The organism is Lancefieldella parvula (assembly GCF_963547875.1).
In the GTDB taxonomy this organism is placed as follows: domain Bacteria; phylum Actinomycetota; class Coriobacteriia; order Coriobacteriales; family Atopobiaceae; genus Lancefieldella; species Lancefieldella parvula_D.
Map to the genome: position 1 here is coordinate 1 of NZ_CAUUSI010000010.1, position 53,748 is coordinate 53,748.

At 48.5% G+C, this 53,748-nt stretch carries 37 protein-coding genes and 2 pseudogenes; 16 read left to right on the forward strand and 23 right to left on the reverse strand.

Annotated features, from left to right (window positions below; translation table 11 throughout):
• Positions 1–50: 50 nt before the first annotated feature.
• On the reverse strand, positions 51–695 hold the full coding sequence (locus RWJ96_RS04810; protein ID WP_314019227.1) for an HD domain-containing protein: 645 nt from the start codon (positions 693–695) through the stop codon (positions 51–53).
• Between the two features lie 535 nt (positions 696–1,230).
• Between RWJ96_RS04810 and RWJ96_RS04815 the strand changes: the two genes are divergently transcribed.
• The 3 genes from RWJ96_RS04815 (at position 1,231) to RWJ96_RS04825 (ending at position 11,847) form a co-directional block, all read left to right on the forward strand.
• Entirely contained in the window at positions 1,231–5,259 is a 4,029-nt protein-coding gene (locus RWJ96_RS04815; RefSeq protein ID WP_314019228.1) for an InlB B-repeat-containing protein, read from the forward strand.
• 44 nt (positions 5,260–5,303) lie between these two features.
• Complete coding sequence (locus tag RWJ96_RS04820; RefSeq protein WP_314019229.1) at positions 5,304–9,755, forward strand: Spy0128 family protein; 4,452 nt, start codon at positions 5,304–5,306, stop codon at positions 9,753–9,755.
• Positions 9,756–10,065: 310 nt separating this feature from the next.
• Positions 10,066–11,847, forward strand: coding sequence for a hypothetical protein (locus tag RWJ96_RS04825; RefSeq protein ID WP_314019231.1), 1,782 nt, complete (start codon positions 10,066–10,068; stop codon positions 11,845–11,847).
• 75 nt (positions 11,848–11,922) lie between these two features.
• Here RWJ96_RS04825 and RWJ96_RS04830 read toward each other — a convergent pair whose 3' ends face one another.
• Both RWJ96_RS04830 and RWJ96_RS04835 read right to left on the reverse strand, forming a co-directional pair.
• On the reverse strand, positions 11,923–12,699 hold the full coding sequence (locus RWJ96_RS04830) for a hypothetical protein (protein ID WP_314019232.1): 777 nt from the start codon (positions 12,697–12,699) through the stop codon (positions 11,923–11,925).
• A 582-nt stretch (positions 12,700–13,281) separates the two neighbouring features.
• A complete protein-coding gene (locus RWJ96_RS04835; protein ID WP_314019233.1) occupies positions 13,282–17,817 on the reverse strand; it encodes a Cna B-type domain-containing protein in 4,536 nt (1,511 codons plus the stop codon).
• Positions 17,818–18,432: 615 nt separating this feature from the next.
• Between RWJ96_RS04835 and RWJ96_RS04840 the strand changes: the two genes are divergently transcribed.
• From RWJ96_RS04840 to RWJ96_RS04850, 3 genes are read left to right on the forward strand one after another with little or no spacing between them, the layout of a single operon-like run.
• Positions 18,433–19,395 (forward strand): FAD:protein FMN transferase, encoded by a 963-nt coding sequence (locus tag RWJ96_RS04840; RefSeq protein ID WP_314019234.1) that lies wholly within the window; start codon positions 18,433–18,435, stop codon positions 19,393–19,395.
• 17 nt (positions 19,396–19,412) lie between these two features.
• Positions 19,413–20,021 (forward strand): NAD(P)H-dependent oxidoreductase, encoded by a 609-nt coding sequence (locus RWJ96_RS04845; RefSeq protein WP_314019235.1) that lies wholly within the window; start codon positions 19,413–19,415, stop codon positions 20,019–20,021.
• 20 nt (positions 20,022–20,041) lie between these two features.
• Positions 20,042–21,259, forward strand: a complete 1,218-nt coding sequence (locus tag RWJ96_RS04850; protein ID WP_314019236.1) for an NAD(P)H-dependent oxidoreductase — start codon at positions 20,042–20,044, stop codon at positions 21,257–21,259.
• A 490-nt stretch (positions 21,260–21,749) separates the two neighbouring features.
• Here RWJ96_RS04850 and RWJ96_RS04855 read toward each other — a convergent pair whose 3' ends face one another.
• The 4 genes from RWJ96_RS04855 to RWJ96_RS04870 all read right to left on the reverse strand — a co-directional run bounded on the left by RWJ96_RS04855 (position 21,750) and on the right by RWJ96_RS04870 (position 25,711).
• Complete coding sequence (locus RWJ96_RS04855) at positions 21,750–23,702, reverse strand: glycoside hydrolase family 2 protein (protein ID WP_396427212.1); 1,953 nt, start codon at positions 23,700–23,702, stop codon at positions 21,750–21,752.
• 256 nt (positions 23,703–23,958) lie between these two features.
• On the reverse strand, positions 23,959–24,459 hold the full coding sequence (locus RWJ96_RS04860; RefSeq protein WP_314019239.1) for an isoprenylcysteine carboxylmethyltransferase family protein: 501 nt from the start codon (positions 24,457–24,459) through the stop codon (positions 23,959–23,961).
• Positions 24,460–24,847: 388 nt separating this feature from the next.
• The gene (locus tag RWJ96_RS04865) at positions 24,848–25,243 is read right to left on the reverse strand and encodes a hypothetical protein (protein ID WP_314019241.1); all 396 of its coding nucleotides are present in this window, start codon (positions 25,241–25,243) and stop codon (positions 24,848–24,850) included.
• A 12-nt stretch (positions 25,244–25,255) separates the two neighbouring features.
• On the reverse strand, positions 25,256–25,711 hold the full coding sequence (locus RWJ96_RS04870; RefSeq protein ID WP_314019243.1) for a transcriptional regulator: 456 nt from the start codon (positions 25,709–25,711) through the stop codon (positions 25,256–25,258).
• A 341-nt stretch (positions 25,712–26,052) separates the two neighbouring features.
• Between RWJ96_RS04870 and RWJ96_RS04875 the strand changes: the two genes are divergently transcribed.
• Positions 26,053–26,742 carry an SIMPL domain-containing protein gene (locus RWJ96_RS04875; RefSeq protein ID WP_314019244.1) on the forward strand — a complete coding sequence of 230 codons (690 nt, stop codon included), beginning with the start codon at positions 26,053–26,055 and terminating at the stop codon, positions 26,740–26,742.
• A gap of 82 nt (positions 26,743–26,824) precedes the next feature.
• Here RWJ96_RS04875 and RWJ96_RS04880 read toward each other — a convergent pair whose 3' ends face one another.
• From RWJ96_RS04880 to RWJ96_RS04915, 9 genes and pseudogenes are all read right to left on the reverse strand, one after another.
• Entirely contained in the window at positions 26,825–28,033 is a 1,209-nt protein-coding gene (locus RWJ96_RS04880) for an ABC transporter permease (protein ID WP_314019245.1), read from the reverse strand.
• A 164-nt stretch (positions 28,034–28,197) separates the two neighbouring features.
• Positions 28,198–28,914 (reverse strand): annotated as a pseudogene (locus tag RWJ96_RS04885) (ABC transporter ATP-binding protein); the annotation flags it as partial.
• A gap of 9 nt (positions 28,915–28,923) precedes the next feature.
• On the reverse strand, positions 28,924–30,510 hold the full coding sequence (locus RWJ96_RS04890; RefSeq protein ID WP_314019247.1) for an efflux RND transporter periplasmic adaptor subunit: 1,587 nt from the start codon (positions 30,508–30,510) through the stop codon (positions 28,924–28,926).
• 201 nt (positions 30,511–30,711) lie between these two features.
• The gene (locus RWJ96_RS04895) at positions 30,712–32,199 is read right to left on the reverse strand and encodes an ATP-binding cassette domain-containing protein (protein ID WP_314019249.1); all 1,488 of its coding nucleotides are present in this window, start codon (positions 32,197–32,199) and stop codon (positions 30,712–30,714) included.
• A gap of 418 nt (positions 32,200–32,617) precedes the next feature.
• Positions 32,618–33,055, reverse strand: coding sequence for a DUF2442 domain-containing protein (locus RWJ96_RS04900; protein WP_314007597.1), 438 nt, complete (start codon positions 33,053–33,055; stop codon positions 32,618–32,620).
• A 12-nt stretch (positions 33,056–33,067) separates the two neighbouring features.
• A pseudogene (locus RWJ96_RS06870) lies at positions 33,068–33,217 on the reverse strand (DUF4160 domain-containing protein); the annotation flags it as partial.
• Between the two features lie 320 nt (positions 33,218–33,537).
• Positions 33,538–34,383, reverse strand: coding sequence for a nucleotidyl transferase AbiEii/AbiGii toxin family protein (locus tag RWJ96_RS04905; RefSeq protein WP_314019250.1), 846 nt, complete (start codon positions 34,381–34,383; stop codon positions 33,538–33,540).
• Positions 34,380–34,718 carry a hypothetical protein gene (locus tag RWJ96_RS04910; RefSeq protein WP_314019252.1) on the reverse strand — a complete coding sequence of 113 codons (339 nt, stop codon included), beginning with the start codon at positions 34,716–34,718 and terminating at the stop codon, positions 34,380–34,382. Before RWJ96_RS04910 ends, RWJ96_RS04905 begins: the two co-directional genes overlap by 4 nt.
• Positions 34,719–35,202: 484 nt before the next feature.
• Positions 35,203–35,382 (reverse strand): hypothetical protein, encoded by a 180-nt coding sequence (locus RWJ96_RS04915; protein ID WP_314019254.1) that lies wholly within the window; start codon positions 35,380–35,382, stop codon positions 35,203–35,205.
• 199 nt (positions 35,383–35,581) lie between these two features.
• On the opposite strand from RWJ96_RS04915, the gene RWJ96_RS04920 reads away from it, so the two are divergent.
• Complete coding sequence (locus RWJ96_RS04920) at positions 35,582–35,755, forward strand: hypothetical protein (RefSeq protein WP_314019256.1); 174 nt, start codon at positions 35,582–35,584, stop codon at positions 35,753–35,755.
• A 407-nt stretch (positions 35,756–36,162) separates the two neighbouring features.
• Here the strand turns inward: RWJ96_RS04920 and RWJ96_RS04925 are convergent, their stop codons facing one another.
• Positions 36,163–36,984 (reverse strand): hypothetical protein, encoded by an 822-nt coding sequence (locus tag RWJ96_RS04925; RefSeq protein WP_314019258.1) that lies wholly within the window; start codon positions 36,982–36,984, stop codon positions 36,163–36,165.
• 402 nt (positions 36,985–37,386) lie between these two features.
• Complete coding sequence (gene glmS, locus RWJ96_RS04930) at positions 37,387–39,216, reverse strand: glutamine--fructose-6-phosphate transaminase (isomerizing) (RefSeq protein WP_035428624.1); 1,830 nt, start codon at positions 39,214–39,216, stop codon at positions 37,387–37,389.
• Between the two features lie 250 nt (positions 39,217–39,466).
• On the opposite strand from glmS, the gene RWJ96_RS04935 reads away from it, so the two are divergent.
• The 6 genes from RWJ96_RS04935 (at position 39,467) to RWJ96_RS04960 (ending at position 46,906) form a co-directional block, all read left to right on the forward strand.
• Entirely contained in the window at positions 39,467–40,069 is a 603-nt protein-coding gene (locus RWJ96_RS04935) for an MptD family putative ECF transporter S component (RefSeq protein ID WP_314019261.1), read from the forward strand.
• The gene (locus RWJ96_RS04940; RefSeq protein ID WP_314019262.1) at positions 40,069–40,803 is read left to right on the forward strand and encodes an energy-coupling factor transporter transmembrane component T; all 735 of its coding nucleotides are present in this window, start codon (positions 40,069–40,071) and stop codon (positions 40,801–40,803) included. Before RWJ96_RS04935 ends, RWJ96_RS04940 begins: the two co-directional genes overlap by 1 nt.
• Before the next feature lie 7 nt (positions 40,804–40,810).
• A complete protein-coding gene (locus tag RWJ96_RS04945) occupies positions 40,811–42,316 on the forward strand; it encodes an ABC transporter ATP-binding protein (RefSeq protein ID WP_314019263.1) in 1,506 nt (501 codons plus the stop codon).
• Positions 42,303–43,277 carry an AraC family transcriptional regulator gene (locus RWJ96_RS04950; RefSeq protein ID WP_314019264.1) on the forward strand — a complete coding sequence of 325 codons (975 nt, stop codon included), beginning with the start codon at positions 42,303–42,305 and terminating at the stop codon, positions 43,275–43,277. The genes RWJ96_RS04945 and RWJ96_RS04950 overlap by 14 nt, the downstream gene beginning before the upstream one ends.
• A 103-nt stretch (positions 43,278–43,380) precedes the next feature.
• Positions 43,381–45,141 (forward strand): ABC transporter ATP-binding protein, encoded by a 1,761-nt coding sequence (locus tag RWJ96_RS04955; protein WP_314019266.1) that lies wholly within the window; start codon positions 43,381–43,383, stop codon positions 45,139–45,141.
• Positions 45,142–45,145: 4 nt separating this feature from the next.
• On the forward strand, positions 45,146–46,906 hold the full coding sequence (locus RWJ96_RS04960; protein WP_314019268.1) for an ABC transporter ATP-binding protein: 1,761 nt from the start codon (positions 45,146–45,148) through the stop codon (positions 46,904–46,906).
• A gap of 2 nt (positions 46,907–46,908) precedes the next feature.
• Here RWJ96_RS04960 and RWJ96_RS04965 read toward each other — a convergent pair whose 3' ends face one another.
• From RWJ96_RS04965 to RWJ96_RS04980, 5 genes are all read right to left on the reverse strand, one after another.
• The gene (locus RWJ96_RS04965) at positions 46,909–47,808 is read right to left on the reverse strand and encodes a Fic family protein (protein WP_314019270.1); all 900 of its coding nucleotides are present in this window, start codon (positions 47,806–47,808) and stop codon (positions 46,909–46,911) included.
• 93 nt (positions 47,809–47,901) lie between these two features.
• A complete protein-coding gene (locus tag RWJ96_RS04970) occupies positions 47,902–48,102 on the reverse strand; it encodes a hypothetical protein (protein WP_314019272.1) in 201 nt (66 codons plus the stop codon).
• A gap of 125 nt (positions 48,103–48,227) precedes the next feature.
• A complete protein-coding gene (locus tag RWJ96_RS04975; RefSeq protein WP_314019273.1) occupies positions 48,228–48,665 on the reverse strand; it encodes a DUF2442 domain-containing protein in 438 nt (145 codons plus the stop codon).
• Positions 48,666–48,677: 12 nt separating this feature from the next.
• Positions 48,678–48,800 (reverse strand): DUF4160 domain-containing protein, encoded by a 123-nt coding sequence (locus RWJ96_RS06875; protein ID WP_396427213.1) that lies wholly within the window; start codon positions 48,798–48,800, stop codon positions 48,678–48,680.
• Between the two features lie 789 nt (positions 48,801–49,589).
• A complete protein-coding gene (locus RWJ96_RS04980; protein ID WP_157966984.1) occupies positions 49,590–49,757 on the reverse strand; it encodes a hypothetical protein in 168 nt (55 codons plus the stop codon).
• A gap of 837 nt (positions 49,758–50,594) precedes the next feature.
• Here RWJ96_RS04980 and RWJ96_RS04985 point away from each other — a divergent pair.
• Both RWJ96_RS04985 and abc-f read left to right on the forward strand, forming a co-directional pair.
• Positions 50,595–51,881 (forward strand): MFS transporter, encoded by a 1,287-nt coding sequence (locus RWJ96_RS04985; protein WP_314019274.1) that lies wholly within the window; start codon positions 50,595–50,597, stop codon positions 51,879–51,881.
• 261 nt (positions 51,882–52,142) lie between these two features.
• Positions 52,143–53,612 carry a ribosomal protection-like ABC-F family protein gene (gene abc-f / locus RWJ96_RS04990; protein WP_005987409.1) on the forward strand — a complete coding sequence of 490 codons (1,470 nt, stop codon included), beginning with the start codon at positions 52,143–52,145 and terminating at the stop codon, positions 53,610–53,612.
• Positions 53,613–53,748: the final 136 nt, after the last annotated feature.

Sequence of the window (53,748 nt, forward strand, 5' to 3'; positions counted from 1 at the left end):
ACTTGTGAAATACAAATACTTAACTAATTCATATAGCTAAAAACTATATCTTAACGTTTACCGTTCCACTCATCTAAGAACTGATTAACATACTCACGCATGTACTTCTCGCGAGCTTTTCCTAGCTCTTTGCCACTGCGTGTATTCATCATGCCCGTCAGTAAAAAGAGTTTCTCGTAGAAGTGGTTGAGCGATGTTGATGTGTGTGAGTGATACTCCTCGCTGCTCATGTTGAGAGTTGGTGGTTCATCCGGATCGTACATACCGCGACCATGACTTCCGCCATAGGCAAAGGTGCGCGCAATACCAACTGCTCCAAGTGCGTCCAGGCGATCTGCGTCTTGAACACACATTCCTTCAAGCGTCGAAGGAATAACTGAGTCCGTTCCCGAGAAAGAAACCTCATCAATTGCGGTACAAATTGACTGGATAGTGGCCTCGTCGACAGTATGCTGACGCAGAAACGCAACGGACCTATCCTTATGCTCATGCGTCTCTGGAGAAAGCTTGATGTCATCAACATCGTGCAAAAGTGCAGCAAGGGCAACAATCTCTTGATTTGCCCCCTCTTCTTGCGCAATTCTTACTGCCATTTTGTACACACGCAACGTGTGGAAGTAGTCGTGGCCACTAAAATCTGTGGAGAAGACCTCTTTTACAAAGTCCAAAGCGTCATCGATAATTTTTGATTCCATAACTCCCCGCTCAACACATTCAAACGTATCTCTCACGCATTATTTGCGCAGATTGTGCATCCTCTTAACTGTCTTTTTCTTAGTGTACACAGCCTCTCTTGCTTGAGAATTTTGAAGCTCAAATTTCATGAAATTGTTAACCATCCAGCTTCCACTATTCAGTTTCCGAATAACTCACATTTGTCTCAAAATTTAATACATTTCTATTACAATTTTTATCCGTTGCACGTTTATGACAAATGTCGAGAAAATCGTCAAAAATAGAGCAATTTAAATGCCATTTTTCAACGTACCAAATATTTTGATTAAATTATTTATATAACATTAGTCCAAGAGGTTTTTTGAAATGTGTTCAAACTATAAAAATCGCTGGTTGAGCTAACAATTTTTATCAAAATAATAGATAATTATCTATACGAAAAATGCTCTGAATATGTGTCATTTATCTCTATCGTGCTTATCGTGATGCATCACTTTCAGCGCAAGATTTAATTGCAATTTTTGTTGGGGTATTCACTATTTGTTAGGGGTAGGTATGGAAAGAAAAAACAAGAACTTTGCAAGCAAAGGGGCAAAGACAGCTATGTCTTTGGTACTCGCGCTCTCTTTGGTCCCTTCTTCAGCGTTAGCAGAAATTGCTAGCACTCAAGAGGTAACTCAGACGCAAGAAGTTGCAGCAACTCAAACAAGTGATGCAACTGCCTCAACCTCTGAAGCAACAGCAGAGACCTCTGCTGAAACCACCACTAACGCAGAAGCTACTTCCAACCAGCAGACCTCTGAGCAGACTGCTGCTCCTGCAGAAAGATCTTCTCGCCGTGTTACAAGAAGCCTTTCTTACATCTCAACTGAGCTCTGGGTAGACGGAACCAACGGTAGCGATACTAACGAGGGCTCCAGCTCCGATCCTGTTAAATCTCTCCAGAAAGCACTGGAGCTGTGGGGAGAAACTTCTTCAATCTACACCATTCATCTCAAAGGCAACCTTGATTTGACCTCTACGGTTACCATTCCTTCTGGTCTTACACTCAAGATTGAATCTGAGGGCGCAACGCTTACTGGCACTGGAAACAGCATTGACGGTCTGGTTCTTTCACCTGGCTCAACGCTAACTGGCACAGGCACTCTTACCATGTCAGGCTTCAAAACCGCCCTCACTGCAGAAGATGGCTCAACCATCACCGATGGTACCTATGTCTTTAGAAACAATGCAGGTGCAAGCGGTACTCGTGGTATTTCTCTTGGCGGAACCGTTAGCGGTAGCACCAACAAGAACAGCGTTACCATCACCGCAGACGATAAGAGCAATACAAACTTCTTTGAGTCTGGCGTTACCTTTGAAAACGCTACCATCAAAGTAACTTCACAGGCTCGTACCTGGAATGATGCTCGCAACCTCAACCTTAAGAACACAGACCTTACCGTTGAAGGCTTTGGTCAGACTTTCTACGTCAACCAGCTCAACATGAATAACTCTACGCTGACCATTAATCCTTCATGGTACGGCGCTACGGGCATGACCATCCAGGGAACTTCCAATATTGTTAACTCCACCATCAACGCAAATGCTGGCTCAACTTCTGGCATTTCTGTTGGTGTAGCTGGTGGAACAGTAAACGTTACTAACTCAACCCTTAACTTCACTAACGGTGGAACTGGCGGCCTTAACGTCAACACTGGTGACGTCATCATTAACAACTCCACGATTAAGGGAGATGGTCGTAACTCTGGCGCCCTCTTTGGAGCCCAGACTAACGGCTCCATCCAATTCACCGGAAACAGCCTGGTAGAAACCCCTGCTACCAAGAACTCCGATAACGGTGCTGGCCAGACTCGTCAGAACTACAACGTTGTTGGCGGCTCTTACCTGCTCAAATACGCACCAAGCTACAACAGTGGCTTTGGTAGCACTATCCCTACAAACGGCGCAGCTAACGGCAACGAGGTTCTCTCGCTCTTTACCCTTGCCGACCCATCAACTAACTCTCTGAACCTCATTAATGCTAACGGAGCAACCTATACCTACCCAGTTGCTAATGCTTCAAGCGATGGTCAGAAGCACGTTTGGACACCTGCCGCAACCGTTACCTTTGACCTCAATACCCCAGGCGTTACCGGCGTCAACCCAACATTTGCTGACGGCACTACTGCTAACAAGACTGCTCTTGCTATGCGCGGCAACTCTCTTGCAACTGCTTCTTCTGTAGCAGAAGGCTCCACTACCCTACCTGCAGATCCTTATGCAAGTGGTCAGGAGTTTGACGGCTGGTACTACACCGACACTGCTGGTACCGAGCACCAGTTCACCGCTGATACCCAGGTCACCTCTGACATGACGGTCTATCCACATTGGAAGGCCAACACCTCATGGCTTTACGTTAGGTACCACAATGGTAACGGCGTCTCTGTCATTGACCGCGTTGCCACCAACGCTAGCCGTACCGTAACGGTTCGCTCTGACGCTGATGTCAACAACCTCGACAATAACTTCAATATTGCTGGTAAAACCTTCAAGCGCTGGACCACCCAGGCAAACGGCGCTGGTGACGAGGTTGCAGCTAATTCCAACCTGGCTGTTCCTGCAGGTACTGATACTGTTGATTTGTACGCAGACTGGGAGGAGCAGCACCTTACCGTGTCCTTCTCGGCAAATGGTGGAACCTTCTCTGCGAACAGCGTCTTTAAGCAGAATCCAAACGTCTTTGACATCACCACCGATGCAAACGGCGGTGAAGTTGCAACTATCAAGACTCACCCAACTGTTGCTGAGCAGACCAATATCAATGCACTGCTTCAAAACCTTAGCGGCAACACTCTCAGCGCTACAACTGCTGGAATTGCAAGTCCTACCAGCTCTAACACCAATACTGCCTACACAGACATTGCAACTTTTGAGAACCACATTCTGGACAACGCGGATGAGCCAATGACCTTCTTTGGCATTGTGTTTGGTCACAACTACCACTACTGGTTCACCGACGCTGCAGGCAACTCCCCTGCAACCATTAACGGTGGCGCAACGCTTACTAACGATGTCACCTACTATCTCAAGTGGAAGGAAGATCCTTCCATCCAGAGAGTAGAGCTTACTAGCGATCTTCCTGCTGATATGTGGAGTGACTCTCAGAGCAACACCACTCAGATCAAGGAAGTTTCCAACAACCAGAGCTTTAGCCTTACTGGCGCTATTGACGCTACTTCCGTCATTAATCAGATGAGCGCTTTTGAGAATGGCATTGCTGGCGGCCTCAACGACCTAACCAAGATTACGCTTTCTGGCACAACTTCTACCTTTACTGCAAAGCTCACGCTTCCTGCTGGCGTTGTTGTCCCAGCTAATCCAACAGTAACTACCTCTGGCCTTGGTGATCTCTTCGAGGTTACAAACGTTTCTGTGAACGGTCAGGAAGTTACCGTTACCCTGAAGCTCAAGGGCACTTACACCAACTACAAGCAGCTCAAAGACGCTGTCGAGACAGTTGGCAAAGACGATGCGGCTACCGCAGAAATTGCAAGACCTCTTACCGTAACTGTTGATGGTCTCACGCTTGACCCAACTCAGGTAACCAATGGTCAGGAGCTCACCGCTACAGGTACTCTTACTGGCACCTTTGAATCTTTTGCAAAGAACACCGTCACCAACGTCACCAAGAAGTTCGAACTTTCTTGGAACGGCGTTCAGATTGCTGCAAGCAGAGACCCTCGTGGTACTGGCATTCAGCAGACTCTGATTGTGAACAACCCAATTGAGATGAACCTTCCTGCAGATATGCTTGCTGACGAGAATACCGAGCATGACCAGGTCATCACTATGAAGGCAGGCTCTACCTTTAACCTCACTGGCTCAATTCTTGCTTCCTCTATCCAAGAGCAGATGAACAACATTGAGCGCGCCTACCCTAATACCAACCACGACACCATTACGCTGAGCAACCTGAAATTCAAGTTCACAGCAACTCTGACCGTTCCTGAGGGAATGACGCTTCCAAGCAACCTTGATGCCAACACCATCCAGGCTTCCAACTTTGGTAGCGGCTTTAAGGTCAGCGATGTTCAGGTCAACGGTCGTACGGTTACCGTCACCTTTGAGCTCAGCGATCCTTCCTCCATTAGAACGTACTCTGACCTCGAGCGCATTGTTGATGAGGCAAGTGCCAACGATGGCTGGATGAAGCTCACCATTCCTAGCGTCACCATTGACTCCAATGTTGCTGCAGGCACCCAGCTCACCGCTGTCGGCACCGTTACCGGCTCCTTCAGTGCTATTGCTGATTCCGCAGCTGGCAACCGCAAGGTCTTCTCGTTCACCTGGAATGGTGTCCAGTGGCCAGATGGTAAGGACGCCGTTGCAACTGATAACGACACAATCCAGCTAACCATTACTGTTGCAGAGGATGAGACTCCAGAGACTCCTTCTACTCCAACTAAGCCATCTAAGAAAAAGAAGCAGAAGACTCCATACACCGGAGATGCTTCTGCTGCAGCACCTCTTGCTGCACTTCTCGCTGGTATGACCGCTGTAATGACTTCACTTGGCATTACTAAGCGTCGTAAGAATAAGTAAGAAAGAAAGTGATTGGTTCTGTATCGCTCTAGTTAGGATGTGCTATGAAAAGTAAGGCAAGGATTGTAGCGGGGTTGCTTTTAGCTGCCGTTGCATTCGTCGCAGCATTGCTGCCCAACCTTAGCGTAGCTTACGCAGAAGACACCACAGGTCTTCAAATCAATGCTCTGAGCATTGAAGATGCGTCGACTCACGCCCAAGTTGCTGACCTTCTTGCAGGTCAAACCCCTGCTCTAAAGGCGGGAGTCACCTACGCCTTGAATGTTGGCTACACAATCCCTGCCTCGCTGCAGTTCTCGCCAACCTACCTCAACGTGAGGTTTGGAGACGGACTCTATGTCACAGGTCTTCCAGGTGCAACGTTTACCGTTGGTGGCATCTCAAACACCAGCTTCTCTGACCTGGTTACCACACCTACGGGAACGGGAACCCTTCCTTACGGCTATCCTGGCGCAAGTTCCGAGAAGAACCGCAGTGGTGATTTGGTCTACATGACCAATAACGGCCTTACCCAGGTTTCTTCCAGGGGAGAAATTCAGTTCAAGCTTGATGACGCTGTTGAGAACCAAAGCGCTAGCCAGGTTATCGCAAATGCAATTCGTGTTAGCTTGAGCACCGCTGCAACACAAAACATTGATCCACATACCTCATCTGTTACTGCAGCTGACGCTATGACCTACGGCTTCTGGGCTGACCAGTCCACCGAGGTTCTCTCTAAGGGTGGCACTACCTCTACCCTGCAGGTTTCTACCACAGGCTCTAAGGTACTCACCGAGGCAAACAGCAAGACTACGGTTCAGGTTGTCTATCCAAGTGATATGGAGCTTGTTGGTGTCAACGAGACCAGCCTCTACAACACCCCAGGTACCATCGTCTCTACTACCGATGATGGCACTAACAAGACCGCAACAGTTGAGTGGAACGAGCCAGGCTCTTACGCAGGTACCCCAACCTTTAAGCCACAGATTAAGGTTCCTGCATCAAGCACCAGACCTAACAACTCAACCTTTAACGTCACCATTAAGAACCTCACTATGTCCGTTTGGAATGACACTCCAAACGTCAACCGTTCCTCCGCAAACGCTTCTTCTACGCTTACGGTTACCGTAATTGACGGTCTTAACCCAGAGCGTCTTACCACACACGCTCTTGTCGATACAGCTCCTAACTGGGCATACAAGAAAAACGATACCTACAACGTTCGTCTTGGCACCTATCTCATCAAGAACGAGCTCTCCTCAGACACCGCTCCAAAGACGCTCGAGATGACCATCGATCAGAACCAGACCGCTATCATCCGCGGCGTCACCATCCCGTACAAGGCTGGTATGACCTATGGTCCAATCCACTGGACCGCATCAGACGGCACGAGCGGAACTGCTGACCCAAGCATTCTGCGTACCTCTGGTGTCTCCGCACTTATCACCAACACTGCCCTTGGTCTTGATATCAATACCTCCATTACTTCCATCAAGGTTGACCTTGGTCCAATTCTTGGCGGATACGATGGCATTAGACCAATGAGCGATCTTCTCGATACATGGAATCCAAACAACAAGCATGTCACTGACGAGTACTATGGCTGGAGCTACATCTCCAACGGCGTTTACGGCTCTTGGAAGAAGGGCACTAACGCCGACGTTGTCACTAACGTCAAGCTCTACAACACCGGCACCACTCCTGACGCAGGCGTTACGCTGACCGCTAAGTCCGGCGCGCCTAAGGTTCTTAACGGCGTTGGTAGCATCGATAAGACCCAGATTAACGGCGGTGAGACCTTCAAGATTTCTGGTCGCATCGACGACGCAAACTGGGACTGGAACCCTCTTCAGGAGCCAGTGCTCTACGTCATCATGCCTGAGGGCTTTACCTACAGCAACCTCACCGTTTCTAACGGCACGCTCAGTGCTCCTGAGTTTGTAGGAACGTACGATAAGGACGGCGTAGCTGTTAAGGTTTGGAAGTACACCATTGATGTTGGCGATGAGACTCGCGGCCAGTATCAGCCAGACTTTACCAGCAAGAACATGACTCTGAGCATGGATGTCCACACCACTGATCTTGCAGGCAAGGGCATCTATCACATCAATGACTTTGTTGGCATTACCACCAAAGACTTCAAGGAGATTGGTGCTCAAATTAAGTCTGAGCACTGGGACCGCAGCAACTGGAACACTTCCCAGTACACCAGCCTGTTTGGCAACAGCGTCAACTCTGGCGAGACCATGGTTTCTCTCTCCGAGCGCCCTGGTATCAACATTGCACAGGCATCTGCTATTGCCGCTGCATCTACCCTTTCTGTAAAGGATGGCGTCTCTGGAACCGTAACTGATTACACGTACGACTCCGCTGATCCAGGCGCAACTACCCCTGTTATGCAGCGCGATGACACCGCAACTGTTCACATTGCTGTCCGCAATAACACCGGTAACACTGCAAATACCACGCAGCTCTTTGTTCCATTGCTGTCTAAGTCTGCAGACCGCGGTGCTGGCATCAATCCAGAAGGTGCAACTCAACTGCCTCTGGCACTTGAAGGCGTAAGTTCTTCTTCCAACTTCTCTTACCAGTACATCAAGCTGAACCCTGGTGTTACCTACACTGCAAACCATGCTCCACAGCCTAGCGACTATACTGTAGTCACTGATCCTACTGAGGCCGACATGGTGCTGTTTACTTCAACGCACGCACTTGCTGCAAATAGCGGCGGCTTTGTTGACGTTACGTATAAGGTTGCCGACAACGTTGACGCTTCCTACGACGGTAATCGCAGCGTATTCAGCAGCGTTCTTGACTACGACATTGCTGGTAACCACTCCACTCGTACCCTCTCCACTCACGCTCTGAGCTATGCAGGCATTGACCTCAAGATCAATAAAGTCTGGGACGATAACAACAATGCAGCTGGTAAGCGCCCATCCACAACTGACTTTGGTGCTAACAATCTGGTTCTCTCTAACGATAAGAACCTCGACACCAGTACCATCACACCAACAGTTACCGATAACGGCAATAACACCTACACCATTGTCTACAAGGGTCTTCGTAAGTACGTAGACAATACTGCTGCTGATACTGTTTCGTACACCATCACCGAGAACGTTCCTAATTCCTACGTTTCAACTAGAAGCAGTATTTCTCGCGTCGAGCAGTACACCACCACTCAGTCGCTGGTAAATGTCTACAATGTCAGGCCTACCATTGTGACGCCATCCGTTACCAAGATTGTCGAAGGCGATTACCCAGTTGTTCCTATACCTGGAGGGCCTTCACCTGCGTCTCTGGTTAATTCTTACCTGAGCTCAAGTAACGTTAGCGCAGCAGGCGCCACAAGCACTGCAAGCGCGACAAGCGCTGACGACACTGCAAGCGGCAGCTTTGCCGAGAGCCTGATCAACAACTTCCTGGCGAACGGCTCTGAAGACGAGGGCGACGCTCCTAACGTCTTTATCTTTGAGATGACACGCCTTGATCCATCCAGCCCTATGCCTGAGGGATCTACCGGCAATACTGCTCGTACACGCAGGCTTCTCGGTGGCGACGCTGTATTCCGCAACATTACGTTCACTCAGCCTGGCACCTACGTGTACACCATCAAAGAGGTTACCGGCACCCAGAACATTCAGTACGATCAGAGCGTCTACACCGTTACCTATAACGTTACTGACGACGGTACTGGCCAGCTTGAGGCAACACGTACTATGACCAAGACTGACGAGGACGGAAACGTTACTAGCGTTGACCTTGGCGAGCATAACGATGCAACAGGCGCTGTCTTTACTAATGTCTATCCTGATCCACTGCCAGCCAGGGACTATCCAGTTGTCCAGAAGGTTGTTACTGGTAACGCACCAGATGCTCCAACCGACTATCCATCAGTTCTCCCTGATGACAACGGTGGCAATCCACGCACCGCAACAACCCAGGATATCTTCAAGTTCACTCTCACCCGTGACGATCCTTCCTACCCAATGCCAAACAACGCAACAACAGATACTGTTGAGACTTCTGTTGCAGTTTCTGGCGATAATAACTTCGGTGAGCTAGTCTTTACTCAGCCTGGCACCTATGTCTACACCATCAAAGAGGTCACCGGTACTAATCAGAGGGTGACTTATGACAAGTCTGTCTATACCCTCACCTACACTGTCTTCAAGAATGATGATGGCGAGCTTGATTTCACCTATCACATTACTAAGACTGCCGAAGATGGAACTGTCACTGAGGTTGACCAGTGTGAGTGCAACAGCACACCTCCTCTGGTCTTCACCAACGACTATCCAGAGCCTGAACCTCAGCCAACACCTGAGCCTGAACCAACCCCAGAGCCTGAGCCAACACCTAGCCCTGATCCACACAAGCCTTCTAAGACCAAGAAGAAGCGCGTTTTGCCAGACACCGGCGATGTCGCTGAGCTTGTGATTGCTTCTGTTGGAATGGTTGCTTCTGGCATCACCGCTCTCGGCTTTGCGCTAAGGGCCCGCAAGCAGAAGTAAGACCCAACTGCTAGAGCGATCTTCTCGCCCACAAAGCATTAATGTTCTACGAAATAACCCCGGATTTCCCCGGGGTTATTTTTTGTGCAAATTCTTCTGCAAATTCATCTTTGAGGATTTATCCATTAACGAAAAATATACGACCTTTTACAGAAATGCTTTTATCTCTCGTCTGCATCGAAATCATAATTTCTAATAACTATTGAAGAAATCTACGTAGTTCCATCCTTCTGTCCGTTCTGTTGTACAGATGTTCTTTTCTAACTGGAAATACTAATCACATAGATTTCTCTTACAGAAAGGACTTCTTATGAAGCCTACTATTGACTTAGATGCTGCTCGTAACAAATTAGTTGGTGGCAAAGATCAACTTCTTAAGAAAATTGATGAGGTAAAAATCCCTGCTAATACACAAAGCATTATATCTGCTGCAGGAGACGCTATAACTGCAACTGCTAAAGGAGTAGCTGACAACGCAGTAGAAACTGCATCAAATGTCTCAAAAGCTGTTACTGACGGAGTTAATGTTATTAAGGAAAACACGCCTACAGCACGTCGCAAACAAGCTCGGATGAATGGATTTGGCGACGGAATTAAACAAGGCGCTTATCTTGCCGGAACAAAACGTTTTAACTTCCTCTATGCCTACGTTGCTACAATGTGCTATTTCCTCCGAGCCGATGGAGAGTTTTCATCACAGGAACAACTTTGGGTCGAAGAACAACTTGATAACCTACAGCTAGGCTTAGCACTTCCAGAGGCCGTTAAAGAGAAGTTGCTTTCTATAATCGCTGATGATTCCATAACTTTTGATGATGTTAAGGAGTTTCTTGAGGCTGTTGAGGTTTCTCAACTCGAATCAATTTCGAAAAAGGTACAGATTGCTATCGAAATTGATGAGGAAATAACCGAGGAAGAGCTAGCAGCAAATGAGCTCTTTAATGCATACATTACAGAAAGAGTTGCAAATGACATTGTCAATGACCAGCGAGTTAAAGAGATTATCAGCTCCGCTGTAAAGGAATATGGTGAAAATCTCGACCGCATTGATTATGAGTTTAAACAGCTTACTAAACTCCAGGATTCTGATGCAGCGTTCCTCATTGGCGCAACTGCACTTCAAGTTATTAGAGTTCTTCTCATTAATAAACTCACCGAGGTAGAACCTGCGGGATCGAACAATTTTAAAGAAGCTAGACTTCATGATGCTCAGAGTAAGATTTTCGAACAATTTAATGCTACTGAAGAAGCAAGTAGACCTCTTTATGCCTCCAAAAGCCATATATTATCTGCTCGTGGAGTTCCTTATGACGCCACCCGTTTTGCTGACGGCAATTTTGGAATATTTAAGGGCGCCAATCATCGCTTTGGAACATTTGGTCATGATCCAATTCTTGGACTGATTTTTGGAACAGCCAATATCATGACAAATACTCTTACTGCACCTAATCCAAATCCTCTTATTGGAAAATTTGGCTATCTGCCCACCTCCTTTAACGTAGAGTACGATCCATTTGGAAAGAATCCTCATATCACCACTCCTACGTCTACATTGTTGCTTTTGGGTGCTGCGGCAAAGAGAATTCCTTCTGAACCTGATGCAGCTGCTGCCGCATTAATTAAACAAATCATCCATATTGGTACAGATTTGTATACGCCAGTAGGAATCCAGCTACCTATCGAAAACCTGATTCTTAACAAGGCAACCACCGAAAAACTGACTAGCTATGTCAATATGGGAGACATTGTTAAAGTTGGTGGTCAGGCAGCGGCTGCGATTGCAATCAATTGGCTTGTTGCCGCTCTTCATGGATGCTCTCTCTTTAATAAAGATGATGGAACTGAATTTTGCTCTGAAATGTACCAAGTCAGAACTAAAAAGATTCTTCTTATCTCTAATTCTATTGCCACATCAAGCAGCGTTATTCAGGCTGCTATCACAAAGAATCCTAGAAACCTTGATATTGGTGGAGCTGCAGTTTTGATTTATAGACTCTTCACAGATATGAAATTCATATCCAAGCTTAAGCAGGAGTTTATGACATCTGAGCTGGCAAAGGTATATGACCAGAGGGTTCAGGGTCTTCTATAGCCTATAAGCAAAACAGCCGCCTTCAACTAAGAAGACGGCTGTTTTTCTTGGATAAGACGTTTTTCTCGCCAGAGGTTACTCCCCTAGCATGGTTTGTAGGTCATAACCGAAGGACTTAACAAACTCGTAGGCATCCTTCTGCCAGTCCTCTTTGAAGACGCCAGGGGCGGTCTCGAAGAAACTGGAGTCCAAATAACGAATAATAATGAAGTTGCTGTTTGGTTGGTCGAAGCCATTGCCCCTGGTGAAATCAATGCCATGACCAGTATTTCTTCTCATTGCTGCTTCAAGAATAGGCACTGTGAGCTCGTTTACGGGAACTACAATGTCTGCCCTATCAAAGAAGCCGCCCTTTTCTTTAGTGAAGACAAAGAGATTGTTGAGTGCGCCGCCAGCAACGCACTGAACTCGGCGAATGTCAGAAAGCTTGACCTGATGCTTTGCGCCAGAAATCACGCCATTTGCGATAGTAATCTTTTTTTCTTTGAGGCTAAACCCGAGCTTGGTGTTTAACGTATCAAGGTTATTGGGGAACTCGGTAGTAAGCTTATTAGCTGCAAAAGCGAGGATGATTGTCTTGGTATCCAGGATATTATGTCTAAATTCGCGGAGCTTTAGATCTGTGTCAATGCTAACGAGGTTGTGGCCTTCGTTGTCCTTAAAGGTAATCTCGTAAGGGCCGTTTGAGCTGCAATAGTTCAGCAAAAAGGTTGAACCAACCTCGGAAAACAGGACCTTGACCTCTGGCTTGCCATTACCCGGAACATAAGCCAAGCCGTCTTTTGTAACGGTATAAGAATATTTATCGTCGCACTTAATTGATACCTGTCGATCCTCAAAAATACTTCTCATATACCTTTTACCTCCACGTTTTGCAGTACAGGAAATAACTAGGAACTACCTTAAAATTATATCGTGTTGCTGGATAATTCTTTGCTGCACACTAAGTTTTCGGCGGATGAAGATAACTTGACGTTGGCAGATCCGTCAAAATCGTTAGGGTAATTTGATTTCTGCATAATAGACTCTGTTTATTCATAATCGTGAATACCGCAATTTTAGGGTACTGATTTTAGTGCCCAAAAAGGTAAAAAAGCCGTTTAGTTGGGGATGAAAATTGAAATTTCGTTATTTGAAGCCCAACTAAACGCAATTTTTACCATAGTTAAAAGTTTTTCCTGGGCAAACGCGTATGCAGAAAAATGTAACCCCCAACTAAACGCATTTTTTACCACTTGGCGCTAAAGCGGAAGTGAGAACTTTATAAAACGCCAGGATAGCAATGCGAACGCACAGTTCTGCGCCGCACATACGGTGGCCTTGGCTTCTTGGTGGCTTTAACGGTTTTGAGAGCGCTACGCAAAACAGGCTCCTGGTTTTACCAGGAGCCTGTTTTTAGTTAGCTATCAGCGTGTTCGGAAAGCCGCCCAGCTACTAGCTGTTCTTCCTTCTCAGAGCAATACCAAGACCACTCAGGGACAGAGCTGCAGCTCCAACAATTGAAGCAATACCTGAAGCGTCACCAGTGTAAGGAAGACCTGGCTTCTTAGGCTCTGGAGTAGTAGGTGGCGTGGTTGGAGGAACAACAGGAGCAGTGTTGGTCACTGTGAAACCGTCGTCCTGATTACCTGTGATCTGGGTTGTGTAGCCAGAAATAGGAGTCTCGGAGATGGTGTATGCGTACTCGTGACCATCAGTCTTGTCGTAGAACTCAAGGTTGCTGAAGGTGTGCTTCCAGTCGTCAGCTTTGGTGATGGTTACCCTATCAACCTCGACACCATCACGATACAGAACAATCTCAGCAGAATTGCCTTCCTGGTTCTCCCAAACCTTGGTGACCGGAATATCGCGAGTCTTCATGTTGGTGTTGGTTACTACATAGTTAGTAGCGTCGCCAGTAATCTGGGTGGTGTAGCCGTCAACTGCATCCTCAGTAATGGTGTAGTTGATCAGCGCACCATTGTTGTACTGGTTAAGGTTGCTGAACGTATGCTGCCAGTTGTCTGCAGCAGTCAGAGTTGCGCTCTGAACCTCAACACCGTCAGCAAGCAAGTGAATAGTTACGCTATCAGCAGGTGCACCAATCCACTTCTTTGTTACTGGAACAGAAACCTTACCTTCAATGGTGTTGGTAACTGTAAGCTCAGTAGCTGAAGAGCCGGAATAGGAAGATGTGTAGTGAGCAATTGGATCTTCCTTGACGGTGTACTCAATCTCGTGACCAGCAGTGTAACGTGGCAGGCCGTTGAAGATGTGAGACCAGTTGTTACCTGCGTTCAGATCAAACTCGTCCACCTGGGTGCCGTCTGCATAGAGCCTGACGTGAACACTAGCAGGGCGTAGACCCTGAGCATTATTGTCGTCAACCCAGACCTTCTTAACTGGAATACTCAAAGCCTCAGGAGCATGCTGGTTTGTAATTTCAAAGCCGTTAATGCTTGTGGTGTAGTCAGGTACAGCGTCCTCAGAAACGGTGTAGGTAATCTCTGTGTTGCCACTGAACTTAGGCAGGTCAGAGAAGGTGTACTCCCAGTTGTTTGCAGCGGTAACGGTCTTGTGCTGAACCTCAACACCATCCGCAAGAAGCCTGACAACAATGGAAGCAGGGCGCTTACCGTCGTTGTTGTTGGAGTCGTCCCAGAGCTTCTTACCAGAGACGGAGACCTTCTCCTGCTGCAGCTGGTTGGTAACACTCAGTGCAACGGAATCGTTTGGTGAATTCTCATCTGCCTGACCAGAAGTAGCGGTTACCTTGTACTTCTTACCGTTGTAAGTGACCATGCCATTAGCGTCTGTGCCTACCTCTTCAAGAGTGTAGACAATAGGAGTCTTTGTGCTGGTACCATCGTTGTGAGTTTCAACGGTGTACTTACGAAGGTGTGTGAACGAAGCAGTCCAGTTATTAGCCGCGGTAAGGTCAAGTGTCTTACCAGTATCAACGCCGTCGGCAAGAAGCTTTACGGTAATGGAGGTAGCATCTGGCTGAGCAATTGCGTTGCCGTCAGCGTCAAGCCACTTCTTCTCTACCTTGACATCCATGATATCAACAAGCTGGTTTGCGACCTTCTCGGTACGACGCATAGCAGCTTCGTTGTTGTAGATAACGCTCATGTCGTTGTATGCAAGAGCCTCGGAGAGGTTTGGATCATACAGTGGTGCCTTCATGGTAAGAACAGCAGACAGAACGGTGTATGGAGGCAGAATAGTGCCATCCTTACCAACAATCTTGATTGCCGTTACCTTGGTGTAGTCAGCTGGAGTCTTAGTCCATTCTGGGCTGTTAATCTCGTTGATATCGTTCTGAGCTGGGTGCTCATCGGTGCGATAGTAAATCTCGTACTGGGAGCTGACATCAGTTGAACCAATCCTCAGCTCAATAGGACCCTGAAGTGTATTGCTGAAAGCAGAGTTTCTGCCGTCGCCCACATATGGCAACACGTCGTACATAAGAATCTTATTCATTGGCGTGTTGTAGTAGTTACGAATGCTCAGACGATACTGGAAGAGTCCGCTGGTATCAGTGACGCCAGCAAAGTCAGTCATGATAGTAGCCGAGGTAAATGCCCTACCGTAGAATGTACCGCCGCCAGCAATATTTGGCTCAAGACTACGGATGTGTTTATCAGACTGGATACTCTCAACGTTGTTGCCAAGAACCTTTGCAGTTGCCTTCAGAATAGTCTCGTCAGTGACACCATTCATATTGATGTCAAGATTATCCCGAACAAAGTTACTGGCGTTATACATACCAGAGAAGTCATCTGGTGTGCCGTGAGTCCAGTTTGTGGCGTAGAAGTAGACGTCATTATTGTTGTTCAGAACGTCATTCTCGGCCTTAGAAGGAATGATGTCGTCGTTGATTACCAGGTTCCTAATCTCATAACCCATGGTTCCATACTGATACACGTATCCAGATGGAAGGGTAATCTTGATTGCATTGCGACCGGTCTCGTTGTAGTTCCTGATGTACTCAACCTTCTCAGGCTGCAGCGAGTCAGCAATTGGTGAAACCGAGGTGTTCGCGTCATAAGAAACGCCTGCAGGGAGAAGATCAACGAAGGTTGGATTCTTCAAATAACGAGCAGGTGAAAGCTCTGACAGTGCAAAGCCAAAGCGAGCACTGAAGCGCTCGTTTGGCATACCAACGCGCTGGTACCAAGAGGACTTGGACAGCCAGACCTTCTCGCTAAATGGAGTAAAGCGAGTATCCCAATTTGCGGAGAAGTTCATTGGGGTCTTGGTACCGTCGGTATTAACTTTGTTGGCATTGACCTTGATGATGTTGGTAATAGGTCTGTCACTGTAAACCTCGCCAAATGGATTCATGAACATCATCTGGATGTTGAAATCAATGTTGCTGGTTGGCTGCAGAGTTACGTTCTTAAAGTAAATACCAATCTTCCTGTACTGAGGAGACACAGCGGAAGCATTGGATGGATCAAGCGTACCCTGGTTGATCTGGTCCAGATAGGACTGCAGCTGCTGCTGGCTTGCCGAGTTCATGTCAGCACGGTAAAGCCAGTTTGCACCGTTCTTCCTGGTAGGAATGATGTCGTAGCTGCCGTCTGCCTTGTAGCCACGGACCTCAATCTGGTCCATGGAGAGTCCAACTCGCTGGCCAACTGCAACAAGATTGCCGGTCAGCGCAGTCATGAAGAGGCGGTTGTCGGTGTTGGCAACATCCTCGATGAACTCGATGTCGGTGAGTGGGGTGTCCAGCTTGTTGACCAACTTGATAGTGTAATCAAGCTTCTTAACAGCAAGACCGTTCTTGTCGTACTGGATGGTAACGGGACCGCGCTTGCTGAGCATGCCGTTGCCGCTGAAATCATTACCAGCAAGGCGGAACTGCTTGGTATCGTCGTCAAAGTTGTGCTCGTTGCCTGGGACTTGGCCAACTGTCTCTTCAGCGGCACTTGGGTTATAAGGAATGCCCTGAAGAGTAGCTGTGTTGTTAAAGATTACACGGTTAGTTCCATTGAGATAACGAGCTCCTGGGAAGGAAAGCTTGAGCTGGGAATACGCAGGAAGGTTATCTCTGATGTAGTCGTTGAGAATGGTAGTTCCTGCAGGAATATCAAACTTGAGGGTTACGGTACGTCCATCTGGGCCGAGTGTCCAGTTAGGGTTCTTAGCTGGGTCAAAGTGAGCGGTAACGGTTTGACCTGCTGCATTTACGTACGTAGGAAGGGTGTCGGTGATGATGATGGAGCGATAAGCGCGATAGTACTGGTAAAGCCTAAAGCTAAAGATGACGTCTGCGGTTTTATCGTTGGAAAGAGCGGACGAATCACCTGGGGCGTTAATGCCACCATACAGGAGCTGGTCGTTGGTCTCTTCACCTGCAACCTGCTTCATAAGCCAAGGCTTGTCGTAGGTAATGGAGTATGTCTGATCAGGCATGTTAGCAAGCTCGGTGCCGTCAGCATTGTACACACGAACAACTGGCTTGAGCTGGAAATCTGCTGGGGTAACCATGTCTCTGAAGCTCATAACGTAAGGAAGCTCCAGCTTAACGGTGGTATCGATAGTGTTGAGGTACAGGCGCTTAATGGTCCTGCCATCAGGGGTAACGATGGTCTCCTCGCGCTTGATAATAGGCTGAGTAGCTGCTGCTGGAGTAGCAAAGTTATCAAGGTAGGTATCAGGAGTAATGTTATTTGTATTGTTGATATTTGTATCAGACTGCTTGGTGTTTACCTCAATCTCCAGGTAAAGACCGTCGATTGGCTTATGGAGGCCAGTTGCGTCAATCTCGATACCTGTGGAGATATTTGCATTGCCCTTAACGGTTGTGGGAGAAGTGGGTTTAAGGTTAACAGTAAGCTCTCCATCAGCGCCAAAATCAATGTTTTGTGTTAACGGATATGTCACTGCCTTTGCAACAGTGCTTGTACCTAAAATAATGATACCGGTGAGCATCATTATTGCTGCAAACATAGTTGCAAACGTCTTCTTAAAGTTGCTCATATCAACCCCATCTTTCCTATCGAACATACCCCTGGAGATATACAAAGCTCCACTAAACATACTAATGGTTTTTGACAAAATATTTAAAGAAATATCGTGTTCAAATAAATTTTTTTATTTCAATCTTGGACAAAGACTTTGAAAACTGACTAAATTGCGCACAATTAATGCTACAAAGTGCGTAGATTTAACTTCATTACTCCTGGCGAGAAAAAACGTGCACGCCAAGCCATTCTTTTTTCCATTTTCTTCTTACTCCTTCAAAAAAATTGGCTGGCGTATACGCGTCAGCCAAAAATAATTCTTCGGTCAGTACTTTCTGCAAAAAATGATACTGGAATGAGCACATATCAACAATAAACAGACATCCCTATGAATAAATAATCAAATTAACTCCATAGTTTTGTACCACGGAGTCGTCGTGGCGACGAACGTTGCTTTTGGATTGACTTTAAGTTGCCTTTAAGTTGTTTTCACTTCCAAGTTCATCGGGTTTCTCGCCAAAATGTTGTGGATACAACAAATGAGCGTAACAAACAAACGTAAAATAGAGTTACTGCTAAGCAATCTGCAAGTAAAATTAAACAAACTGCTGTTAGACACTATAGGAGAGTCGTGCCAGAACGAGCCTACATTTCCAGATCAACTCACCTGATGGGCGCGACTATCACCATTTCTTTATTGCCACCTTCCAATGATGCGCAGGAAGAGCGCGCTGCAGAACAGCTACTTGATAACGTCTTTGAACTCCTTAACATCTATAACCAGCGGTTTAGCGCAAACGACGCCAATTCCGAGCTTATGCAGATCAATCATGCAGCAGGCAAGCATCCTGTCCCCGTTGACCCTGAGCTGTTTGAGCTCATTCAAATTGGCAAAGAACAAAGCCTTATACCTGCAAGTCATTTAAACATTGCACTTGGCCCCTTGGTACAAACCTGGCGAATCGGCTTTTCTGACGCTCGCATTCCAAATAACGCCGAGGTCACGCACGCGCTGTCGCTTACTGATCCACAACTCATTGAATTGGATCCTCTGAGCTGCACCGTGTTTCTCGCCAAAGAGAGCATGAAGCTGGACCTGGGGTGCTTGGCCAAAGGCTATATCGCTGACAAAATTGCAGATTATCTGAAAAGTCAGCACGTTATGTCCGCCCTTATCAACCTTGGCGGTAACATTAAGACAATTGGCTCCAATGTGCTCTCGAACAGGCCGTGGCAGATTGGCATCCAGAATCCGCGACAACCGCGAGGCACCAACCTTGCTGTGCTGCCTATTTGCAACCAGTCCGTGGTGACCTCCGGTACCTACGAAAGGAAACTGCAGGTAAACGAGCACACCTATCACCACATTCTTGACCGCAAGACAGGCTATCCAGTTGACACGCAACTTACGAGCATCACGATTATCTCGGACAACTCACTTGATGGAGAAATTTGGACCACGCGCCTTTATGGCGAGAAACCCAAACAACTCCTTGCCCGTGTTGAACAAGAAAAAGGCATCGAGGCGCTCATAGTAACCACTGATAATCGCGTATATTATTCGTCGGGAATCTCGCCTGAGTTCCTTGCGTAATTCAGAAAGGAAGTTTGATGCTTAACTTTGTTGGCCTTATTGGCACCAATTCAAAAGAGTCAAATAACCGAAGACTCCTGCAGTTTATGCAGAAGCACTTTGCCGACAAGGCCTCTATTGAGCTGGTGGAGATTGACAACATTCCCCTGTTCAACAAGCCTCAAAAGATGAAGGTCCCCGAGGTTGTCTCAGAGCTTGCAAAGAAAATTGAGGCCGCCGACGGCGTCATCATCGCAACTCCAGAGTACGACCACTCCATTCCAGCGGTCCTGCAAAACGCGCTTGCTTGGCTGTCCTACGGCATCTTCCCTATGGTCAACAAGCCAGTCATGATTGTCGGCGCATCCCTGGGCACACTCGGATCTTCTCGCGCACAGCTTCAGCTCCGTCAAATTCTGGACGCTCCCGAGCTCAAAGCCGCAATCATGCCAGGTTCCGAGTTCCTTCTTGGCCGCGCCCCGCAGGCATTTGACGAGAAGGGCAACTTGAAGGACAAAGCTACCGTCAAGAAGCTTGACCTGCTCTTTGACGATTTCCGTCTGTTTGTGAAACTCAACGAGAAAATGGCCGCATCGCGCGAACTTCTCCGCAAAGAGGCCGAGAACTTTGACTGGGAAAACCTGTAGGCCTGGAAGGAACTACTACTATGAAATTTGTCGGAATCGTCGGTTCAAATGCGGAGATTTCCTATAACCGAAAGCTTTTGCACTTCATAAAAAGGCACTTTGCCAAGCAGTTTGAGCTTGAAATCCTTGAGATTGATAACATTCCTCTGTTCAACCAGGACCTCAAGTGGGACGAGAACTTCCAGCTCCGCCTGCTGTACAACAAGATTACCCGCGCTGACGGCGTCATTATTTCTACGCCCGAGCACAACCATACCATCTCACCTGCGCTGAAGAGTGTCATTGAGTGGCTCTCCTACGATGTGCATCCGTTTGAGAACAAGCCTGTCATGATTGTCGGCGCTTCTTACTACGACCAGGGAACTTCTCGCGCGCAAGTGCATCTGCGCAAGATTTTGGACGCTCCGGGCGTTAACGCATACGTTTTGCCTGGTAACGAGTTCCTTCTTGGAAAGGCCAAGCAGGCCTTTGACGAGGACGGCAACATTATCGACGAGCGCACCGTCAGCTTCCTGGGCCTTTGCCTGGATAACTTTGTCAAATACGTAGAGGTGGTCTCCAAGTTGAAGAAGCCAAAGCCAATCGCGCCAGAGGATCTGGACGTAACTAACTCAATTTCCACCACTATCCAGGGCATTGATCCCGACGATCCTGATTGGGTCGAGAAGGCCGCCGAGCTTGTGGGCGCGGTCTCGGGCGACACATACGTTAAACTTGATCACGGCATTTTGACGGTTAACCAGATTGACATGTTCCTGAAGGCAATGCCATTTGAGCTGACCTACGCAGACGACAACAACCAGTTCCTTTACTACAACAACGCTCACGACAACCCAGACACTATGTTGGCAAAACGCGTTCCTGAGCAGTCGGGTGACCGTCTTTCCACAGTTCACAGCTCTCTTCCAGAGGGTCGCATGAAAAACGTTGAGTTTGTCATCGGAGTGCTTCGTAACGGCGACAAAGAGTATGTACGCACCATTGTCCCAAGTACACCAGCCGACATTATCAACACCCATAACTACCAGGCAATGTACTACCCTGATGGCTCGTATGCAGGCATCAACGAGATTGTCTTCAACTTCAAGCCATGGTTGGATTGGTACCTACAAACCACAGGTCAGCGCCTCGTAAGCGCTAGCGGCGCAGTTGTTCCACCAGCTGGCGCTCCCGCCCCTGCTGCTGGTGCTCCCGCACCAAGTGCAGGCGTAGATGCTACCTCGGGTGCAAGCGCTTAACGTGCAGCTACGCGCGACCAAGCGTAATGATGCACAACTGAAGTGATACACTTCCCTCGCCTTCCAGAAATAGATCTCTGGAAGGCGAGTTTTTTGTATTAAGTTGCTAAATTTCTATTTAGGCTAAATATGTATTCATTTCTACGAATATCTATGCACAGATATTCAATTTTGTGTATCACTCAATTTTTGGGCGAAAATTTAAGGGTCAAAAAAGGTAAAAAATCCGTTTAGTTGGGGATCAAAACTTTAAAAAGTCATTTTTATGCCCAACTAAGACGATTTTTTACCACCATTGCAATTTTTTATCTGCGAAAACTCGCTATGCAGAAAAATGAAACCCCAACTAAACGCATTTTTTACCACTTTGGCGAAAATCAGCAATTGGCATTACTGGACATATCTCAATTAAATGGGCATCTTTCAAACCACTGCTCATCGCTTAACTTGTCGGGTATCGCCGAGCGATACCAGCGTCATCCGACAGTCACTACCCGTTGAACTTGTTGATCTTTCGATCGTAAGTAAGCAGGCCGTTTACCTCTTCCTCAACATCAGATACCTGCGTGTAAACGTATCCCGCAAGGCCCTCATCCTGCAGCGATTCCACCTCTGCAAGCAACTTTTTAACAGCAGCTCGCCAATCCTTGACCGTGGAAAAATCACCGTACCCATACGAGTGGTCAAGCGACGTATGACCTTGTGTCATCTGTGCGAGCCCGCCAAACTCAGAGATTATCACAGCTCGATTCTCCCGTTGCTTCCCGCTCCAACCTGCGCGAAGTGGTCGGAAGTAATTGTGAATGCTCAGAAAATCACCACAGTCCTGGTCATACCAACCGCTCGTCGCATCGATTGGACGTGTTGCATCCAAGGCGCGAACAACCTCAGTAGCTGCGCAAGCATCAAACTGTCCCCAACCCTCGTTAAAGAGCGTCCAAAATCCAATCGAAGGATGCCCTTCCAAGAGCTTGACCATTTCCTGACAAGTTTCTGTCCACTCCTTGCGATAGCCTTCGTCACCTGCGGATAAAGCCTCGTGATGACTTGGTGTTGTGTCGTCAAATCGTCCCCAGGTAAAGCTGAACAGCGTCGGCTTCTGACTCGTGTGCCAGGGACTATATGCGTTACCTCCCGAAACACAATCCTGCCAAACCAGCATGCCAATACGATCGCAGTGGTAATACCAACGCTCGCTTTCAATCTTGATATGCTTTCGCAGCGTATTAAAACCAGCCGACTTCATAGCCTCTATGTCATATACCAGCGCATCGTCGGATGGCGCCGTCAGCAATCCGTCAGGCCAATAGCCCTGATCCAGCACGCCACGAACAAAATACGGCGCTCCATTCAAATGCACCCTTGGCACACCCGCCTCGTCAGGCTTCACCTCAACAATACGAAACGCGCAATAACTCCGAACAAAATCGACCGCCGCACCATCCTGCCAAAGTGTTGCCTCCACGAAATAGAGGTACGGTCTCTCCGGCGACCACAGCTGCGGTTCGTCTACCTGCAGATTCACGCAAATTTCCCCTGCTTCGCTCACTGGAAGCCTGGCGAGAAGAACGTCTTGCCCAAGCTCATCCTTGAGCGCCAACTCCAGCTCCAGCGCGCTCGCTCGCGCGCTTGACTGCGCACTTTTTGGTCCGCTTACCTGCACGTTCGTCTTAACTTCAAGCACGCCGAACATGTCGCCCTTCAACGTCAGCGACTCAAGATGAGCTGCAGAAACAACCTCGTACCAAACGCTCTGCCAAATTCCACTCTGAGCGGTATACCAGATGTCGCCACGAGAAAGCCGCTGCTTACCGCGCAGTTGAGAGCCGGTATCGCTTGGATCCCAAACGCAAAGCACGAGCTCAGCAGTGCTTGTGCCCGGTACCGCGTCTGCCGCAGTCGCCACCTCAGCTGCACTCTCCGTCGCACTCTCCCCCACCTCGGCCGAGCCGAGCAGATCCGTAATGTCAAAAGAAAACGGCAGGTAACCGCCAGTATGCATACCGACAAGCTTACCGTTTACAAAACATGCGCACATCCAGTCGACCGCATCAAAGTGTAGAATGAGTCGCTGGTCATCGACCAGTTTTGGCAAGTCAATTTTGCGTCTGTACCACAAAAGCTCGCTCGGCAACACCGTTCGACCAACCCCAGAAAGCGGCGCTTCTGGCGAGAACGGCACCACAATCTGTCCATCCCAACGGGAAGGAATCTCCTGTTGCGAGAGGGTCTCTGCGTCCACCTTACCCTCTACCGGCACAATCGCATACTCCCACACGCCGTTCAACATCGCATACTTGTCACGCCGCAAACGAGGACGCGGATGCTCAGGCAACACGTTCGACACATCAAGCGCCTCTCCCCAAACAGTCGTCAGAGAATTCAGCGTTTCCTCCGTATGCTTTTTGGGTGCACTTGCCAAAACACGACGAATATCCAGCATCGAATCTCTCGTTTCTCATGAAGCAGCAGGTAGAAGCACTAACAAACTAGCATGACGTGAATAAAGCAGGCACGGCGCAAGCATGCCTAGCGGACGTATGTATATCATAGCCGCTTCGTAAAAGTATTTATATAGCGAGAAAATTAAATAAGCCCCAGCTCATCTATGGGGCTGGAGCTCAGCTAAAAGCAAATGTCCACGTGAATATCCACGTTAATATTCACGTTAATATCCACGTAAATGTCCACGGTAAACGTTAGCGCTTGGGAAACCACGGAATGCATCGATTAACTCGCTTGCAGTACTCTCTGTACTCATCGCCAAACTGCTCGAGAAGCCACTTCTCCTCCGTGACTTGCATCATCACAGTTAAAAGCGCCCAAAACACAAGCGGCAGCGGCAGTAGATAAAGGTTGCTTGAAAGTAAAGCTGCACCCGACATAACAAACGCAAATGCGGAGTAGATTGGGTTTCTGACCATTGCATAAACACCGGTGGTTACCAGCTGATTTGCGATGATTTTCTCGCGAAGTTTTTCTTTGATGGCAGCAGAAACCCACAACCAGATGCCAACAATCAGAAAAGCCGTGCCCACGGTATGCATCACGCCGACCGTGGCTCGAATGCGAAGGTACGGAAGAAAACCCAGTTTGGACAGGGTGATACACGCAACTGTCAGCGCCGTGATGGCAATCACATAAGCAGGGCCGACGCCAAGCACCGGAAGGTGATCATTCTTCTCGTTCTGAGCAGGCATTTGTTAAGCTCCGTTCGGTTAGCACTTTGTTAGCCTAAGTGAACTATGCTATAAAGTTTACACCTAACTGTGTTTTTACGTGAAGTTATGATCTGAATAAATTACCAAACCTCATAGTAAAGGGTGAAGATGAAGTAATGATATAAACATCGAAGGCATGCGGCTCAGTAATACAATCCTCTGCCACAGGAAATATTCTATTATTGTTTTTTCTAGCTTTATACAGTCCCGATAAGTCCATGATGGCTTAAGGAGCTTAATAAAATTCACCGCTATACATAGTCTTAATTCAACATCACTTAAAGAAGCTTATGTTTTTTACAAAACAAAACCGGAAATACAAGTCACTAAACTTGTACTTCCGGCTTTCTTCTATTTTCCTTATCTATTAGTTGTCAGATGAAAGATTGGTAATCGAAGTTAAAAAGCTAGTGGAAACAAGATATGGTGAGTTCTTATCATTCATTCTGTAAATAAGAGCCATATCTTTTTCTTTATAAATTACTTTTATTTGCTCTCCAACATGAAAATATACGCCCTCTTCAGCTGCTCCTTCTTGAACTACCTGACATTCTTCAGCTTGATCCAGAATCTGCTCGTCTGTTTTTCCTTTAAAAACTTTAACAAGTCTATGAAAAAATTCGATCAATTTTGGACCCGCAGCTACACCTACTCCAATTAGAGAAACTCCTACTGCTGCACACAATCTAATAAAATTTTTTGGTCCTCCAACTTTTTTTATTGCAACTACAGCAACTTGATAAAAGCCAAGATTTTTACTCATTTTTACCTCTTTCTACTTCACAGCTTGCTTCATTAATTTGACTAAATTGCCTAAAACTGGAACTAAAACCGTTGCTGCAGGAGCAATAGAAGCAGTTATTAGAGTGGCTCCCAAAACTGCACTTTGTTTAAAAGTTTCTTTCGAATCCGTCTTCAGTTCGCTATCTTCGCCACCAGTTGTAATTTGAGACTTTTCAAGTTCTGCTATAACCGGTTGATCAACGAATAACTGAATTATTTTTGCCAAGTCCTCATTTCCATTAACTACAATTTCATTGTTGAATACTGCTCTAATGGCAAGATAGTGCATCTTTGTCATTTGAGTCTTTCCTGTTTCCAAACTACTAATAGTTTGTTTTGTAACTCCAAGTTCATTAGCTAGCCACTCTCCGCTCCAACCTGCTGACTTACGAATAGTGGACAAATGTGCTTGTAGGCGTTTTATCAACTCCTCGTCTGTCGTATTCATTTACTTACTCCTTACTATCTATCTTACTATGTCAATTATTTTATACAAAATCATTTCATTGTCAAATAGTATTCCAAAAATTATTTCTGAATATTTTTATTGCAAACGTATCCTATATGAAAATTAATCTCTATAGAGCAGCAGAGTCTATCAATGTTAGCTACACATACTATGAAAATTAGCTGTTTAATGCGATTCATTTCTATTGAAATTAGCCATCAAAGTGTCCACCACACTGGACACTCAGAATCTTTTTTGGACCTATGATTATTCAACAGTGAGAAATAAATTACCTGTTCAAACGGCTGATTTTTCTCTAACATCTCTGAAAGGAACACACCATGGATCGAACAATTAACGTATCTACAAATATGAGCACGCAAGTTCCGCCTGATACCATAAACGTTGATATCACTATTCAGGGAACTTCGAAGACCCGTGAAGAATGTACCGCCAGATATAACGCGCTGCTTCAGACAATGAAAGATGCGCTTGAGCAAAACGCACTATCCGCTTCAATTCTGAAAAACAATAGGTACTCGATTTCAGCTCACGAGATTAAGCAGTATCAAAAAGAAAAATGGGAGCGCTATTACGTTGCTCATACAATTGTTGAAGGATTTGATTTTCGTGCAGAATTGTCCATTAAAGAACAACTTGAGACAGACCTTGTAGAGAAAATCTGGAAAGCACTCAGTTCGTGTGGAGATGAAGTGACTTTCTCAGTTGAATTTGCAATAGAAAATGAAAAACCTATTAAGAACAAACTTTCTACTGACGCTATTATTTCTTGTCGTCAGCAAGCTAACCTTCTTGCCAAAGCAGCTGGTGCAAAGGTTGTTGGACTGCAAAATGCGACTTATGACATTAAAGAAAAAGACTTTGTCTATACGGCTTGCGCTTGTAGTGCGTATGACGATTACGAAAGTAAAAATCAAGTACCTGCATTTGATCCGTCAGATATTGACGTTAATTGTTATGTAAAAACCACATGGGACATCAAGCTCCTACCGCCAGACGATCTTTTGTAATCCGTAATTTACCGCACCTCAAAGGGTTTCTCGCTTGGCGAGAAACCCTACTTGTAGCAGCCGCCCGCTGCACTCACCCCACTTACTGGTAGCGGAGCGATTCCACAGGATTGAGCTTCGAGGCGCGGCGAGCAGGCCAGTAGCCAAAGATGAGTCCGATGCCAATGCAGATTCCCGAGGTAATCATCACGATGTTTGGCGTGATGATGGGCGTGATACCAGTTTCAAGCTGTATCATGCTGCCAAACGAGCCAGCCAATCCCCATGCTCCGGCGTAACCCAGGGCAATGCCAATCACGCCACCCATAATGCAAATCAAAATGGATTCGCACAGAAACTGCTTGGTGATGTCGGATGCGCGAGCGCCAAGAGCTTTACGCAGGCCAATCTCCCTAATACGCTCCGTCACGTTGGTGAGCATCATGTTCATGATGCCAATGCCGCCAACCAGAAGCGAAATACTTGCCGTAGCGGTAACCAGAACCTGGAACGACATCAGTGTGGCGTTCATCTGCTCAATGATGGACGAGAGCGTCATGACCGTTACGCGATCTTCTGCCTGCGCGGAAGGAATGTTAAACCAGTCCAACAACCAGGACTTTGTTTCATCCGCAAGCGCCTTCATGTCAACGTTTTCGCGAGCATAACCAAAGACCTGGCTGATGGTTTTGGTGCCCGTCAGGCGCGCGGAATACGTGGAGTAAGGCATGTAGGTCAGCAGCGTATCGCCTTGCCCGCCGCCGTTTGGACCACTGTCAACCACGCCCGCAATGGTGTAGCTGTCGTTGTTGATGCGAACAACCTGTCCAATGGAAGCATCTGCACTGCCAAAGAGTTTCTCGGCAGATAATTTGTCGAGAAGAACGTTTCTAGATGTGTCATCTACGTCGGACTTTGTGAAGAGCGAGCCCGCGGATGCCTTGAGGCCCATAACGGTGAAGTAGTCGGGCGTGCAGCCGATGATTCGCGCGTCAAACTGCTTCTCGGCCGAGTTGACTCGGGCCATGGTGGAGTCGATGCCGGTCACAAGCTCGTAGCCAGGTACACTGAGCTGCAGCATGTCAAGATCTTGCTGTGTGACCTCGCGGTCTGGCCACGCGTATATCATGACCATACGCGACTGGTTGAGGCCCAGCGAGCTGACCAGCGAATACTTTATGCCGTCGATAAGCGCCGTCATGGCAATAACCGCGCTGATGCCAATAACAATGCCCAGCACCGTCAACAAGCTACGGCCACGGTTGGCGTTGAGCGCAGACAGGGTTTCTCGCAGCAGATCCATCAGCCTCATAGTGCGCCACCTCCCGTCGCGGGTCGTGCGCCCGTCGCAGCGTGTACGCCCGGTGCAGCGTGTGCGCCCGTCGCAGCGTGTACGCCCGGTGCGGCATGTGCGCCCAATGCAGCACCCACGCCTGTTTCAACATGTGCGCCCGGTGCAGCATGCGCACCCATCGTGGACTGCGCGGCGTGTTGCTTCACAAACTCCTTTTCCTGCTCGTCGGTGAGCAGGCGACCGTCACGAATATGCACCACGCGGTCAGCCCAAAACGCGGTCTCGGGGTCGTGCGTAATCAGCACGATTGTCTTGCCGCGCTCTTGCATGGACTTGAACGTGTTGAGGACCATCTCACTGGTTGCGGAGTCCAGGTTACCCGTTGGCTCGTCGGCAAAAATGACCGCCGGGTCGTTTACCAGCGCGCGAGCAATAGCTACGCGCTGTACCTGACCACCGGAAAGCTCGTTTGATTTGTGCTCGTAGTACTCCTCAGGCAGGCCAACGGAGCGCAGCGCCTTCCAAGCTCGCAACTCTCGCTCTTTTGCGGGAATATCCGAGTAGATGAGCGGCAACATAACGTTTCGCAGTACCGTAGTGCGCGGTAGCAGGTTAAATGACTGGAAGACAAAGCCCAGACGCGTAGCGCGAATTTCCGCCAGGTCGTCGTCGGAAAGATCTGCAACCTCAAGACCCTCTAACTTGTACGAGCCGGAAGTAGGCGTATCCAGGCAACCCAAAATGTTCATCAGGGTTGATTTGCCTGAACCAGACGGACCCATGATGCAGAGAAACTCGCCCTTCTCCACAGTTAGCGAAACGCCACGTAAAGCGTGTGTCAAACCCGCAGCCGTCTCGTAAATGCGATGCAGCTTATGTACCTCAATTACCTTGGACATGCGCGTCGCCTACTTGGAGTCTTTGGAGCCTGTTGTGTCCGACGTTACGCTGGTCCCCGAGCCGGACGTCGCACCAGATGTTGCACCTGCGGGAGCGTCCATAGCCGCGCCTTGAGATGAGCCGCCAGCGCCGCCGCCAATCATCACCTCAGTACCGTCCTCAATGCCAGCACCCTCAATGACGGCCGTCGTAGAGCTTTGCGCCTTTACAGTCACTGACACGCGCTCTACCTGCGGATATCCCTTCTCGTCACGAGAAGTAACCACGTTGACGTAAGCTCCATCGCCGTCGTCCATAACGGCAACAAGAGGCACGGTCAGTACGTTGTCCATGTGCTGAATCATGATGTCCACGTTGGCGGTCATACCCGGCTTGATGGAGGAGTCAGGACTGCTAATAAGCAGGTCAACGGTGTAGGAAACAATGGATCGACCAGGGCTATCGTAACTTGCGCCTGCGTCGGCACCGTTGGAAGAAACAGCAGAAACGTGAGTAACGACCGCGTCGCAATACAGGTCTCGCAGAGCTGTAAAACTAACCTGAGCCTTCTGGTCAACGGCGATGCGAGAAATATCTACCTCGTTTATCTGGACGTTTACCTTCATCTGGGAAAGGTCCGCGATAGTAATCAGAGGACCGGCGTTGCCAGTGCCTGGCGCGGACGAGCCAACAGAAGCTCCGTTCACCGCGTTCATCACAATGACCGTTCCGTCGCACGGAGCGGTGACTACACGCTTATCTGCCTGGGCAATTGCATCGTTGTAAGCGGAGCGAGCCTCCTCAAGCGCAATCTGAGCGCTCTCCAGATTTGCCTCCGCCGCTTCCACAGCTGCAGCAACAGACGCAGCGTTTGCCTCCTGGCCGTCCTCGCCCGCCTCAGGGACACCGTTGCGTGCGGAAGCCAGGGCCGAACGAGCCTTGCTGACCTCGTTTTCGGCTGCTTTTACCTGCTGAGACGCCTTACGAACAGCCTTGTCCAGCTCGTCATTCTTGATGGTAAAGAGCTTGTCACCTTTATGAACGTACGTGCCTTCAGAAACTTGAACATCTTGAATAATGCCATCTACCTCGGGAGTTACCACGGTTGACGACACGGGCTTGATGGATCCAGACGCGGAAACAGAATCGCTGAACTCGCCGCGCGTGACAAACGTGGTGCTTGGCATCACGGTGGTGTTCTGGTTCTGGCCGCCCTGACACATAGGCAAAATAAACAGCGTAACGAGAAGAACAAAGACTCCAGCGGTTATTCCTGCCTTAATAAGCTTCTTTTTACGACGAGCTTTGCGGTGACGCGCCAGACTTTCGTATGCTTCACGAGCCTCAGCGTCTTCCTCACTTTCACCTGGAGAAATGACACCAATCTGCGAGCTTAAGTTAGCCGTCTGATCAGCAATTGTTGGTAACGTAGAGGCAAAGGCTGCCTGCTGATATCCCTCAGGAGGTGTGGGGATGTTAGGGGCTCCGGCGCCCGCACCAGCAGCATCCACAGCGCCAGCGGAACTCACGCCAGCAGCGCCCGTGCCTGCGTTGCCAGCAGCGCTCGCATTTCCCTCGTTGGCTTCTTGCTTTGAACCGTGGTTGAAGTGAAGCATAGGCCCCTCCGAAATCCATGCTTAAACACACAAGCAATCTCAGAAGAAATCGATTTGACCTTTTAGTTTATATAAAATTTTTCAGCAGAAGTTAGCTTGCTTGAACAACTACGGCGAGCGGTATAAAAGCAGCGGTCTGTGTCAGCGAGCCGCTCAAACACAAACGCGCAACCCTCGTAACTGTCCACCGTGTTTCTCGCCCTATTGCACCACAAGCTCAAAGTTGCCGTTTGATCGCTTAATGCTCCATTTTATAGATGTAGCGGAATCAATCAGCGAGAGATCGTGTGAGACCAGTAACAAAGCTCCTGGATATTCAGACAGTAAACGTTCAAGCGCTACGGTCGAACCAAGGTCTAAATAGTTAGTTGGCTCATCCATCACAACCAGCTCCGGTGACTCGAGTATTCCCAGCGCAAGCATAAGCTTTCTCATTTCACCTGGACTGGTTGACTCACCCGCAAGAACATAATCAGGATCTGAGTTAAGTTGTGCCACAATAGACAACACTCTTCCGCGTTGGGAGTTTGATAATCCTTTAATTTTTCTTAATGTCTCTTTTTTCTGCAGTTCAGTTGGTTCCTGAGGAATATATAACATTCGCACATCGTCAGAAATACTTGAAATAATATTTTTTATCAGCGTTGTTTTGCCACAGCCATTATCGCCAACAACACCAATATGATCCGTATTACCAATAAACAGCGGTGGAGTTTGTAGGTAGCTCTCTCCCATAAGAATGTCAGTAGGTTCCATCCTCAATAAAACTTTTCTCTTACTTGCTTCACTATCCAGCCAGATATTGGAATCGTATTGTTTCTCAACCTGAATACCTGTTGCTTTACCTGTTGCCTTCTCAAGTCTATCCAACATGCGAGCAGCAAGCTTCCCAGCTTTACCGTCTTGACCTGAAACTATATAGCCCCGCTTTTTTGCACGCGCATCACTGTCATGCTTATCAATGTTTCTTCCACTTTTACGAGCCTGAACTCTAGAAGCCTCTTCTCTGCGCCGTTGGGTTTCTCGCTCTATGCGAGCCTTCTCTTTTTGCGCAGCTTCCTTTGCGTGTATCGTGCTAGAACGTTCAAGCTCTACCTGCGACGATGCCTGGGAATAATTACCAGATTTCATGTTTGCCGTGCCATTAGCTACAAACAAACATTGAGTACAGAGCTTGTCCAGCAACTCCCTATCATGTGAAATAAGCACCCCGATACCCTTGAACTGCGACAAAGCTGCAAAAAGAGCATGTTTTGTTGACACATCCACATGATTAGTGGGCTCATCGAGCACAAGAACGTCAGGTGATGCCCATAAAGCACACGCTACCTGGAGTCGTTTCTGCTGACCGCACGAAAGCGTCTCAAAACGCCAAGGCCAATCTTCTTCTAACAAAAGCTCTCGCCTCAGCTTAATTGCCGCTTCATCATAGGCAACCGCAAAATCAAAAAGATTAGCTGGTGCCTCCGTTGCATTTTGAGCACAATATGCCGAGAAAAACGATGGGCTTACAACTCCCCTGTCAGGTTGCAATAGACCACATACGATACATGCGAGGGTTGTTTTACCAGATCCGTTATTACCAACAAAGCCGGTCCATCCCTGTGGGAGTGTAATAGTCACATCATGTAAGGTGGGCTCTACCGCTGATGGATAGGTATATTCAATATTTGAAAGATTAAGCTGCATGATACCTCGGTTCTGCCGAAGACCACGCGGAGTAGCATGCAATAATGCACAGGTAAATGGCTATAAATTAAGACATGATTAAGCAATACTACACCCGCGGTAGTGTCGTCAGCGACGTTACGTAAATTCGGGTTTTATGAGTATCGCTAGTTGTTCATGCACCTAATCCCTTCTCTTGCCAGCGCTTGCCAAAGGCTCCGGCAATTCAATTGAACTTATAGTAGCTTGCAAGACTTACGGTAACAAGAGATATTCTGCGGTCATCTTCCTAAGCAGAATCGTTATAGGCAAAAATCTAGCAAGCTTTTGCGAAAAACAGTCTACTTCTTGCCGATATCGGCAAAATCCAAAAACTGAATAACATAAAAAATACTGTCCACTGAAATGGACAGTATTTTAAATTGAGTATTTGCAACTCTTAGCACACAGGATTGCCGTACTCGCGCAACATAGCATCACGGTCAACAATCCACTGCTTACCATACTTACGAGCATCTACTCCTGGAACTATTTTGCCGTATGAAACAGCCTTACGCAAAGTGGACTCACTTAGGCCCCAAAGTTCGCTAGCATCTGAAAACGATATAAGCCCATCGAACGGCGTCGCAACTTCCGTTCCGTTCTCCCATAGCTCGTCGCAAGAGAGATCAAGGTCGTCGTTCCAGATAATACCGTAGCCGCCCTGATCAACTTCTACGTCTCTGAACAGCGATTCGTTATCCTCCAATGTCTTGAAGACCGGGAAACGATGCATAAGTGGAGCTACATCGTAGATTTTTGTAGTGCCGTTGGTAAACTGAACGCTTAACTTTAAGCTAGTCAGAGCGGAGACATCTTTTACCTTATGAAATTTCATAATCTGCCTCCTTTAGACGAGCGGATCGATCTTCTTAAATTCTTGCGTCTCCCACATATCAAGAAGCTCAGTTTGGTGAATCTCTATCCACTCTCGCACCATACTAGCAGCACGAAGCGGTAGGCTACCATCAATCTCCTCACCCGAATTACTATCAAAGACTGCAGAATCCTCATCCTAAATTGCATGGATATGAGGCAGATTGTGCTCTGAGCCCAAGAAATACATACGTATAACTATCCCGTAAAACCTTGTAAGTGTGGGTATCCGTATCTTTCCTTTTTGATAAGTATATCACGATAACGTGATATACTCCATAATTCATCCTTAACCATTACCACCTGCTATTGAACTGCCTCCCATTTCTTGGACACAGTTCACTACATACCTATTGTTTATGATGAGGCTTCGTCATCGCGAGAAGATGAGTTTCAAATTCGCATACCTCGTCGCAACAAAACCTCACTAATCTCATGCGCTCCTCAGAGATTGGCTCTTTTCCCGATTATGCGAACAGCGTCCATGGCATCCACCACTGAGACCGCGGAGGCATATGGATTCAGACGCGTATATGCGCTCCATATGCGGGCAATTTCATCGGAGCCTTCAATCTCTCGACTAACAAGCTCATAGTCTTTCATAATGTCTGAGGAACCGCGATGCTCCGAGGTGCGCTGTATAGCCTCACGCAGCGTCTCCCAGTCAATCGTCTGTTCGTACAGTCTTACGAGCGTGGCGAGATCGTACAAATCTCGAGCACGCGTGGTAGCGACACCACGCTTCACTACCGCCTCGAACTTCTCTGCGATACACGTCTCTAACGGGTACGACATCAAATGAATCAACCTTTCCCCAAACAGGGTGAGGAACTGGTATTCAATCTCCCTCGGGATGATGACATCACCCGTCGTGACATCAACCTTCAATGGCGTCCTCATACGCCCGAATGTCGCAGTTAGATGCGCACGCAATCCGCCGTAGTCGTCGTCCTTGCGGATGGGCTCTACTCGCTCGAACGCAAAGGTAATCCCATCTCCCAGGTTGATGGAACAAATATCTCGCATGGCAGCCGCAACTGTCTCTTCGCTCACTGTCAGAGCTCTAATAGTCGCGTCTAAATCCATGGTGGTACGCTGTGCGACACCCATCATCGAGGAAAGAAGCAACCCTCCCTTGATGACGAAGTGTTCACGGTACTGCGTCCTCTCTAGTCTCATAAGAAGGTGCTCGAAGAAATAGCGCTGCATAATCTCTTGGGCGGAAAGGCCGTGCTCCTTTGCCAGAGCCTTCGCTTTGCCTCTCAGGCTTGCATCGTTGAGGATTGTCATGACAGCACCTCCAAGTACATCTGAATCTCTGCAGTTGCGTTCATGATCTTTGCATAACGCATCAGCTGGGGCAAGTTCTTCTCGGGAGAGTCAAAGTACGCCTTCATGGCCTGTCCGAGAAGTTGGGTGTCAGCCTCGCCGTGTCTGCGTGCCATCACGAGGTCACAGATGCTGCGTTCGCGGTCATGAAGCAGCAGCGGTGTGCCCGCGGGAGACTCGCCTTGCACCACACCCAAACCATAGAGCCCCTTGCCCTCATGCGAAACAAGGCAGTTGGGAAACTCCCCTACTATGCCATCTTCCTTATATCCCCGGGGGAGCGAGACCTCGTACACACCCGGCACGATATCAGTCATGCCGTGGAGGTAAAGTGAGCTACTGCAGCGAAAGACGACCTTCGACCAGCGAAGCGAGATGACAGCGAAGTCATCTAGCGGTGTATCCGCGAGTGCAAAGACCCCACGGCTCTCCTTGACCGCTACGCCCTGGGAGACGAGCAGCTGCAACATGCTCGATGAGAAGCCCGCCTCACGTGCCTGTTTGGTGGTAACACGACCGGCGCTTTCATGCATGAACTTTATGAGGGCATCTTTCTTCGTTTTTTCCTCCAATGGTAAGACATACGACAATCATACTTATAATATAGTATAAATTGCCATAGTCTTAGATATGATTAGATAATTTAAAGCTTGCATGGGAGGGTGCAGAAAACATTTTAGGCGTGTTGATGTAGGCGCGCGTAGCTACACGGGAATTATTTGACATAAGCAAGCAGACGTTTTCTGCACACTTTTCACTGTGCTACCAAAGCGTTATCCCTTACATAGGTTCTTGCTCAGATAAAAGATTTTCTATGGTTGAACGAACTGCGGCTTGAACCGTTCTTCCGTTTGACTCGGTAACGAGGATTTTTCTTGCCGCTAACCGTATCACCTGCTGGCGATTGATATCTTCATGATTGACAATCTGAAACAACTGCTTATCTGCTTCTATTTCCAATATTTTCAATAAATTGTTTGGAGAAAAGTCTTCGAAGTAGATACTTTTATCAATTCGGAAATAGATCGGATCCCCAAGGTTTCTTCTTGGGGTCGTGTCCCGAAAAGTGGTGTAAGCAAGCACTTCAGGTGTTTAAAAGAAGTGCGGTTATTTCCTAAAATATAGTCACCACAACCAATTCAGAAAGGAAATAACCGCAATGCAAACTCTACACGAAACTGAGCTCTCCTACACCCAAGATCACAAATTAGATTTAAACGGTATGGCACGAACACTGCTTGAAGACTTAGTAAATACCGTAATGGTTGAACAAGTAGAAGAGCTTGGTTGTGTTCGCAATGGATACCGTGAGCGAAAGCTTGTAACCAAGTGAAGCCCTCATATTTAAAGTACCTAAGCTTCGTTTGATAGCGAAAAAGCCCGTAGATCATTCGCCGACCAGGTCCGCACTCGCATGACATGGCGTTACGGTTAACAATCCGCTGCTCCATCTGTCACCATATGCACAGCACAATATGGTTATGTAGATGGTCGGACACCTGACGACAACGACCAGAGCGAGGACAATCACTCCAAGTACCATGCTTGCGAAGCTAGCTACCGCAATATTGTCGATGCAGCAGCTGACTCAGGGTTTTGCGCTCAGCGCTCATAATTCGAGAGAATCATCCAGCCGGCCCCACGACATGCTGAAGTCATTCAGAGTTGTTATTTTCCTCTACCGAACTTGACAGCATCATCGTGCATCGTTCATACAAAAAAGGACCGTCATTTTCTCATTCAGCTATAAACGCTAACTTCTTTAGTCTCATCATTCTCAGTCTCATCATTCTCAGTCTCATCATTCTTGAAACATTCCTTGTAATTCAGCGGGTTGGTTAGTGGTCGAGAATCATTATTGGAGGATTCTGTTTGTTTGTGCTGCTCTTCTTGCTCAGAAACGGAGGGTTTTAGTCTCGATTTCAAAAATGTTACCAGTTTATAAAACCAAGTTACTACGTAATAAAACCAATATCGAGACAGCTTGCCATTTTCTCTTCTAATCCAACAGCGTCCAGCGGCATCCTCGAAAATGAATACATCAACTTTCCATTTCTCATCGTTGATGATCGGCCGTACTTTACCAATCGTTTCTTTAATTACAGACAGTTCCTCAGGATAGGTCCAAGGACGCTTATCGGGTTTGTTGTTATCAACAACAGCAAATGAGATGAACTCCCCGGGAACCAAGATGGGTTGAAGAAGGAGTGTCTTCACTGGCTTGTCTTTCCTACTACCTTTTTTCATTTTGTATGCTTCCCCATAAACAGCCAGATTTCTAATAGGGGTCTGCGATTGGTTGAGCAATATTATTCCAGCATGGTACTGTGGTTTATCTTCACGCGGAGGCTGCCCGAACTTATTGCCACTATTTCGCGAATCGTTTTCTTCCTTCTCGTCACAACGGTCATCGTCAACGCGCGCCCACCAAGCACTGATCTGCTCAGCCTGAGCTCTAATCTTCTCCTTATGGCCTCGATAGCCTTGAAAAAGCGCTATAGTCGAACCCATGACAGCCAATACTGGCGTTGCAATATCTTTGATAAACGACATCAAATCCATTAGACGCTCCAAAAAAACATTATCAATTCGAATATCGTTAGCGCTGTCCCCCGTCATTTGAAAAGGACTGCTTCCTCTATAGTAAAACATCATCATTCTGAACTGCCTCCCATTTCTTGGACATAAGAAATGGGAGGCAGTTCATACTCCAAGGAGTTTCTATTTCAGATGCTTTCATTGCTACTGCAGATAAAACAGTGCCTTATTTTCAACTGGCAGCGTCTACGTACAAAGACAAATACACTCTTTCAGTCCGTACCTATGCGAGTGGGAAAAGTTTTGATTTGCTTTGTTCTGTTGTGGACAATATCTGTAGTGCGCTTGAAAATTTATAGCAATTCTTCAGCTCAAGTTTTGCTTTATCCAACATTTTGATTACCTTTGCTGGACTTTCAGCCACAACTATTCGACCGTTACTGACTTTGCAAGGTTTCTTGGCTTATCAACGTCACAACCACGTGCAAGAGCCACGGAGCGCGCAAAAAGTTGAAAAGGTACCGAAGCAATGATTGGCGAGAAGGCATCTCTGACTTTAGGCACGTAGATGACATAGTCGGCATGCTTTTTGATTTCCTGATCACCTTCGGTCGCCACAGCAATAATCATGGCGCCGCGTGCTCGAGATTCTTGGATATTGGAGATCATCTTGTCGTATACCGGAGAGTTAGTTGCCACGGCAATGACAGGATAGCCTTTGGACAGAAGTGCAATGGGGCCATGCTTCATTTCTCCTGCAGCATATGCCTCAGCATGAAGATAGCTAATTTCCTTGAGTTTGAGGGCACCTTCGTAGCAAATAGCAGCTCCCATGCCACGACCAATGAACAAAGCATCATTGGCATCTTTGCAGGCCTGCGCGGCAATGTCGATAGCTTTTGTATCGCTGAGGACTTCTTCGACCTGCTCGGCGGTATCGGCAAGTTCTTTAAAGAGCAAGCGTATCTGAGCAATTGAGAGCTTTCCTTTTGCCTGCGCAAGAACCATAGCAAGAAGTGTTAGGCTCACAATTTGGCCAAGGAAAGATTTGGTTGAGGCAACGGCAATCTCCTTGTTAGCCTTAGTGTAGATAACACCGTCAGACTCACGGGCCACGGGACTACCAATAACGTTGGTGATACCAAAAACCTTAGCGCCTTTGATGCGGGCGTCGCGGATGGCAGCAAGAGTATCAGCGGTCTCACCGGACTGAGAAACAGCAACTACCAGCGTTGACGGAGTAATAATGGGGTTTCGATAACGAAATTCACTCGCAGCTTCAACTTCGACAGGTATGCGGGCCCAGCCTTCAATAAGCTGACGGGCGATAAGACCAGCGTGATAGCTAGTTCCGCAGGCAATGATATAAACGCGATCAATTAAACGGAGCTGTTCCAAGGACATACCCAGCTCATCAATGGAAAGTACGCCGTTGGTCAGACGTCCTGCAAGGGTATCGCGGATAACACGTGGCTGCTCATGGATTTCTTTGAGCATGAAATCGGGGTAGCCGCCCTTCTCGACAACATCAACATCCCAATCAACATGCATGACTTTAGGTTGAATGGGATTTCCATCAGCATCGGTATAGCTGATGCCATCGGGCTCCATAACAGCAAACTCGTTGTCACCAAGAACAGTGACATCTCGGGAGGCTTCGATAACCGCAATGATGTCAGATGCAACGTAGCTGCCCTTCTCGCCATGTGCAAGGACAATGGGAGAATCTTTGCGAGTGACTACAATACGACCAGGTTCCTGAGAGCATATAACAGCAAGGCCATAGGTTCCTACAATTTGCGAGCATGCCTTGGCAACAGCATCGCGAAGGTTGCCTCTGTAGGCTTCTTCAATAAGGTGAGAAACGACTTCAGTATCGGTATCGCTGCGGAATTTGTGCCCCCGAGCCTCAAGCTGCTCACGGAGTTCGGCAAAGTTCTCGATGATGCCGTTGTGTACGACGGCAATTTGATTGTCACAAGAGGTATGTGGGTGGGCGTTGCGCTCACTTGGAGCGCCGTGCGTTGCCCAACGGGTATGTCCGATGCCACAGGGGCTTGCATTATTGAGGTACTCCACCGCTTCAGCTAATCCCGCAACTTTTCCTACGCGATGTACGACCGTAAGTTCTTCGTTGGTTGTGTTTTGCAAAGCAATACCGGCAGAATCATACCCACGGTATTCGAGACGTTTAAGACCTTCAATGAGGACATCTTTTGCACTTTGGTGTCCGGTAAAACCAACGATGCCGCACATATATAAACTCCAATCGTGTGCTTCTGGGAGTGTCACAGAAACGATTAGTTTTAATCAACCCACTCTATTTTAGCGAGTTATATAGGCGAACTTGTATGGTATTAAAAAGGCAGTTGGCAAATGCTTATCAGAAAGCGAATAGTAGCTACGTGATTCAAACGGGACATAATGATACAAATGGGCTATTGACTGAGTTTCTGTGTGTCTATCCTTTATAAGTTAGATAGAGCTAACCGAAAGGAGACGCATTATGTCTGAAACACCCTCAGTCAAGAAAAAAGGATTGCAACCGAAGGACCTTATAAACATCGGTATCTTCACCGCTCTCTACTTCATAATCATCATGGCTGTGGCAATGCTGGGCTACGTTCCTATATTCATTCCATTGCTCTCCGTCATCTGCCCGCTTATCGGAGGCATTCCGTACATGCTCTATATCACAAAAGTAAGGCATTTCGGAATGGTTTTCATCATGGGAACCATCCTCGGACTCCTTATGGGTCTCGGTGGCATGGGCGTATATGCCTTTATTACAGGGCCAGTATGTGGTCTTCTCGCCGACCTTGTCCTCAGAAGCGGTAACTATAACAGCGCAGGACGCGCCATAATTTCACACGGAGTCCTGAGCGTATGGTTGATAGGCAACTATATTCCCATCGTCATGAATCGCGCGAGCTACTTCGCAGGTATCGCCTCTGGCTACGGACAGGAATATGCCAACGCCCTCTCCAGCTACATTCCTGACTGGAGCCTTCTACCTCTTGCTCTTGCTGCATTTGTCGCAGGGTGTATCGGAGCCGTCATCGGCAAGAAACTCCTCCACAAGCACTTTGAGCGAGCCGGCATCGCATAATGAAAAAGGGGCTGTTCCTCTCAACTGCTAATAACCGAGGGCTCGTGCTTGATCCCCGTACTAAAGTGCTTGCCACACTCGTCGTCTCAACAATTATGCTTGGGTCTTATAACGTGGGGCCTCTCCTCGTGATTAAGCCGCTGCTTATTGCAACACCTTTCATCATGCTAGCCCTCTCTCACCATTTCAGCTCAGCAATCACCTACCTCACGTTATACGGGGTTGCGAGCGCTGTGGCAGCAATCGCAGAATCATGCCTCACTGGAGTTGCTCTTTTTGTCACGCTGGGTATCTCGGGAATCGTGAGGCAGTTTGCCCCAGGTATTGCCATGGGAACCTGGCTAGTCACAACCACGTCAGTGAGTGAGTTCATGGCAGCATGCGACCGTATGCACATGCCTCAGGCAGTAGAAATTCCCTTTGTCGTAATGCTTCGATACTTCCCAGCGATAGCCGACGACTACCGACAGATAGCTGCTGCTATACGCATGCGCAGCAGCAAGACGTTCAGAAACCCTATCTCCGCCATCGAGAATTACCTGGTACCGCTGCTTGTCTCGGCAGTGCGAGGCGGTGAAGACCTCTCTGCTTCGGCTCTTGTGCGAGGGCTCGGTGGACCAACAGCTCGCACAAACATAAACGAAGCGCGCATGCGTGTACGAGACTGGATAGTAATCGCCTTTCTCGCCATAGCCACTATCTGCGCGGTAATCACGCCATTGCTCTACTACTAGGATTGAAATGATCGAGATAAAAAATGCATGCTACTGCTATCAGGCAAGCGAGAAAAACAGCCTCTCCGAGGTCAACCTTAACGTAGCCCCTGGTGAAGTAGTCTGCCTGACGGGTGCCTCAGGATCTGGAAAGACAACCCTAACAAGGCTCGTCAATGGCCTCATCCCCCATTATTATGAGGGGAAACTCTCGGGGAAGATTGAGGTCTGTGGTCTTACACCTTCCAACCACGAGCTTTGGGAACTAGCACCAAAGGTCGGTTCAGTCTTCCAGAATCCTAAGACTCAATTCTTCTGTTTAGACACAACCGGTGAACTGGCATTTGCATGTGAGAACCAAGGAATAGCACCTGACAAGATACGCACACGTTTAAAGGACGTCGCCAACGCGCTGGAGCTCACAGATCTTATCGACCGCAGCTGCCTCTCACTTTCTGGTGGAGAAAAACAACGCGTTGCCTGTGGCTCGGCCACTATGCTTGACCCGGATGTTCTTGTCCTTGACGAGCCATCCTCCAACCTTGACTTCGCTTCCATAGGACTTCTCCGAAAGATTGTTGCAAAATGGAAAGCTGAGGGCCGCACTGTGCTCATCTCCGAGCATCGACTCCATTGGTTGGAGGGCATCGCCGATCGCATTATTGTGATGCGCTCAGGCAGTGTGGAACGCGAGATTGACTCCAAGCAATTCTATGCATCCACTGCTGCCGAGGCGCGAGCGCTTGGTCTGCGCGCACCAACCTTTGCAGCTATTGCAGCTGAACAGTGCTGCGCACGGGGCGAGAAGAACGAGTTTGTAGACATACGGGATATGGACTACCACTACCCGCAATCGAGCCGCGGCATCAACGTTTCTCGCATCGCCTTCAGGCGAGGAGGTGTCACTGCCATCATCGGAAGCAATGGTGCTGGAAAGTCTACCTTCGCACGCTGCATCTGCGGTCTTGTGAGCGGTTGCAAAGGGACCAAAGATGTTGGAGAAGGTCCTAGCCCATTCTCAAGCAAACCAAAGAACGGCTACTTGGTTATGCAGGACGTAAGCCACCAGCTCTTCCGAGAGAGCGTATTTGATGAGGTACTCGACTCCACGAGTCGTGCTGACGAGCACCTTACCCGTACTATACTTGCATCGTTGGACTTAACTGAACTGGCACAACGCCATCCGCTGTCGCTTTCAGGAGGCCAAATGCAACGCGTTGCCCTCGCTACAGCACTTGCATCAGGTCGTGACCTACTCGTACTTGACGAACCTACCAGTGGACTTGACCTTGCCCATATGGAACAGGTTGCTGCAAGCGTTACCGCAGCAGCAGCGGAAGGACGAGCTGTCGTGGTTGTAACACATGATCCTGAGTTCATCAGAGCATGTTGCACCGACTTTGCCCGCATGGAAGACGGATCGTTTGTAGACCAAGGCGCGCTCGACGATGCGGGCTGGTCAAAGGTACTGTCATTTTTTGAGAACACTCTTCAGAGAAACGAAGGGGATTGGAGACACGATGGACATTGCTAACTATGCTGACATGGGTGGCAACGTCCGTCGCGTGACGCACGATACAGATCATTCTGTATGGAGGGCGGAAGGTACTGACGGACAGGGCATCATGACAATGCACGACGTCATGCCTGGAATTACTCTCATGTTCAATGACTTTACAAGCGTATGGAACCTTGAGTCGGGCTTTAAGCTTACCCCAGGATCACGCATGCTCTGCCTGAACTATTGTCGAGAAGGAAGAATTGAGTGGGAGTCCGGGACTGACTCATGCCTGTACCTTGACGTAGGTGATCTTGGCATTGACGATCACGCAAGACATGAAAGTCTCTTTCGGTTTCCGTTTGGACACTACCGTGGTGTCACCGTCTGTCTTGATCCCGACATAGCAGATAAATCGCTGCAATCAATGTTTCCCGAGGGCTTTCCTGTAAGTGTTAAGCAGCTCTACGAGAGGTTCTGTTCAGGCGATGAACCAAGCGTGCTCCGTAGCGGACCGTCGGTCGAGCATATTTTCTGCGAGATATACAACGCTCATGACCGCTTTAGAGATGCTTACCTAAAACTCAAGATTATGGAGCTTCTCTTGTTTCTCGGCAGTAATATTCCTGAAGGCGGACGCATTGGACAGTACGGTCTCACACGCGCACAGGTTGATAAGGTAAAGGAAATAGAACGAGCTATAACCTCTGATCTTTCTTCCCATAAAACACTCAAAGAGCTCTCGGAAGAGTTCGAGTTTCCCTATGCCAGCATGCAGCGGTGGTTCAAGGAGGTTTATGGCACCAGTGTGCACGTATACCTCACACGCTATCGCATGGCACAAGCTGCGACGCTCCTCCGGACAACCTCCAAGCCAATTGGTGAGGTGGCATTTGAAGTCGGATATACCAATGCCTCAAAATTTGCTTCCACATTCCGTAATGTCGTTGGCATGGCACCTGGCGATTACCGTGAAAGCGCTGGACAAGAAAGATAATCCACCCGCATAGATACACTTGGAGCTTGCCGCGACAATCGGGCTTTTCTCATGCAACGAGCTATAAATACAATTTGCTCATACTCGTCGTTTGGGAGGACCCATGGACCCTAGCAAAAAGAAAAAGAGCAGTTGGATACGGCAGCTTGCTTTATTTACACGCGGACAGCGTCTAAAACTTGGAGCCTCGCTGTTATGTGCTGTGGTAGGTGTTGTTGGAGGCATTGTTCCCTTTTTTGCCGCCTACAAGTTGATTGCGCTCTCATTATCAGGCACCCTTGCCATCAGTGAAGTTGGACACTGGGCGCTCATTGCCCTTCTCGGAGTGGCAGTTCAGACAATAGGCTATCTAGCCTCAACATCGACATCACACAGCGTTGCCTACCATACGCTTGAAAACTTGCGAAACGCCGCTTGCAAACATCTTGCTGCATGCTCCCTCGGCGATGTTCAATCAGCGCCTTCTGGAGCACTTAAGAAAATAATCATTGACGATATTGAGCAAATGGAGCTACCCATTGCCCACGTTATCCCGGAATTTACCAGCAATGTGCTTCTTCTCATCTTGTGTTTTGCAATCGTGTGTTCAATTGATATCCGGCTGGCTCTCTCTATGCTCATCGCACCAGCCTTGTCAATTGTGCCCCTTTCGCTCCTTTTTAAAAACTTTGAACGAGACTATGCAGCGTACTGGACAGCAAGTGAGCGCGTTAACTCAACACTCGTCGAATACATCGATGGCATCGAAGTCATCAAGACTTTCAATCAAGCCGACTCCTCGTATGCTCGCTTTCGTAACGATATCTCTGAATTTGAGAAATTAACACTTGCCTGGTATAGGTCTGCTCGTATCCCCATGAACGCCATGTTTGCAATACTTCCAACGCTCCTTCTGGGTGTTGTACCAGTTGGATGCATTCTTGTAGCTTCGGGCAGTATCGACGTAGCTCAGATGGCTCTTGCATGTATGTTATCAATCGGCGTCATTGGTCCTCTCACTAAAATTACGCAGTACACCAATATGTTTAAGGAAATCGAGAAGGTAATGGACAGCGTTAGTAAGCTGTTAGAAATGAAACCCTTGCCCGAAGCCTCCTCTCCCGCAATCATCACGTCCCACGATATCTCATTCAAGAACGTCCGATTCTCATATTCCAACGAAGAAGTGCTCCACGGAATCTCTCTTGAAGTGCCTGAAGGTACCTCGTGTGCTCTGGTGGGACCAAGTGGTTCTGGAAAGTCAACAATGGCCAAACTCATTGCTCGATTCTGGGATGCAGGATCAGGAACAATCCGTATCGGGGAAACTGACGTTCGCGATATACCACTTGATCAGCTAGCTGGTCTTGTAAGCTTTGTGACTCAAGACAATTTCCTCTTTGATCGAACAATCTTTGAGAACGTAAGGCTCGGACGTGAGGGTGCAACTGACGCCGAGGTAGAGCGCGCACTTGCCGCTGCGCACTGTGAAGAGTTGGCAGATAAGCTTGCAAATGGATTTGAAACCCTTTCCGGAGAAGCCGGAGGAGCTCTTTCGGGTGGAGAACGCCAGCGCATCTCTATCGCGCGCGCCTATCTAAAAGACGCGCCGATTCTTGTGCTTGATGAGGCAACTGCGTTCATAGACCCCGAGAGTGAGGAGCTCATTCAACAGGCGCTTTCAGAACTTGCACGTGGAAAGACGCTGATTGTAATCGCACACAGAATCTCAACGGTACGTAATTTTGACAAGATAGTAGTCATGGATTCCGGAAACATCGTCGCTGAGGGAACACATACGGACCTCCTCGGCTCAAGTGACCTCTATCACCGCATGTGGGAAGCACATATCTCCAATGGAACTCATGAAGTGAGAAAGGGGTAGCGTAATGTTTAGTGCGCTTATGAAAGTGGTGCGTTGGACGGGCAATAAGAAAACGCGAATCCTCTTTGGCTTTGCATACTCTTTTCTTATCTCACTTGTTTCAGCAGCACCTATCGCTATTGCCGCCTGGGCCATGTGCGGGTTTCTCGGCTTATCATATGGCGAGAAACCCGATCTAAAAATTGCACTTACGGCTGGACTGGCCATTATTGCTTCGATTTCGCTACGCGCAGCACTTATGTGGTTAAGAGCACGAGCCGAGGAAACCGTAGCTGCAGAACGTTCCAACGAGGTGCGTTTACGTATCGGAGAAGCGCTGAAACGCGTCCCTCTTGGTTACTTTGACAATCACCCATCAGGAGAAATTCTCTCGGCACTCACAACCGAGCTGTCATTTGTGGAAATCCATGGTATGCGCATGGTAGATATGCTTGGCAACGGATACATAACCGCAGCTGCAATGGTGGCGTTTCTCGCCTTCATGGATCTGCGGGCCTGTATCCTTGCATTGGCTGCGATTGCGGTAGCAACGGTGGTACTGGAGCTGATGTTCAAAAATTCCGCGCGTTTGTCGCCCGCACAAAATGATGCACGCGAGGATATGGCTCAAGCAACGTTGGAATACATCCACGGTATGCCCGTTGTTAAGAGTTACCGGCAGGTAGATGCTGCTGTTTCAGCAGTACGCTCTGCATACGCACGTTCTAGAAATGTAAATCTCAAAACCGAGCTTGCTTTCCAACCCTTCAACGCCTTGCTTCTCTTTGTGACACGCAGTGCTTCGATTGGCGTCATTGTTATCGTATGTATCTCTTTCCTGAACGGCACGATATCTCTTCTTACCTTCTGCACGCTAGTGATGTTCTCCTTTATGCTGTTCCAATCAATCGAGGCTTGTGGCGATGCTGCCTACGTAATTGGACACATTGGAGAAGTTATCGACCGTCTTGACGCTATCGAATCCGCACCTGCAATCGATGACAATTGCAAAGCTGTAAAACTTGAACATCACAACCTTGAGATGCATGACGTCTCATTTGCTTACGGAGATGGACCTCTTGTACTTAACGGAATGTCTCTGACTATTCCCGAGGGAACAACTGCAGCTCTTGTTGGAGGAAGTGGTTCAGGTAAGACAACTGCTGCCAAGCTGTTTGCACGTTTCTACGATGCAACAGGTGGCTCCGTATGCATAGGAGGCCACGATGTACTCGAGCTTTCGTGCGACAGTATTCTTGCCGACTTCTCCATGGTTTTCCAAGACGTCTATCTTATGGATGACACAATTGAGCGTAATATTGCCCTAAGCAGGCCTGATGCACAGTTTGAAGAAATTGTAGAAGCGGCAAAGGCCGCACGCTGCGATGAGTTCATAAAAGCTCTGCCCGAGGGCTATAAGACAAAAGTTGGAGAAGGTGGAGCGCGACTATCTGGAGGCGAGAGACAGCGTATCTCAATTGCTCGCGCAATTTTGAAAGATGCGCCTATTGTTGTTCTTGATGAGGCAACAGCAAACGTTGACCCAGAAAATGAAGCCGAGATTCAGGCTGCCCTTACACAGCTCTGCAAGGGAAAAACTGTGCTTGAAATTGCGCATCGACTCTCAACAATTGAGGAAGCTGACCAGATCTTCTTCCTTAAAGATGGACGTGTTGCAGAACAGGGCACCCATGAGGAGCTTATCTCGCACAGCGGTCCCTACCATGACTTTGTTGAAGCTCGCTCGCGTATTGAAGGCTGGCAAATTTCTAAAAAGATCAGTTAAACCTACTTATCACCGTACGCGATTCGGAAGTAATCCAGCGTTGCTTTGAATCTATCCTGAGCCGTAAGACACGTATCAAGAAGATAGCCGTTCTCCTTGTCCCACTTAGAGAGTCCGCGATAGTAGAAAGACTTCATATCATCAGAAATGACAAACGGAACAACGTCGTGAGCGAGGCATTCTTTGAGCATGATCAACCTGCCGACACGCCCATTGCCGTCTTGGAATGGATGAATGCGCTCAAAGCGAACATGGTAATCAACAATGTCTTCAAAGGAATGGGAGCTGTTTGAGTTATAAGCCTTTAACAGCAACTTCATCTCTTTAGCAACATTTTCTGGAAGAGTGGTTTCTCGCCCACCGACCTCATTTGGTAGGTGTTTGTAATCTCCAACAGCAAACCAGTCCTGTACAGAATCTGTAGTTCCCGTTTTAAGAATACGGTGAAGTTCTTTAATGGTGACCTCTGTAAGAGGGTCTTTTGCATGTTCAATCACATAATCGATAGCGCGGAAGTGGTTCTGAGTTTCTACAATGTCATCAATATGAACAGGATTTCCTTCAACGCCGATAGTAGCCGTTTCAAAAATCATGCGTGTCTGATCGAGGGAGAGCTTGCTTCCCTCAATGTGATTAGAGTTATAGGTAAGCTCGACCTGGAGCTTATGGTAAATACCGCCCTTTATTTTTGAGACCTTTTCTTCAATCAAGCGCGAAAGCAGCGGACTTATTGACGATGTTTTAGCATTTTTTCGAGAAGGTTTTACTGCATCGGCTGGAATGTTCCAAGTTTTTCCCACGAGAAAAGCGCCTGGCACGCGACCTGTTGCACAGTAATTACGAACGCTTCTCTCAGATATGCCCCAGAGCTCAGCAATCTCTGCTGCAGAAAGAAATCCCATTGAGCTTCACCCCCCCTATCGGCAAAAACTGGTGAGATAATTATAGCAAAGGAGGCTATTTATTGCCGATACCGGCAATATTCAAAACTACAGCTATCTCCAATCATACTTGCAATCATTGCAATGAAACTTGGGGTCATCTACACATACAACGCAGCCTCCTAAAACGACACGACCTTTTTCAATATCACGCTCTAATTGATCGTCCAGCAGTCGTAAACCCCAAAGATATTTAGCAACATTTGTGCTGTTACATTTAGGACATACGGGGCTATCTGAACTCTGCTTTTCCATTAGTACTCCCATCTCACGATGTCTACTAAAAGACCACACGTTTATAGAAATACCAGTCTACGTAATGACATAAAAAATACTGTCCACTGAAATGGACAGTATTTGAGGTTGTATATTTGTAGTTCTTAGGACATAGGATTGCCGTACTCACGAATCATAGCATCACGGTCAACAATCCACTGCTTACCATACTTACGAGCATCCACTCCTGGAACTATTTTGCCGTACGCAACAGCCTTACGCAGAGTTGACTCGCTTAAACCCCAGAGTTCGCTAGCATCTGTAAACGATATAAGCCCATCGAACGGCGTCGCAACTTCCGTTCCGTTCTCCCATAGCTCGTCGCAAGAGAGATCAAGGTCGTCGTTCCAGATAATACCGTAGCCGCCCTGATCAACTTCTACGTCTCTGAACAGCGATTCGTTATCCTCCAATGTCTTGAAGACCGGGAAACGATGCATAAGTGGAGCTACATCGTAGATTTTTGTAGTGCCGTTAGTAAATTGAACACTCAACTTTAAGCCAGCCAGGGCAGAGACATCTTTTACCTTATGAAATTTCATAATCTGTCTCCTTTAGACAAGCGGATCGATTTTCTTAAATTCTTGCGTCTCCCACATTTCAAGAAGCTCAGTTTGGTGAATCTCTATCCACTCGCGCACCATACCAGCAGCACGAAGCGACAGACTCCCATCAATCTCCTAGCCCAAATTACTATCAAAGGCTGCAGTATCATCACCGTAAATTGCATGTATATGCAGCAGATTGTATTTTGAGCCCAAGAAATACATGTGTATAACTATCCCGTAAAACCATGCAGGTGTGGGTATATGCATCCTCTCTTTTAATAAAGATATCACGATAACGTGATATCACCCATAACCCTTTATTAATAAAAAACTCCTCGCAACGTGATCGAGGAGTTGATTAAAACTGGAACTAAAAAGTCTCTCTGATGGATCTTATTCCCACTCGGTGGTTATAGTTTTGCCGTCTCGTCACTCCAGTTGCATCCAGTTTTCGGCGGCATCTCGAAGTGAGTGCCGCTGAATGACGCGACGTCGCGTTTCATCGGCTTCGGGGACAAAAGCTGGGACAACTTCAAAAACCATTTTCAAACTCAGAGTATTGAGTTTTTATTTTTGTCCCAAGGGGCACGGAGAGCCGCCTTTGGAGGCTCGATATCGCCGAAAAACGCCCGTTTTGAAACTCAACCGCCTTTGAGCCTGCAAACCACCAGCTTCAACAGTAAGTGAGTCGACGCGGGTGGCTTACGAGCCGTTCACAAAACCGCAGGCCACAGGTCTTTGTCAACGATAAGCAAAGTGAATAGTCTCAGGTGGCTTGCCCATGAGTTGGCGTAAGCCTGTTTAGCAAAAGGCTAATCGGACACGACAGGCCGCCCGCATGGCGACGGCGTTTCCCGTGCGGGCACAAACAGCCCTGCGTGCCCTGTCGCGCGATATCCCAATGCGACGTTCAGAACCCTACCCGCCAAGCAGCCACCTCGCGAAATTCAGCACGAGCACGCCCTCCCGGGTATGGGGCTCATGCCTCGTGCGAGTGATGAGAATCTTCGGGAATGCATCCCCGATGGATAGAATCGGCGCAATCTCCCTCTCGAGCGTCGAATCGGCGCCGATATCGTCGCTCACATACACTTTCCTTCCCGGTTTCGAAACTTGGAAGGCAGTATGCGCAAGGATGCGTCGAGGTGCGATCCCAGTCGTACCATGCCAGCAGAGATGTCGAGGCACATTCGTTCATGCTGCAATGCGGGCATCGGAGATGAAAAACAGCCCGTCGGGTAGTCATGGGCGTGCGGGAGCCCGCATCAGTAACCTGCCTCCTCGGTTGTCCCTTCTTTGCATGGTCGTCTACATAAAGGAGGAACCAGCCATGCAGATCAGCATGCTTGCCCTTCTTGGGTCACGGACCGGGGAGGCGAGGGCCTCCGTCGGGACCGCCCCGAGCAACCGGCATATCCAAGGAATGACAAGGCTCGATCGCTGTGCTGGTCAGGATGCCGAAGCGGGCCGTCCGCCAATCGGAATGCGGGTCAGGATGCTGCAACGTGATTCCAGCTGCAGGATACGGCTCCTTTGCGGTTGCCGCAAAACCTGCTGGCAACATTCTTACTATCCGAATGATGTACGCATCCCTTGGGATCGTTTCGCCTGACCAGGGCCATCTTCAGCGCCTCATCGGCCAGCTCGGCAGGCGCCTCTTTCACGCGTAATAGCCCTGGCGGGTCACCTATGCAACCAAAGATACAAAAGGAATCGAATGGCCAGAGAGGATTGCCCTTTCCGATGGTCGATTCTTGACAGGCAAACTCAAGCCTCGTTAATATTACATGGTTTGCCAGACCGAATTAACAAAGGAGGGGTGTCGTGGTTGGTCTTTTCCGCACGTGGATGAGCGCCTAGAAAGCGGCGCTGTTGTGGCGTCGCGTTGTTTTTCTGCACGCCATTTCACGATTGGACATAACCATGATATTTGAAACCTCTCGGCGCAGGTCTGTTTCGCTGTGCCATTCATGGCAATTTAAGATTTGTTTCGTATGGGGCGGGGAGCTCGTGTCGACATTGACGAGCTTGATTCTCCAAATGGGTCTCATTTGGCATATCGCCCTCACGACAGAATCATCTTCCCTCCTCTCCCTGGCATCGTTAGCAGGCTTTCTGCCGATTGCTTTGTTCGGAGTCCTTGCGGGCGCCGTTGTCGACAGGCTGCCTTTGAAACGTGTTCTCATCGGCGCCGACCTCTTCGTTGCCGCGGTGGGCGCCGCCTTGGCGATTGCCTCGTTGGCCGGCAGCTTACCTGCGTGGTCAATACTCATCGCCCTGTTTCTCCGCGCAGCTGGCACTTCGTTCTACACGCCGGCCTCCCAATCCCTCACGCCCCATCTCGCCCCGCCAGAGCATCTCGTTCGCCTATCGGGAGTGATGCAGGCGATTCAGTCCGCCGGATACATTCTTGGCGCCGCGCTCGCGGCAGTGATTTATCCTGTGGCGGGCATTACCGCCATGATTGCCCTCGACGTGCTGGGGGCGCTTTTCGCTTCTCTAGCTGTCCTCGCCGCTCAGATAGACGCAGGAGGACTCGACGAAGCCGACCGCAGCTCGTCCTTTTCCAATAAAGTTCGAGAACTTTTCTCTGAGATTTCGGACGGCTACAAGCTGATCAGGGGATACAGGGGGCTGTTCGCCCTTCTTTGGTGCGGGTTCGTCTTCGCTTTCGCGTTCTCCCCACTCGCGGCATTGTTCCCAATAATGACCTTGGGACATTTTGGCGGTAGCACGGGGGATGCTGCTTTGGTGGAGGTCCTTTTCTCCGCAGGCATGCTGGCTGGGTCCGGCATTTTGGCGGCCACGGGAGGGTTCCGCAATAGGTCGCTCACCATGGTCGCCGCGATCGCCGGCTTCGGCGTCGTCGCAATCGCATCCGGATTGATCGGCCCGTCGCTGTTCGCCGTTTTCCTACCGGCGAGCTTTCTTATGGGCGCATGCTCCCCGTTGTACGCGGGAACCCAGACTGCCCTTATGCAGGAGCAGATACCTCCTGAGTACCTAGGCCGCGTTTTCGGCCTCTACGGAACCATCATGGCGTGGGCCATGCCCATGGGCCTCGCGGCCCCCTCCGTTTTTGCGGATCTGCTTGGAGCTCCGTTATGGTTCGTCGGCTCTGGAGCGACCATGGTACTGCTTGCGATGGCTATGCTGCTTGCTCCGAGCGTCCGAAACGCGGGGAAAAGAGATACCGGGCAGATTCAATAGCCCAAGTATTCGAAAAAAAGAGGCAGCAGCCATCGGTTCAAGCGTCAGCCTTCAAGCCCTTGCGACGACGAGGTATTGCACCGACATTCCGCATCGCGCTCCTTATTCGTCGCCAACTATCATTTTCGGATTTGCCGGCTTGCGCAAGGTCAAAACGCTCGCGCCGGCAATTGGGCAAAGGCGAAAAATCGACGTGAGCAATCTTTTTTGGCATGGCTGCGCTTCCAGTAAAACGCTAATACACAAAAGGCGGTTCAACCTATGGAACTCATAGTCAAAGCTAAAGACATCTTTTTGGAATATGCCGGCCGCGATATCCTAGATATCGAAGAGTTGGAAATCTACTCCTACGATCGCATCGGCTTGGTGGGAGACAATGGCGCAGGCAAAACCAGCCTGCTTAAAATTCTGAGCGGCAATCTTACCATTGCGGACGCCGACGTCAGGCGCTTCGGCAGCATTGCCCTCATCGGCCAACTCGATGAACTCGACCTTGATGCGGCTCAGGACAGTGGTGAGATGCTCTCCCGTCTCAACGTCGCCGGAGTGGCGCAGGAGACGATGAGCGGCGGGGAGGAAACACGCGCCAAGATTGCCTCTGCACTCTCCCAGCATGCAAGCGCGATCTTCGCCGACGAGCCTACGAGCCACCTCGACCAAGACGGCATCCGCCTTCTCGTCGGACAACTCAAGGCATTTGATGGGGCTCTGCTCATCGTGAGCCATGACCGTCATTTTCTCGACCAGGTGGTAGACAAGATCTGGGAGCTCAAAGACGGCGGTATTTCCGAATTCTGGGGTGACTACTCCGACTATCTGCGACAGAAAGAAGAAGAGCGCAAAGCTCAGGCGACTCGATACGAAGAGGCGATGCGCGAGCGCGATCGCCTCGAAGCCGCCATCGAAAAACAACGGAAAAAAGCACGGCAGGTCGACGCCAAGCGGAAGGCTGCGAAAAAAAGCAACGAGTATGCAGGTCGATTGGGGCATCAGAAAGCAACCGGCACCAAACAGAAGAGGATGTACCAGGCGGCTAAGGACATGGAGAAGCGCCTCGAAGCGCTCGAAGGGATTGAGGCCCCAGATAGCATTCGCGCCGTGCGGTTCCGCCAGAGCAAGGCCCTGGAACTGCATAGTAAATTTCCCATCTCGGCAGACGATTTCAGCTTGAGCTTCGGCAACTGCATGCTCTATGACCACGCGAAATTCGAGATACCGCTCGGTGCCAAAGTGGCCATCACCGGTGGCAACGGTACAGGAAAGACCAGCCTGCTGAAGGCAATCGCTCGACGCGCCGACGGTATCAACATCTCTCCCAAGGCAGAGATCGGTTACTTCGAGCAAACAGGCTACAAGTTCGACGCCCGTCAGTCTGCGATCTCGTTCATGCAGGATGGTTGCGAGTACAGCATGACCGAAATTCGAGGCATCCTCGCCTCTATGGGAATCGGACCGCGCGACCTGACAAAGGACGTTGGCGTTCTCTCGGGAGGCGAAGTCATCAAGCTGCTACTCGCGAAGATGCTGCTGGGCAGATACAACATCTTGCTCATGGACGAGCCTGGAAATTACCTGGACATCAAGAGCGCCGAAGCCCTCGAGCAGATGATGAGCGCCTATGCCGGAACGATAGTGTTCGTCTCCCACGATAAGAGGCTGGTCGAGAACGTCGCAGACATTGTCTACGAAATAAAGGACACCAAGCTAGTCAAAATCTTTCAGCGCGAATAGCCCTAAATGAGCAAGAAATAATCCCCGAACGGAGACAAGGGAGTAAAACGGCAAAGAAAGAGCCTCCGTCCCAACGCAGGGATGAACTGCGTCCCAAAACTTGGACGAATTTAATAAAGAGCTAGGCCTCCAAGGA

What these genes read in the sequence shown, in the direction of transcription:
- RWJ96_RS04985 (WP_314019274.1), top strand. Translation starts at nt 50,595, where the DNA reads ATGATATTTGAAACCTCTCGGCGCAGGTCTGTTTCGCTGTGCCATTCA.
- RWJ96_RS04810 (WP_314019227.1), bottom strand. Translation starts at nt 695, where the DNA reads ATGGAATCAAAAATTATCGATGACGCTTTGGACTTTGTAAAAGAGGTC.
- RWJ96_RS04820 (WP_314019229.1), top strand. Translation starts at nt 5,304, where the DNA reads ATGAAAAGTAAGGCAAGGATTGTAGCGGGGTTGCTTTTAGCTGCCGTT.
- RWJ96_RS04855 (WP_396427212.1), bottom strand. Translation starts at nt 23,702, where the DNA reads ATGCTGGATATTCGTCGTGTTTTGGCAAGTGCACCCAAAAAGCATACG.
- RWJ96_RS04825 (WP_314019231.1), top strand. Translation starts at nt 10,066, where the DNA reads ATGAAGCCTACTATTGACTTAGATGCTGCTCGTAACAAATTAGTTGGT.
- RWJ96_RS04925 (WP_314019258.1), bottom strand. Translation starts at nt 36,984, where the DNA reads ATGGATTTGATGTCGTTTATCAAAGATATTGCAACGCCAGTATTGGCT.
- RWJ96_RS04950 (WP_314019264.1), top strand. Translation starts at nt 42,303, where the DNA reads ATGGACATTGCTAACTATGCTGACATGGGTGGCAACGTCCGTCGCGTG.
- RWJ96_RS04895 (WP_314019249.1), bottom strand. Translation starts at nt 32,199, where the DNA reads ATGCAGCTTAATCTTTCAAATATTGAATATACCTATCCATCAGCGGTA.
- RWJ96_RS04900 (WP_314007597.1), bottom strand. Translation starts at nt 33,055, where the DNA reads ATGAAATTTCATAAGGTAAAAGATGTCTCCGCTCTGACTAGCTTAAAG.
- abc-f (WP_005987409.1), top strand. Translation starts at nt 52,143, where the DNA reads ATGGAACTCATAGTCAAAGCTAAAGACATCTTTTTGGAATATGCCGGC.
- RWJ96_RS04955 (WP_314019266.1), top strand. Translation starts at nt 43,381, where the DNA reads ATGGACCCTAGCAAAAAGAAAAAGAGCAGTTGGATACGGCAGCTTGCT.
- RWJ96_RS04815 (WP_314019228.1), top strand. Translation starts at nt 1,231, where the DNA reads ATGGAAAGAAAAAACAAGAACTTTGCAAGCAAAGGGGCAAAGACAGCT.
- RWJ96_RS04870 (WP_314019243.1), bottom strand. Translation starts at nt 25,711, where the DNA reads ATGAATACGACAGACGAGGAGTTGATAAAACGCCTACAAGCACATTTG.
- RWJ96_RS04890 (WP_314019247.1), bottom strand. Translation starts at nt 30,510, where the DNA reads ATGCTTCACTTCAACCACGGTTCAAAGCAAGAAGCCAACGAGGGAAAT.
- RWJ96_RS04960 (WP_314019268.1), top strand. Translation starts at nt 45,146, where the DNA reads ATGTTTAGTGCGCTTATGAAAGTGGTGCGTTGGACGGGCAATAAGAAA.
- RWJ96_RS04830 (WP_314019232.1), bottom strand. Translation starts at nt 12,699, where the DNA reads ATGAGAAGTATTTTTGAGGATCGACAGGTATCAATTAAGTGCGACGAT.
- RWJ96_RS04945 (WP_314019263.1), top strand. Translation starts at nt 40,811, where the DNA reads ATGATCGAGATAAAAAATGCATGCTACTGCTATCAGGCAAGCGAGAAA.
- RWJ96_RS04935 (WP_314019261.1), top strand. Translation starts at nt 39,467, where the DNA reads ATGTCTGAAACACCCTCAGTCAAGAAAAAAGGATTGCAACCGAAGGAC.
- RWJ96_RS04835 (WP_314019233.1), bottom strand. Translation starts at nt 17,817, where the DNA reads ATGAGCAACTTTAAGAAGACGTTTGCAACTATGTTTGCAGCAATAATG.
- RWJ96_RS04965 (WP_314019270.1), bottom strand. Translation starts at nt 47,808, where the DNA reads ATGGGATTTCTTTCTGCAGCAGAGATTGCTGAGCTCTGGGGCATATCT.
- RWJ96_RS04865 (WP_314019241.1), bottom strand. Translation starts at nt 25,243, where the DNA reads ATGAGTAAAAATCTTGGCTTTTATCAAGTTGCTGTAGTTGCAATAAAA.
- RWJ96_RS04940 (WP_314019262.1), top strand. Translation starts at nt 40,069, where the DNA reads ATGAAAAAGGGGCTGTTCCTCTCAACTGCTAATAACCGAGGGCTCGTG.
- RWJ96_RS04875 (WP_314019244.1), top strand. Translation starts at nt 26,053, where the DNA reads ATGGATCGAACAATTAACGTATCTACAAATATGAGCACGCAAGTTCCG.
- glmS (WP_035428624.1), bottom strand. Translation starts at nt 39,216, where the DNA reads ATGTGCGGCATCGTTGGTTTTACCGGACACCAAAGTGCAAAAGATGTC.
- RWJ96_RS04905 (WP_314019250.1), bottom strand. Translation starts at nt 34,383, where the DNA reads ATGACAATCCTCAACGATGCAAGCCTGAGAGGCAAAGCGAAGGCTCTG.
- RWJ96_RS04880 (WP_314019245.1), bottom strand. Translation starts at nt 28,033, where the DNA reads ATGAGGCTGATGGATCTGCTGCGAGAAACCCTGTCTGCGCTCAACGCC.
- RWJ96_RS04860 (WP_314019239.1), bottom strand. Translation starts at nt 24,459, where the DNA reads ATGCCTGCTCAGAACGAGAAGAATGATCACCTTCCGGTGCTTGGCGTC.
- RWJ96_RS04920 (WP_314019256.1), top strand. Translation starts at nt 35,582, where the DNA reads ATGCAAACTCTACACGAAACTGAGCTCTCCTACACCCAAGATCACAAA.
- RWJ96_RS04975 (WP_314019273.1), bottom strand. Translation starts at nt 48,665, where the DNA reads ATGAAATTTCATAAGGTAAAAGATGTCTCTGCCCTGGCTGGCTTAAAG.
- RWJ96_RS04845 (WP_314019235.1), top strand. Translation starts at nt 19,413, where the DNA reads ATGCTTAACTTTGTTGGCCTTATTGGCACCAATTCAAAAGAGTCAAAT.
- RWJ96_RS04970 (WP_314019272.1), bottom strand. Translation starts at nt 48,102, where the DNA reads ATGGAAAAGCAGAGTTCAGATAGCCCCGTATGTCCTAAATGTAACAGC.
- RWJ96_RS04850 (WP_314019236.1), top strand. Translation starts at nt 20,042, where the DNA reads ATGAAATTTGTCGGAATCGTCGGTTCAAATGCGGAGATTTCCTATAAC.